This is a genomic window from Clostridium sp. ATCC BAA-442, from assembly GCF_964239415.1.
In the GTDB taxonomy this organism is placed as follows: Bacteria; Bacillota; Clostridia; order Oscillospirales; family Oscillospiraceae; genus Flavonifractor; species Flavonifractor plautii.
Map to the genome: position 1 here is coordinate 19,392 of NZ_CAXSQB010000013.1, position 57,492 is coordinate 76,883.

Genomic DNA, 57,492 nt, shown 5'->3' on the forward strand with positions numbered 1-57,492 from the left:
CCCCCCCCCCCCCCCCCCCCCTCCGCTTTATTCGCTGCTTTATTTGCTTTCAGCGGGGGGCTTGGGCTTGTTGGGCTCCACCGAGTCAAACACGGCCTTGGCGGAGGCGCACAGGCCCGCCAGACCCTGGATCTCGGAGGGGATGATGATCTTGGTGGCCTTGCCGTCGGCGGCGGCCTGGAAGGCCTCCAGGGCCTTGATGCGCAGCACCGCCTCCTTGGGATCGGCCTCGTTGAGCAGCTTGATGGCCTCGGCGGTGGCCTGCTGGACCTTGAGGATGGCCTCGGCCTCGCCCTCGGCCTTCTTGATGGCGGCCTGCTTGGCGGCGTCGGCCCGGAGAATCATGGACTCCTTCTCGCCCTCGGCCACCAGGATCTGACTCTGGCGCTGGCCCTCGGCCCGGAGCACCGCCTCGCGCTTCTCCCGCTCGGCCTTCATCTGCTTCTCCATGGCGCTCTGTATGTCCGGAGGGGGCTGAATGTTCTTGACCTCTACCCGGTTGACCTTGATGCCCCAGGGGTCGGTGGCCTCGTCCAGCAGGGCGCGCATCTGGGAGTTGATGGTGTCGCGGCTGGTGAGGGTCTGCTCCAGATCCATGTCGCCGATGATGTTGCGCATGGTGGTGACGCTCAGGTTCTCAATGGCGGACATGGGCCGCTCCACCCCGTAGGCGTAGAGCTTAGGGTCGGTGATCTGGAAGTAGAGAACCGTGTCGATCTGCATGGTGACGTTGTCCTTGGTGATGACGGGCTGGGGCGGGAAGTCCACCACCTGCTCCTTGAGGGAAACCACCTTTGCCACCCGCTCCAGGAACGGAACCTTGAAGTGGATGCCCACGCCCCAGACGGAGTGGAAGGCGCCCAGCCGCTCGATGACGTAGGCCTTGGACTGCTGCACCACCTTCAGGTTTGTGGCCAGCACCAGAATGAGCACGACGACCAGGATAATGATGATAATGGGGATAAACGGCATGCGGGATTCCTCCTTTTTCTCTTCCTCGGTTTGGAATTACCGCCCCGGCGTAGGGACGGGCAGGGGGGACACGATGACCTTGACGCCCTCGATGCGGAGTACCCTGACCCGGGAGCCGGCGGGGATGGCGGGGCAGCCCTCCTCGGTGCGGGCGGTCCAGGGGGCGCCGTTCACGGTGATCTGGCCCTGGGCCTTCAGGTTGTCGATGGCCTGGGTGACCACACCTTCGGCACCAATGACCCGGTCGGCGTTGGTGCTCACCCGGCGGGGGTCGGCGTACTTTTTGGCCAGGGGGCGGATGATGACCAGGCACAGGAAGGACACCGCCAGGAATACGGCGAACTGCACCCAGATGTTGCCCACAAAGAAGGACGTGAGCAGGGCGCACAGGGAGCCTACCGCAAACCACAGGGAAACCAGCCCCACCGTGGCGGCCTCCAACGCCAGAAGGGCGACGAGGGCGGCGAGCCAGCAGATGCTTGGTATGGGCATGGGCACTCCTCCTTTCGAAATACTACTGCTATCCTAGCACAACTCGGAGAAAAAGGGAAGCAAATTCGCTTTCCAGATTTGCCAAGCAGAGAAAAATAAGGTATACTGCTGTCTAAGAACGAGAACGGAGCGAGGCGATGGACATGAGAGAGCTGGAATTGCTGGTCCCCACCCTGTTCGGGCTGGAGGGGCTGTGCGCTGAGGAGCTGCGGCGGCTGAAGCTGCCGGAGGTGGCGGCGGAGAACGGGCGGGTGCGGTGCAAGGCCGCCCCGGCGGATATCCCACGGGTGAACCTGAACCTGCGCACCGGCGAGCGGGTGCTGCTGGTGGTGGGCCGCTACCGGGCCGCCGACTTTGAGGCGCTGTTTGAGGGCTGCCGCGCCCTGCCCTGGGAGGAATTTATCCCCCGGGAGGGGGCCTTCCCGGTGAAGGGGCACTCCCTCAACTCCCAGCTCCACGCGGTGCCCGCCTGCCAGGCCGTGCTGAAAAAGGCGGCCGCTGCCCGGCTGGGGGAGAAGTACGGGCTGGAAACCCTGCCGGAGAGCGGGGCGCTGTATCAGATCCAGTTCTCCATCATGCGGGACGAGGTCACCCTGATGCTGGACACCACCGGGGTCGGGCTCCACAAGCGGGGCTACCGGGCGGTGGGGGTGGCCGCCCCCCTGCGGGAGACGCTGGCCGCCGCCATGGTGCTCCTCTCCCGCTACCGGGGGAGGGACCCCTTCTGCGACCCCTTCTGCGGCTCGGGCACCATCGCCATCGAGGCGGCCCTCATCGCCAAAAACCGGGCGCCGGGCCTCAACCGGGCCTTTTCCGCCCAGAAGTGGCGTTGGCTGGACAGCGGGCTGTGGCTCCAGGCCGCCGACGAGGCCATGGACGGCGAGTACGACGGGGCATACGACATCTGGGGCGGGGACATCGACCCCAAGGCGGTGGCCATCGCCCGGGCCAACGCGGAGAAGGCGGATGTGGAGGACGCGGTGCGCTTCGAGGTGGCGGACGCCGCCGCCTTCCGCCGGGACGCGCCCTATGGCCGGGTGGTCACCAACCCGCCCTATGGGGAGCGCATCCTGGAGAAGCGGGAGGCGGAGGAGCTTTACCGGGCTTTCGGCCGGGCGGTGTGCACGCTGCCGGAGGGGTGGCGGGTGAGCGTGCTCTCCTCCCACACGGAGTTCGAGCGCACCTTTGGCCGTACCGCAGACAAGAAGCGTAAGCTGTATAACGGCATGCTCAAGTGCGACCTGTTCCAGTACGGAAGATAGGAGGAGGGGATTGATATGAGGCGAGGAAAGGGAAAGCGCGCCCTGGCGGGGCTGCTGGCCGCGGCCCTGTGCGCGGGATTGTTTTTCCTCCCGGCCTCCGCCGCGCCGGAGGGGGCCACGGTATGGGGCTACAGCGAGGGGCTGGCCCAGTGCGAGCTGGCCGGAAAGTGGGGCTATGTGGACGCTGGCCGGAATGTGGTCATCCCTCTCCAGTACGACAGCATCGTGTCCTTCCAGCTCGGCATCGCGGCGGTCAACCTCAACGGCAAGCTCGGGGTGATCCGGCAGGATGGGCGGTATCTCATCCAGCCGGAGTACGACACCCTTCTCCCCATTGACTGCGGGCTCTATATCGCCCAAAAGGGGGGCGGCTGGGGCGTGGTCAGCATACTCCCCTTCCCGGACGGGGCGGGGAGCACCACCAATGTGCTCTATGAGCTGAGCTATGACCAGGTGCAGGTGGCCGAGCAGGGCGGAACTCAGGTGCTCACCCTCACCAAAGGGAGCACCGTCACCAAAATCCCGGTCTATGACCTGCCCGGCATCCTGGCGGCCAAGGGGGTGCCCTCCGCCAAGTTCCCCCTCACCCGGGGCAAGTTGCCCTCCTTCTCCGATGTGTCCCCCCGGGACTGGTTCGCCCTCTGGGTGGACATCGCCTACAATGTGGGGCTCACCTCCGGCGTGGGGAAGAACCGTTATGCGCCCAATCAGACCTTGACCGTGGCGGAGGCCCTCAAGCTGGCGGCCACGATTGAGAGCCGCTACCAGGGGGACGACTTTCATCTGAGCACCGAAGGCGGACCGTACTGGTATGTGCCGGCGGTAGATTACTGCCTGGCCAGCGGCATGATTCAAAAGGGGGACTTTACCGAGCGGGATTACGGACGGGCTGTCACCCGGCGGGAGGCAGCGGAGCTCTTTGCCGCCACCAGTCTGGCCAAGGCCATGCCGGAACTCAACTCTCTGGCCCGGGTGAAGGCGTCGGTGCCCGACATCCGCAGCGGCGATGAGGGGGCGGAGGCCATCTACAGCCTCTACGCCAAGGGAATCCTGTCCGGGGTGGACAGCCGGCTGACCTTCCAGCCGGAGGGCACCTTCACCCGGGCGGAGGCGGCAGCCATTGTCTCCCGCATGGCCCGCACCGAGCAGCGCCTGCTCCTGTGGAGCTGACCAACGGATAAGGAGGATGGGCCCTGTGAGGCACCTGTTCTTAATCAACCCCCACGCGGGAAAATACGACCGCACCCAGGAGATGCGGGAGAAGCTCCGCACTGCCTTGGCCGGGCGAGACGAGCCATGGGAGGCGGCGGTCACCCAATACCCCGGCCACGGGGCCGAGCTGGCCCGGGCGGCGGCGGAGAGGGGGGAGCCGGTGCGCATCTATGCCTGCGGCGGCGACGGCACCCTTAACGAGGCTGTTGCCGGAGCCGCAGGCTTCGGCAACGCCGCTGTGACCCACTACCCCATGGGTTCGGGCAACGATTTTCTGCGGATGTTCGGCCCGGATGCCTGCCGCTTTTACGATCTCCGGGCTCTGCTGGACGCGCCCCAGGCGCCGGTGGATCTCATTGAGTGCAACGGGCGGCTGGCCCTCAATGTCTGCTCGGTGGGGTTCGACGCCCGCATCGGTTTTGGTGCGGCAGACTTCAAGAAGCTGCCCCTGGTGAGCGGGCCGCTGGCCTACCAGCTCTCCGCCGTGCGCACCATTGTCCAGGGGATTCACCGGCCTTACCGGGTGACCATCGACGGGGAGCGCCTGCCGGGGGAGGCGTTTACCCTCATTTGCGCCTGCAACGGCCGCTACTATGGCGGGGGCTTTAACCCCTGCCCCGACGCCGTGCCCGACGACGGCCTGCTGGACTTTGTAGTGGTGCCGGCTGTCTCCAGGCTGACCATTCTGACGCTGATCGGCAAGTACGCCAAGGGGGGCGCCGGGGATATCCCGCGGATCCTTCTGCGCCGCGGCCGGGAGATGCACGTCGCCTGTGACAAGGCCGAACGGGTTAATCTGGACGGCGAGGAGCTGGTGGATTCTGAGCTCTCTGTCCGTGTGTCTGCTAAAAAAGTAAACTTTTTCTTTCCCGAAGGAACCCATTGGATTCCGGAGAAACGGGTGCGAAATTAGAAAACCGAAGAGAGCGGGAGAAAAAAGAAGATCTGAACAGGTTTTGAATGTTAAATTGAAATAGGAACCGCGCGGAATGGAAATTTAACAGATTATTTAAAAATTAAGACTTGCGGAATCCGTCAAGTGAGGTTATTATTATAGGCAGGTTAGCACTCCGGCAAAATGAGTGCTAACCTGCTGAATTGGTTTACAAGAAAAATGAATGATACATGAAGGAGGAACCCCTTATGAAACTCAAGCCCCTTGCAGACCGTGTGGTTATCAAGCTGGTCGAAGCGGAGGAGAAGACCAAGAGCGGCATCATCCTGACCGGCGCCGCCAAGGAGAAGCCCGAGGTGGCCGAGGTCATCGAGGTCGGCCCCGGCGGCGTGGTGGACGGCAAGGAGATCACCATGACCGTCAAGAAGGGCGACAAGGTCATCACCAGCAAGTACTCCGGCACCGAGGTCAAGGTGGACGGAGAGGAGTACACTATCGTCCGTCAGGGCGACATTCTGGCGATCGTAGAATAACCCAGCGGAACGGCGGGATAAGCCGTCCACCTGGGGCCGCGCCTGCGGCGGGGCGGCGCGATAAGCGCCGGAGGCCGACGGAATTCATTTTCGGCGGCCGCAGATGAAATCCCCGGGGGTCCCCGCGAAATTCTGTTTCCTCGCCATTGTGGAGTAATTTTCCGTGTAGGGGCGCACAGTGTGCGCCCGCTCTCTGGAACAAGAAATCTTCCGGGTGAGTTCCACCCGACTCAAATTGGAGGTAATACGTTATGGCTAAGATTATCTGCTACGGCGAGGAAGCCCGTCACGCGCTGGAGCGCGGCGTCAACCAGCTCGCCGATACCGTGAAGATCACCATGGGTCCCAAGGGCCGCAATGTGGTGCTGGACAAGAAGTTCGGTGCCCCCCTGATCACCAACGACGGCGTGACCATCGCCAAGGAGATTGAGCTGGACGACCCGTTTGAGAACATGGGCGCTCAGCTGGTGAAGGAGGTCTCCACCAAGACCAACGATGTGGCCGGCGACGGCACCACCACCGCAACCCTGCTGGCCCAGGCCATCATCCGCGAGGGTCTGAAGAACCTGGCCGCCGGCGCCAACCCCATGGTCATGAAGAAGGGCATCGCCAAGGCCACCACCGCCGCGGTGGAGGCCATTAAGGCCAACTCCAAGAAGGTCAACGGTTCCGCCGACATCGCCCGCGTGGGCACCGTGTCCTCCAGCGACGAGACCGTGGGCAAGCTGATCGCCGAGGCCATGGAGAAGGTCTCCCACGACGGCGTCATCACCGTGGAGGAGTCCAAGACCGCCGAGACCTATTCCGAGGTGGTTGAGGGCATGCAGTTTGACCGGGGCTATATCACCCCCTATATGGTCACCGACACTGAGAAGATGGAGGCCGTTCTGGACGACGCCCTGATTCTCATTACCGACAAGAAGATCTCCAACATTCAGGAGCTGCTGCCCATCCTGGAGCAGGTGGTGCAGTCCGGCAAGAAGCTGCTGGTCATCGCCGAGGACGTGGAGGGCGAGGCCCTGTCCACCCTGATTGTCAACAAGCTGCGCGGCACCCTGAATGTGGTGTGCGTCAAGGCCCCCGGCTTTGGCGACCGCCGCAAGGAGATGCTGGAGGATATCGCCGTGCTGACCGGCGGCACCGTCATCACCTCCGACATGGGCTATGAGCTCAAGGAGGCCACCATGGACATGCTGGGCCGCGCCCGCCAGGTGAAGGTCTCCAAGGAGAACACCATCATCGTGGACGGCGCCGGCTCCGCCGACGCCATCAAGGCCCGCGTCAACCAGATCAAGAGCCAGATCGAGACTACCACCTCCGACTACGACCGCGAGAAGCTCCAGGAGCGCCTGGCCAAGATGGCCGGCGGCGTGGCGATCATCCGTGTGGGCGCCGCCACCGAGGTAGAGATGAAGGAGAAGAAGCTCCGCATCGAGGACGCCCTGAACGCTACCCGCGCCGCTGTGGAAGAGGGCATCGTGGCCGGCGGCGGCACCGCCTATGTCAACGCCATCGCCTCCGTGGAGAAGCTGCTGGCCGAGACCGAGGGCGACGAGAAGACCGGTGTGTCCATCATTGCCAAGGCCCTGACCGAGCCCATGCGCCAGATTGCCACCAACGCCGGCATCGACGGCTCCGTGGTGCTGGAGAATGTGAAGAAGGCCGACAAGGTGGGCTATGGCTTCGATGCCTATAATGAGACCTATGTGGACATGATCTCCGCCGGTATCGTCGATCCCACCAAGGTGACCCGCTCCGCTTTGGAGAATGCGGCCTCCATCGCCGCCACCCTGCTGACCACCGAGTCCCTGGTGGCCGACAAGCCCCAGCCCCCCGCTCCGGCTGCTCCGGCTGCCCCCGATATGGGCGGCATGTACTGAGCCAGAGAGAAAAAAGGCCCGGAACCGATTTGGTTCCGGGCCTTTTTGCAGGGCTGTGGCCTGTCGACGGGGCTAAAAAGAGCTGCTGCTTCCGGCATACGAAAAGCATAGGAATACGAAGGCACCCCCGGAGCCGTTGGACTCCGGGGGTGCCTGGTGTGTAGGGGGAGATCAATCAGGCCGCGGCCTGGGCGGCAGCGGGGATCAACTGTGCCTGGAAGAAAGCGGCGGTGGCGTCCACCGTCTGATAGAGGGCAGTGAAATCGCCAGAGAACACGTTGTAGGTGTGGTCGCAGTTATCCACCAGCAGCAACTGGCTGTCGGCGTTAGCGGCGGCCTTCACAATCTTCTCGGCGTTATCGGGGGTGACGGTAGTATCGTCCTTGCCGTTGATGGCCAGAATGGGGGCCTTGATGTCAGCAGTTACCTTCAGAATGTTGGTTTCGGCCACCTCCTGGAACCAGCGCTCACCCAGCTCCAAGGGCTCCCGCCAGTCAAAGGTCATCGTATAAAAGCCCTCTTTCTTGGCCTGGGCATAGGCATCCTCAAAGCTGGTACCCGCAAACAGGGAGGCGCCGTTCAGCTCCAGGGCGCCGGACCAGGTGACAACAGCCTGGAAGGTGTCGGGGTGGGCCTCTGCGGCCAGCAGGGCGTCGGTTCCGCCCTGGCTCCAGCCCATGACGCCCAGGTTCCCGCCGTCCACAGTCTCCAGGCCGGCCAGGTAGTCTGCGGCGGCCTTGGCGTCAATGACGGCGGAGGTGTAGTTGTAATCCCGGTAGCTGGCGGTGGAGTCGCCGTTTCCCATGAAGTCGATGCGCAGGGTGGCGATGCCGTCGGCGGCCATACGGGGGGCGGCCAGGGCGTAACCCATGCCGGCTTCGTCCCGGTTGGAGCCGGTGCCGTGGAGCATCACCACGCCGGGGACCTTCGCGTCCTTGGAGGCGGAGACGGGCAGGGTCAGGGTGGCGGGAATCTCATGGGCAGGGATCCCGTCCTGGGCGGCTACAGGGATGGAAACCACGGTCTCCACATAGGTGGGCTTGAGGACGCTGAAGTTCTTGAGCACCTGGGCAAACTCAGCGCGGGTGAGCTGGCCGTTGGGGTTCAGATTGCCCTTCTGGTCACCGGTCATCACCTTGCCATAATAGCAGAAGGTCATGCCCTCCAGATCGGCGGCGGGGATGGAGTCGTAGTCGGGAGCCTCCTTCATAGCCATGCCGGAGGTGTCCACGGTAATACCCTTGTAGGAGGCGTAATCGGCGATAATAGTGGCGATACCGGAACGGGTGATTACGGTGTCGGTGCCGTACTCAGTGCCCTCAAACAGGCCGGCGGAGGCGGCCCAGTTAATGGCGTTGGCGTACCACTCGCCCTCGGTGCCGGTCACAGTGGTCTTTTCAACCGCGGGCTTACCCTCCATGTTATAGAGGGTCTGGTACACGGTGGCGCGGGTGACGGTGCCGGTGGGCTCAAAGCCCTTGTTGGTGCCGTTCATGATGCCATTGTCCAAGGCATACACGGCGGCGTTGTAGTACCAGGAGCCGGTCTCCAGATCGGCGGGATAGTTGGCGGGCTCGTCCACAATGGTGATGCGGCCGGCGGGCTCGCCGTACTGCTCGGCGGTGATGGTGCCGTCCAGCTCCTCAGTGGTGTAGTTGATCAGGGCGTCCTCCAGGGACACGCCCACATCCTTCCAGCCGCCGGCGGTCTTGAACACGCCGTAGGTGTCGCCGCCCTTGGCGGTGAAGTCGTTGGTGGCGATGGTGTAGGTGGCGGCGGGATCAAAGGCCTCGCCGTTCACCGTGGAGATGGTGACGCGGCTGCCGGGATTGGCAGGAGCGTAGTAGGTAGAGTTGGCGTATTGAGTGCCGTTCACATAGGGAACGCCGGTGTTGAGGGTGAACTCAATGCCGGACACCTGGGGGAAGGCGCCGATGGCCTCGGGGGTGGTGCAGGTAGCGGCCTCCAGGGCCTCCAGAAGCTGGGCGCCGGTCACGTCGATGGTGGCCACGGTGTTGCCGAAGGGGAAGACGGCCAGCAGGCTCTTCTTGGAAATGTCGCCCTTGGCCAGAGCCTCGCGGATGCCGCCGCCGTTGGTCAGCGCGGCGTCCACGTTCTCCTCGCCCAGAGTCTGGCGGGCCTGCCACAGGATGGCGTCGGCGGCAAAGTCGCCCAGGTTGGTCTCAGTGGTGCGGACGCCCTCGCCCTCGGGGAAGGTCATCTCGGCCTTGGTAACAGGATCGGTGGCCGCGCCGCCGGAGCGGGAGCCGTTCAGATCCACCTCGGTGGTGGCGATCTTCTCGCCGTAGACTTTATCAACGGCGGTGTTGCGGTCGTCCACCAGCTTGGCCACATCGGCGTCGGTCTTGGTGTAGGAGGCGGCGGGAACCAGCTCGTCGGTCAGGGTGCCGGTCTCCTGATCGTAGATCACCACGCCCACGTTGGCCAGAGCGGTGCCGGTGGAGACGATCTTGGCGCCGTTGACCACGTTGGTATCGCCTACCTTGGCAATGATATCGGCAGTGGTGGAGTGGCTGTGGCCGTCGATGAACAGGTCAATGCCATCCACGTGCTCGCACACGTCGATGGAGCGGTTGCCGATGCTCTCGTCATCGATGCCCAGGTGGCCCAGGCAGACAATCAGATCGGCGCCGGCCTTGTTCAGCTCATCGACCTGAGCCTGGGCGACGGCGTACAGCTTGTCGGTCTGGGGGAAGGTGATGCCGGGCATCTTGGAGGCGTCGGCCTTGGTCAGGGTCTCGGGGGTGGCCAGGCCGAACACGCCCACCTTCACGCCGCCGATCTCAAAGATCTTGTTGGAGTCGAAGACAGTCTTGCCGTCGGCCTCAGTGGTCATGTCGGCGCACAGGATGGGGAAGTCGGCATCCTTGGCCAGGGCCTTGAGGTTGTCGATGCCGAAGTCCAGCTCATGGTTGCCCACGGTCATGGCATCATAACCGGCGGCGTTCATGAACTCGATGGCGCTCTTGCCCTGGTCGGCGCTCACCAGGGGCTTGCCCATGATGGAGTCGCCGGCAGAGACCAGCAGCACATCGGCGCCAGCGGCCTCGAAGTCCTTCTTCAGCTGGGCCACACCGGCCATGCCGAAGGAAGTGCCCTCCTCGTCCAGATCCGCGCCGTGGGTGTCGTTGGTATGGAGAATAACAACCTTACCATCGACATCGGGAATGACATAGGGGGTTGCGGTTTCTTCCTCTGCGGCAAAGGCGGCCCCGAACAGGGAGCACACCATAGCCAGCACGAGGAACAGGGACAGGAATTTGCTTGCGGGTTTTCTCATAGAAAACATTCCACCTTTCCTCATTGCCTTTCCCTATGAAAGGCGTTTTTTGGGGCATCCTAATGGTAACAAACTGGAAACAAAAATACAAGGTGGCGGAGAAAAAAAGTGTGCAAAAAGCACACGAATCTTATGAGCCCGCTGCTCAAAAGATTCGTGTAGGAAATAATTTATTTTTCAGCCCAGTTGCCGGTGGCCTCCGCCTTCAGATAGGCGTTGATGAAGCCGTCCAGCTCGCCGTCCATCACGGCGTTGATGTTGCTGGTCTCATAGCCGGTACGGTTGTCCTTTACCAACTGGTAGGGCATAAACACGTAAGAACGGATCTGGCTGCCCCACTCGATCTTGAGCTGTACACCCTTGATGTCGGAGATCTTCTCCGCGTGGGCCTGCATCTGAAGCTCCACCAGCTTGGAGCGCAGCATCCGCATACAGGTGTCCCGGTTCTGAAACTGGCTGCGCTCGGTCTGACAGGAAACCACAATGCCGGTGGGCTTGTGGATCAGGCGGACAGCGGAAGAGGTCTTGTTGATGTGCTGGCCGCCGGCACCGGAGGAGCGGAACACCTGCATCTCGACATCCTCCGGGCGGATGTCCACCTCTACATCGTCGGGAATCTCCGGCATGACCTCCAGCGCGGCGAAGGAGGTCTGACGCCGGGCGTTGGCGTCAAAGGGGGAGACCCGGACCAGCCGGTGCACGCCGTGCTCACTCTTGAGGTGGCCGTAGGCATTCTCACCCTCGATGGAAATGGTGGCGCTCTTGAGGCCGGCCTCGTCGCCGTCCAGGTAGTCCAGCGTCTTGCACACGTAGCCGTGGCGCTCCGCCCAGCGGGTGTACATGCGGAAGAGCATCTGCGCCCAGTCCTGGGCCTCGGTGCCGCCCGCGCCGGCGTGAAAGGTGAGGATGGCATTGGAGCCGTCATACTCGCCGGTGAGCAGAGTGGACAGCTTGGCCTCCTCTATCTCGGCCTCCAGCTTGGCGAAGCCCTCCTCCACTTCGGGAACCAGAGTCTCGTCCTCGGCCTCGTTGCCCAACTCGCACAGGGTCATCAGGTCGTCCCACTGGGTCTTGCGCTTTTGCTGGCCCTCAATCTTGTCCCGTAGCTGCTTGACCCGCTGCTGCACCTTTTGGGCCTTCTCCAGGTTGTCCCAAAAGCCGTCGGAAGCGCTCTCCGACTCCAGCATCTCCACCTCCCGGATGGCCGTCTCCAGGCCCAAGGCCTGGTCCAGCTCGTCCAGCTCCGGGCGCAGATTGTTGAGCTTTACCTTGTATTCATCAAACTGAAGCATGTAAAACCACACTCATTTCCATAAAATAGCCCTCATATTATATCCAAAAGAGTGGAAATTGTAAAGAGAGTGGCAGGAAAAAACCGCCCGAGGGCGGGCGGTTTTATCGCTCACTGACCATCCAGCCGGGATCGGCGCGGAAAATCAGGTCATCTATGTCTTCCTTTGGCTCGGTGCGCAGAATGGTTTCGTCCTGCTGCGTGTGTTGCATGGGGATACCTCCTTCGTAAGTCGTGTACATATCAGTATATGCCGGAGGGAGGGAAAGATGTGTACGATTCCTGTCGGGCGGCTTTTTAAAAATAAGGGTTGACAAGAGGCTTTGGCTGTGGTATTCTAATTGAGCACTTAAAAGCAAGAGACTGGAGCCCTCCACGCCGGAGTGGCGGAATTGGCAGACGCCCGGGACTTAAAATCCCGTGGGAGGAATCCCGTGCCGGTTCGACCCCGGTCTCCGGCACCATATCGCGGGGTAGAGCAGCTTGGTAGCTCGTCGGGCTCATAACCCGGAGGTCGGTGGTTCAAATCCATCCCCCGCAACCATAAGAAACCCTGTAGCCGCAACGGTTACAGGGTTTTCTTTTTATTTCCAGATGGTAGCCCGAGCGGGCGTTTGGCGCACATTTGGCGCACAGTGTCACCCGCTGGCCTTTTTCTGTGCAGGTCTGAGCATCACGTCGGCAAGGCACTCGCTGGCCTGCTCGTCTGCCTGCCGGATGATGTGGGAATAGATGTCGGTGGTGGTGCTCACCTTCGCGTGGCCCAGGCGCTTGGAGACGGCCACCACGTCCTTCCCCTCGCTGATCAGGATGGAAGCCATTGTGTGCCGGAACGCATGGGGGTTGATGTGGGGAAGGTCGTGTCGCATGGAGAACTTGCGCAGCCACGCCGTTATGCTGTCCGGGATCATCGGCTCCCCGTTGTCCTTCACGAACAGGAAATCGGTGTCGTGCCAGCGGTCGCCGTTCTTTAGGCGCTGCTCCAGATACCAGCCGCGATATTGCTTCAATAGGTTCATGGTTTCGGCCGGCAGCTTAATGAAGCGGACGGTGCTTGTTTTGGTGGTGTCCTCGTATATGCCCCGCTTGGGAGAGTACAACAGATTGGTGTCAATGCGGATCTGGCTGTTGCCAAAGTCTACCCGGCTCCACCGAAGTCCCATGACTTCACCCCGGCGACACCCTGTTATGAGGAGAAGGTGGGTGATTACCTTCCACTTCAAGGGCTCACGCTCCAGGGCCTCCCGGATGCGGATAACGTCCTCCACCTGGAAGTAATTCACTTCCTTTGCTGTGGTCTTTGGCGGCGTGGCCTTTGCCGCTGCATTGTATGGCACCAGCATTTCCCGCTCGGCCTGGGCCAGTATAGTGCGGATCAGCCGGTGGTGCTCCAGGATTGTCTTGCTGGACAGGCTGGAGCTTTCTTTTTCCACCTGGAACAGCTTGCCCACATCCTGCCCCAACACTCGGGCGATTGCCTGAGCGGTGGGCAGTTCAATCCGCTTTCCCTGACAGGCTGCCGTGATGGTGGTGGCGGCTACCCCTGCCGCTTCTGCGGCCTTTGCCCGGCTCAACCCCTGCTTTTTGAGCATAGCCGAGAGGTCAACAACCGTGTGGGCCTTGTCAGCTCTGCGGCTTACCCCTTCTTCCCCCAGGGCTTTATAAAAGGTGTTGAGGTGCTGCGGGCGGAGGTCTACCAGCTTTATATGGCCGATTGCCGGTATAATGCGCTCCATCAACTCCCCATACCGTTCCAGGGTGCGGTATTTATCCCCGGCCCGCTCCTTCAGCTCCAACACATACTTTGCATACTCGGCGAAGGTCTGGCGGTTGTCGGCCTGGAAACCCAGCTCGATTTCCCGCTCGAACTCAAACGCTACCCGCTGCACTTCCTTCTCCATTTGCCGTTCTGTCATGGGGCGCTCTGGTGTCCAGGTCTTATAATGCCGGATCTGCTTCCCTGTCATATCCCGGCCCTTTGCAACGGTGATCTTGAAGCTGACTCCGGTCTTGCCGTCTATCCGCTTGATATTTGCCATAGAATCCTCCTTGTCCACCCGCGCCCGGTATGGTACAATAAGGGCGCGGTTTTGATTCTTCTGTTGGGTCTGAATCGCTCTTGCCGCCTCTGGTGTTCACAGCACCGGGGGCGGTCTTTTTTTATCAGTCACTTGCAAAGTCAATACCATTGACCTCGTGCTGGGGGCGCATCCGAATTTCGGACGCGCTATTGACCACTAGGCCCACATTGGGCTTAGTATGAATCACCCCGCGTTGGGGACGCCAGGAGGAGGGCCCAACTTTGGGCTCTCCTATTTTTGACAGCGCAATTTTGCGCTGCCACCCGAGCGGGCGAAAATCCATTTTTGGATTCTCGCATCTAATTGCAAAAGGTTCAATAGGTTCAAAAGGTCGGTCTTGCTCATGAAATGGGGGGCTTTTGCAATTATTGAACCTTTTGCAATTTGGGGTTTATCTCAAAAACGCGAAGTTACCCATAGTTACCTCGTGGCCCGCACCCTGCACTGTGGGCCTCCCTGCTCCAGGGATACCGCCGTGAAGTGCGATGCAAGGGGGAGGTGAAACGCCGCACCCCGCCAGCTATCCCCCCTCTGTGGCCTCACCGGCGGCCCCAGGAGCCGCGTTATCCCGCTCCATAGTCTCGTCTATGGCCCGGTTGATAAAGCCCGTGGTGCTCTCTCCCTGGGCCTCTGCGTGGGCCTGGACAGCGCTTCGCCGCTCCGGGGTCATTCTGACCTTGATTTCCACAAACTTCTCCATGTACTTTCTCTTTGCTCTTTTTTGCGCTTCTGTTGTGCGAGGCTTTTCTTCGCTCACTTTCCTTCCTCCTTTCCGGGGGTGCGGGAAATTTCCGGCACCCCTCCCATCATGCCAGCATTATAGCACAAAAAACAATATCCGACCAGATATAAAACAAACAAATATACGACCCTATATTTGTTAAGTATGCGCATTGATATATCCGACCCCATATGTTATAATTCATACTGTCAAGAGGGACAGGGCCCCGGCGGTCGACAGCCACCGAAAGCGGATAGGGCGTACTCATGAGGACACCGGGATGCTTCCAACAAGGAGCAAGTGTTATCCGGGGGCCAACACCTTAGACACGAACCTTGACAACCGAATATCCGACACCGTATAATCAGGACAAGGGGTGATAAAGATGGTAGACAAGGAGCTGCTGGAGGCCATCGGCCAGATGATGGATGCTAAACTAGCCCAGCAACGGAAAGAAATCATGCAGGATGTGAAGGCCCTGCTTGACACGGATGTTCAAACTAGGTTCAATCTGCTGGCGGAAGATCTCGACATTTTGAAGGAGAAATTACCGGGGGCAGAAGATCTGGATGCAATGCAAGAACAGCTTGACCTACACTATGCCATGCTCAAAAAGCACACCCGTGAAATATCTGACTTAAAGAAAGCCAACTAAACAGTACATACCAGACGGTGCCGGATATTCGGTGCCGTCTGTTTTATTTTGCAAGGAGGTCAACAGCATGAGCACTACTGAACTGGAAATGAAGATCCGGGAGCTGCGCCAGCTCCAGCAGTTGATTGAGGAAGCCCAGACAGAGGCCGAGGGCATCCGGGATGTTATCAAGGCCCACATGGGCGAGCGGGAGGAACTGCGGGCGGGGGAGTATAAAATCACCTGGAAGCCCGTCACATCCTCCAGGCTGGATGCCGCGGCCCTGAGAGCGGCCTTGCCGGAGGTGGCGGCCCGCTTCACCCGCACCAGCACCGCCCGCCGCTTCTGCGTAGCCTGAGGGAGGTGTGGGCCATAATGGAACGTGAATACTGCGCGGCGTGGCCGCAGGAGCTTAAAGAGGCGGAGCAGCGGCGCTACCGGGCCGCCTGCCGGGTGAAGATGCTGGAGGCCCAGCTTGACCGCATCGGCCCCGAGGAGTTCGACCGGCTCATGGAGCAGATCGAGACGGCGCAGGCAGAGGTCTACGAGGCCGGGGACGATGTTCTGCGGCTGAAATGGAAGTTCTACAACGGCGCCGAATGGCAATAAGAAAGGCCCCTTGCATCAACGCCGACCAAAGCCAGATGCAAGAGGCCCACACACAGGCCCAGGGGGCCCGGTATCTATAGTGTACCACGGCCCCCTCCAGATTTCAAGATGGAGGAGATACCAATGGAGACAATACACACCGGGGCGGCCGCGATTACCTTCCCCACCACGCCGGAGGCGTTTATAGCCTACCAGGAGCAGCTTGCCGGCCGAAAGTTGGCAGAGCACGAGCGGGAGGTCACAGCCGCCTGGGTGGAGGTATTCAATCATGCTCATACGAAGGGGCTGTGCCGGGACAGTGGGGCGCTTGACGATTCCCTCTCGGCCCTGGACGAGCTGGCCGGACAGCAGGAGGCCGGTTCTGCCGTACATAGGTTTCTCCGGACGGCCCATCTGTGGATTTTTGTCGCCTGGAAACAAGGAGCAGAAAGGAGCATTTCAAAATGACTGACATTATAACCGCGCTGTACCACGCCGCCAGCAGCGAGGAGCCGGACACGATGGACGGCCCCAGCCTGTGCGACTACTACCAGCGCAGGGAGGAGACAGAGCAAACCCGCCGCGCCCTGGTGGACGCTGTGGGCGACGAGGTGGATGTGGACAGCTACGGGGTAGCTATAGAGTGCCAGGGCTTTGTAAACGGCTTCAAGCTGGCCCTGGGGCTGTGTATGGGGGTGTGCTGCTGTGGATAGCCTGCTGGTCATGTTTGAGGCTTGCACCGACAGCCACGCTTATATGCGCCTGGACAGCGAACAGGAGGCCGCCGCCGCGGTGCTCTCCATCATGGGGGATAACCCGGAGCTGGAGGAGCTGGTCAACGCCCACACCTACACGGCGAAACAGGAGGGGTTCGTCAACGGCTGGGCTTGGGCACAGGCTACAGCGCGGGAGTGCTTGGCCCTTCGGGAATTGCCTGTGCTGGTAGAGAACTACGGCCCTGGCCGAAGGTGCGGAACTTGCGGGTGGTTCGTGCAGCACTACCGATATACCGGGGCCTACCCCTGGTTTGCTGTGGTGGGGTGTGGGCATTGTACCGACCCGGAGACAAAAAAGAGCCTCACACGTAATCCGGTTTGGCGTGGGTGTGAGCATTGGAGGCCCAGCGGCTGAGTGCTGCCGGGCTCTCCTTTTATGGCCTCGGATTTCTCAATTCTTCTCTGTTCGCTCTCTGTTCCGCTCTTTTTCATGTGTTCAAAAATGTGCGATTTCTCTAGCTTCGCTCGGGGTTTGTTTGGAGTTCATTCCCTTTTTAGGGCCTCCGAAATCTCCGGATCTTCCCGGCTTACTCACGGCTTTACCGGTACGCCCGCAGCACTTGGGATACCCTGGGATGCCGCAGCGCCCGCATGGCTGCCGCCTCCAGCTTGCGCACCTCCTTCTCCGGTGTGCCGGTGGCTGTGGCTATCTCCGCCACGGTCTGGCCCCGGTAGTAGCGCCGCCGCACCACCTCCCGCTGCTCCGCCGGGAGTGCGCCCAGGGCGTGGCCGAGGATGCCGTGGAGCTGCTGGTGGTCACTGTGGGCCTCTGCCTCCTCGATAGCGGCGGCCCCCGCCGGATCTTCCACCACGGCCTCCAGGGTATCCGCGTCCGGGTCGTCGTTTAGTGGAGCGTCCAGACTGAGGGCCCGGTCGAGCGGGTCGAGGCGGTCGCGCTGTGTACGCCGCCCTGTGGCCGCTGTAAACGCCGCTTTGAGCCGTAGGTTATAGATTGCGAGAAAAGGCCCGTCCGCCTCTCTCCACCGCTCCAGCGCGTCCAGGAGGGCTATAAACGCCTCTTGCTCCAGGTCGTCCACCGTGACACCCCGGCCCACCCTTGCCCACCTCCGGGCCCGCCAGAGGGAAAAGCGCCGCACCTGGGCCCACAGCTCCGTGATTTTGCCCTGCTCTCCCGCTCGGATCGCCGCCGCCAGTTCTTCATTACTCATTGCCTCGCTGCCCCTTTCGTGGTAGAATGTGGGTGACAAGCTCACATACTACCATGCCGGGGCCGCTCTCAACTGCTGAGGGCGGTTCTTTTTTTGCAAGTAACAATCAGTAACTTGCAAAGTCAATACCATTGACCTCGTGCTGGGGGCGCGTACGAAATTCGTTCGAGCTATTGACCACTGGGCTCATACTTGGGCGCAGTATGAACCGTACCACTTGGGGGCCACCAGGAGGAGAGCCCAATTTTGGGCTTTCCTCTTTTTGGAAACCTCATTTTTGAGTTCTCCACCGAGCGGACGAAGTAACGAATCGTTACCTCGTGGCCCACCCCCTGCCCCATAGCAAGGAGGTGCAGATTTGCACCCCCCTGCGGGCCTCCATCCTTTCCAGACCTACCGTCGTGAAATGCGGCACATGCTGAGGGCGGTTTCTTTTTTAGGGCCTGCGGAATCTGCGGATAGAATCAAATTCACAGGCGCTTGGGAATTTGGTGCAGAGGGCAAACACCCATTTCTAAACCTTTTCGTGTTCAGCGACCGCCCGTCGGTCTTGCATGTGCGCCCATAGAAGGAGAGAGGGGGCCGGGGGGGATAAATTAGCCCCTCCTTTGCAGGGGGGACGGAATTTCGTTCCCCTTTGGGCCTGGGCCCACACCCCCCTTGTGCACGTGGCACGCTGTTTTTTACCCCCGCTCTCCGGTCTCCCTGGTGTTTCCGCCACCGAACAGATAGGGGGGAGGGTCGCACGAAATTTCATGCGTGTATGTGGTTGCAATAATTTCAAAAGGTTCAAAAGGTCTGCTTCACGTCCTTCGCGGAGGGGCTTTTGCAATTATTGAACCTTTTGCAATTCAGGGTTTATAGATATTTTTTCTGTCGGTCTGCCGCGGGTCTTTACTTTCTTGACACAGAGATAGCCCCGCTTAACAAGCACACTCAGGCAAGCGTCCATGTTCTCCACATTGGAGAATTTACCATTGCAGAGCTGGTAAAGGTCACGCTTGCTGATCTCTGCTCTCCCGTCCTCCTTCATGCGCTTCAAGATGTATTTCGCGTCCTTCGTCTCCTGATCCTCCATAAGGCCCATGATCTGGAACGCTGCCTTTGCGTGGGCCAGGAAGTATTCCCCGATCGCTTCCGCCGCCCGCATCGTCTCCACAGAGAGGGGTACTTGAGCGGCCTGCTGACCGTAAAGGCAGCAGTGCAGAACACCCGCAACGCGCATCACTTGGCCGTGATACTTGCCGCCCCAGCCCTCCAGATCCCCCAGGTCTCCCAGGTCGTCCGCAAGTCGGAGCTCCAGGGCCTCAAAGAACCGCTTCGCCTCCTGGTGCGCCTCTGGTGTTACCCGGATGATCCGTGCTTCCCCGATATCCTGGATAGAAAGGAGCGTCTCTACCAGCAAGCTATAGGCCCCTTCAACCTGCGGCGGGATAGGTGCAGATTCATAAACCCTGTGGCCCACAGTGGAGAGTGGCAGCGAGTACAGAGGCCGGGCCAGGAATCCACGCCCGGCAAAGTCCTGGTTGCCCATAATGGCCTCCAGCACGGCGGGCTGCACCATGAGGAGCATAGTTAGCGCGGAATGGTCGATGCTTTCGGGCGGCCTGCCCTTCCGGTCTATTCGGATAGGTGCGCCGCTGTATGCCTTGAGAAAGACATCCAGATTCGCCTTGCCGTTGCTGTACTTTCCAGCCAGAATGTCAAAGACGCCGCCCTCGTCGGATACAATTCCCATTCTTCCGTCGTTGGCCGCCATGAGGGAAGCCAGGGCCTCCGGGGTGGTATCATCGGCCAGGAGCCGCAGCGGGTTTACAGCCTCCCGCTCCAGGTCTGCAAGCTCATATTGAAGCTCGGTTATATCATCCATATTGACCGGCTTCCCCTTTGGGGGTGTGGGCTTTGCGGCCAGCTCCTCAAGGTTGGCGATTTTCTTTTGAAGCACTCTGCGCTTTGCCCTGTATTCTTCCACCTGCGGGGCGCGGCGCTCGTTTTCTTCCTTCTCAAAGGTATAGACGGGCCGCGCCATGAGGGAGAGGACGGGGGTTTTCCTGTCTGACGGGCGGGCCACAATCGCAGTATACAGGTTCAGTTGCTCCAGCCATCCGGGTTTCGGGTTGATGATGAACTTCCCCTGCACGCACAGCGATATGATTGCTAGCTCCGCCACCGCCGCCATGTCAACCGCCACTTGAAGGTTTTCCGCCGCGGCCACGGCCATATCCCGCAGCACAGGCGGCAAGCACTCTACTGGGAAAGCGGGAAGCCTTGAAGTATCCGGTGGCTTGAATGGGTCGAGCGGGGCGAACTGGCCGCTTCCAATCTCATCGCCCCAGTCCAGAGCGTCGCCCTCTTGTGCAGCCTGCCGCCGGTATCCCACTGGGTCATACACCACAGCACAGGTTTTCACCGCCTCTTGGACGGTGATCGCGCCATAGGTGCTGCCCCCTGTGGGCCTGTCCCATTTCTCCCGCATCAGGCCGGATTGACGAAATAGCCGGTCAACTCGTTCCGCATCTCTGCCCGTCCAGAACGCCAGCGCATTGCAGAGGGCCATATCCGCACGGCTGTCATCGCCGCCGTATGCGGAGGTATCCCCGGCCCACAGGTTTGTGAACTCTGCGCCGTTCTTGCTTCGCTTTGCCAACTCTATCAGCGCCATATCGTCCAGGGGCCCGGCGTTCTCCACCGGCCCGCTCGGAGCCGCTGAAAGTGTGGGCTTTGCTGGCCGGATCATGTACTTCTCCAGCACCGCCGTCAACTGCTCCCCGCGCTCCTCCAGATCCAGCTCAGACGTCAGGGCGTTCCCGGTGAGGGTCACAAACCGGCTGGTGTTCCCGGCTATATAGACCTCAAGGCCGAGGTCGTCGTTCTTGATGTAGTATTTGGCCTTGTCGTACTGGAAACCGGAGGCGTTGAACAGGATACGCAGGCCCCGCCCGCTCGGGGAATACTCGGTATATGCCTGCATTTTCGACATAACGGCTACCGCCATTTCTGAGATCTCGCCGGTCTCCTCGATGCAATGGTCAATGTCAATAGCGCCTAGAGAGTTGAACACGCCCACACCCAGGCCATCGTAGGGGCCGGAGGCGGCCATAGCCACCTCCAGCGGTGCGAACGTGTCCGGGTTGTTACTCTGCGCCCTGCCGCCGGTGCGGGGGTTATAGGGGACTTTTCTAGGCTTCTTGTCTCCCTCCCCCTCCTCATACCTCCAGCAGCAGAACAGGCCGGTTTCCCGCAGCTTGGCGGGAAGGTTTTCTATTTTGGTCATTACCGCACCTCTTGACCACCAGGGCCGCCGGTGGTATGCTTCTTTCGGGAATTGCCGCTAGTCCAGTGACTTTCCCGCTCGGCCTGCCTGGATGTTGCCGCATCCGGGTGGGCCATTCTTTTTACTTTCGCCATGTGCTTACCCCCTCATAACCTCTGTATCACCAGAGCCAGAGGGAGTAAATAGAAATTCCTCCAGCCTGTCCAGATCCAGCAGATATTTCCGCCCGGCTCTTGAACTGGGGATTTCCCCTGCAATCACCTTCCGCCTGATCGCCGTCTTGGTCAAAGCTGTATCCGGGTCAATGGCCCTGACATACTCGGCGGCCTGGTCAATCGTTCTCATTCGCATCTTAACACACCCTTCCATAAATTCGAACGCGCGTTCGCGTTCTGTGATATAATTGTACACAGCACCACGTGCAAAAGCAAATTGCGGGAAACTGTTGTATTGACCCGAATAGGTTTTTAGAATTCTGTACCACATTCCAGTCCATCGTATTCCATCCGGCAGGATCGGAAATAGAGCCGCATAATTATTTATGTAAGTTCGATAATTATTCTTCTTTTTTCGCATATGCTGATAGATTTCTACGTTCTGCACAAATGAACACGCCCCACGTGTGGGCCCACAGTCTGGGACATCTTTTGGCGCACATTTGGCGCACAAGGACATGAAAAAACGCCGCAGTCTATGACAGACTACGGCAAAAGCAAACCCGCAAACCATTGAAATATCAAGGATTATGAGAGACTGCGAAAAAAGGTAAAAAGAGGGAATTACACCTCATAACCCGGAGGTCGGTGGTTCAAATCCATCCCCCGCAACCATAAGCCCGTCAGAATCCGTGGATTCTGACGGGTTTTCTCTAATTTTCATTACTTTTTTGGCCTGATTATTTTTGCTGTTTTCGTCTGACCTAAGCCGTGACCCATACGGGATTTCGGAGTGGTCAGGGCTGGAGACTAGCAGAGAGGATGCCGCCCATGGTTTTTGCTGCCTGGCGCTGGGAGGCCGTGGTCACATGGGCGTAGGTGTCCAGGGTAAACCCCGCCGAGAAGTGCCCCAGCATCCCGGACACCGTTTTCACGTCCACTCCGTTCTGGAGGGCCAGGGTGGCAAAGGTGTGGCGCAGATCGTGGAATCTGACCCTAGGGAGTCCCGCCCCTTTCAGCACCCGGTGGAGCATATGCAGCACACTGTCCGGGAAAATCGGCACACCCGTGGGGCTGGGGAACACCCAGGAGCTGCTCCCCGTTTTCTTCCTCTGTGCCTCCAGAACGCCTATCGTATCCTCTGCCAGCGGCAGGGTGCGGTAGGCGTTTTTCGTTTTCAGGGGCGCCTCCACCACCTCGCCGTTGATCCGGGCGATCTGCCGCCGTACCCGGAGGTCACCCCGCTCCAAATCAATGTCCTCCCACTTCAGGCCGAGAAGTTCTCCCCGGCGGAGCCCAGTAGCCAATTCCAGATAGTAGAGCTCAAACACGCCGCTGTCCTTGGACTCTCTCAGGAAGGACTGGAGCTGCTCCACCAGCAGGGTTTTCATCTCCTTGTGCTCCAGCCGGGGCAGGGCACAGCCCTCCGCAGGATTTGCGGTGATCAGTTTCTGCTCCCTGGCTAAGTTCATCGCAGAGGAGATGATCTGGTGGATGTTCCGCACGGTCTTGGGGCTCAGCCCCTTGGCCTGGTGCCTGGACTCCAGCCGGCCTGCCCTTCCCTGCTCCAGCAGCTTCTTGTAGAACTTCTGCAATTCCAGAGGAGTGAGTTTTTCCAGGGGGACCTTGCCAATGTTGGGCTTGATGTGGTTGTCGATGTAGCCCCGGTAGGTCTGGTGGGAGGATGGCCGTACTTTTATCTTGGCGTAGTGCTCAAACCACACCTCCATCCACTGCCCCACCGTGTACCGGCCAACCTTGGCCGTGTCCAGTCCTTTCGCTTCCTCGATTGCTTGTTTCAGCTTGGCCTTGGCCTCTGCCTGGGTTTTTCCCAGGACGTTCTTGTAGATGGCCCTGCCCGTCTCCGGGTCGCGGCCGGCGGTGTACCGGCCCTCCCAGCGACCGTCCTTGCGCTTGCGGAGGTTTCCCTCCCCGTTGGCTCTACGTTTTGCCATGGCTTATTACCTCCTTTGCAGCAACACAACATACCGCAGAAGAGGAGAAATAGCTAGGCCAACGACGCAGAGTTAACAGAACATTATCATTTGCCTTTTCTTTGTTACAACGTATCATTTCCCGTCCAGCGCAAAAGACCCTATCTTTGTTTTATGTGGCGCAGGATTTGCGTACCCCGGCGTGGAAGGATGTCCCCAGCCCAAACGCCCCCACAGCGGCGGTCAAAAAGGCTGGAACCAGCTGGTAACACTGCCTTTCTCAATACTACCGACCACCTAAAACTTCGAACTCCGCCTTCAGCGACCACCTAAGCTTGGTCTGAGCCGAAATCCCGCAACCCCTTGGCACGCCCCGCACTGCGGGGCGTTGTGATTGGGCCGGCGGCGGTTCACCGACGTCGGTCCTTTATCCTAGTACTAAAATCGAACGCCTCCGGAGAACCCAGAATCGGGCCCCCGGAGGCCTTTTCTCTCTGGAATTCATGCTACTCTGGGAGGGCAGATTTTCCGTGACACTCCCGCCCAGGAACCACTTGCCCACACGCGGCCCAACGCCGCCAAAATCCCGTTTCAGGGGGCCCTGCCCCACCCCTGCCCCGAAACCGGCACACAGGGGTGACACGGCCGTGACGGCGGTCGCTCCCTGGCTTGTCCCTCTCTGCACTTTGCCGCACGCTGTGCGCTTCTCCCGAGAAGTGGGTGCGGGTTTCCGCCCGCAAAAGGCGTTTGGCAGGCACTTACGGCAGTTCGCCTCCCCCTCAGAATGGGCAAAATCTCTCCGAAAGGAAATTAACGATTGACAACGAATAAAATGGGGAATACAATCAAGTTGCTACAAATAAAATAGCGAACGCACAGGTGCGTCTCCCCTCCGGGTGGAGACGGAAAAGGGAAGCCGGGTGAAACTCCCGCACAGGGCCGCTGCTGTAATTGCGGAGTCCCGCCAAAAATGCCACTGGCAGGTAATGCCGGGAAGGCTGGCGTGGACGGAGACGCATGAGTCAGAAAACCTGCCTGCTGCGTGCACAAGACATGCTCTTCGGATCTCAGGAGCCAGTGTGCGGCAGAGGAATATCCCCCGTAGGCGGGGGATGAACTGTTTGCAGGAAAACCGGGATCGGAGCACGCTCCGACCCCGGTTTTTTGCGTTCATCTTCCCGATACAGAAAGGCGGTCATGCGCAAATGGAACGATACGAATACCCCTTCTCAGCCCTGGTGGGGCAGGAAAAGCTGAAAACCGCGCTGCTGCTCAACCTGGTGGAGCCCCGCCTGGGCGGCGTGCTGATCCAGGGGGAGAAGGGAACGGCCAAGTCCACGGCGGTGCGCGGTTTGGCGGAGCTGATGGACGAGGTGGAGGTGGCGGAGGGGTGCCCCTTCCACTGCCGGATGGATGGTGAGGCGCTGTGCGACGAGTGCCGGTCCAGCCCGGCCCGCCGCGCCGTTCCCTACCGCCGCCGGGTGGTGGAGCTCCCCGTAAGCGTCACCGAGGACCGGGTGGTGGGCACCCTGGATCTGGAGCGGGCGCTGAAGGAGGGCGTCCGCGCCTTTGAGCCCGGCCTGCTGGCCCAGGCCAATGGAAATATCCTCTACGTGGACGAGATCAACCTGCTGGAGGATCACATTGTGGACGTGCTGCTGGACTCCGCCGCCATGGGGGTCAACACCGTGGAGCGGGAGGGGATCTCCTACAGCCATCCGGCCCGCTTCATCCTGGTGGGCACCATGAACCCGGAGGAGGGGGATCTGCGGCCCCAACTGCTGGATCGCTTCGGCCTGATGGTGGAGGTGCACGGCGAACAGGAGGCGGAGGCCCGCAAGGAGGTGGTGCGCCGCCGCCTGGCCTTTGAGGAAAACCCCGCCGCCTTCTGCGCCCGCTGGGCGCCGGAGCAGGAGGCCCTCCGGCGTCGGATCGGGTCGGCCCAGGCCCTGCTGCCCCAGGTGTCCCTGCCCGAGCCCCTGTTCGATACCGTGGCCCGGGTGTGCACCGCCCTCCAGGTGGACGGCCACCGGGCGGACATCACCATGCTCAAGACGGCACGGGCTCTGGCGGCTCTGGAGGGCCGGACGGAGGCCGGAATGGAGGAGCTGCGGCGGGCGGCGGAACTGGCCCTGCCCCACCGCCTGCGCCGGGCCCCGTTTGAGCAGGCTGGAGATGCCGGCATCGACTGGGAGGCGCTGTTCTATGGATAGGCCCCTGTATCCTTTCACCGCCGTGGTGGGACAGGAGCGGGCAAAGCAGGCCCTCCTCTGCCTGGCGGTGGAGCCCCGCATCGGCGGGGTGCTGCTGTGCGGGGAAAAGGGGGCGGCCAAGTCCACTCTGGTGCGGGCCCTGGGCGGCCTGGACGGAGTGCGCCTGCTGGAGCTGCCGGTAAGCGCCACGGAGGACATGCTGCTGGGCGGTGTGGAGCTGGAGGCGGCGGTGCGCACCGGCCGCAGAACCTTCCAGCCCGGTTTGCTGGCCCGGGCCGACGGGGCGGTACTCTATGCCGACGAGGTAAATTTGCTCCCCTCCGCCCTGACCGCCGCCCTGCTGGACACGCTGGAGACCGGAGTGTGCCGGGTGGAGCGGGACGGCATCTCCCACACCTGCCCCGCCCGCTTCGCCCTGGTGGGCACCATGAATCCGGAGGAGGGGACGCTCCGCCCCCAGTTGCTGGACCGCTTTGGCCTCTATGTGGCGGTAACGGGGGAGCGGGAGCCGGAGGCCCGGAAAGAGGTGGTGCGCCGCCGCTTGGCCTTTGAGGAAAACCCCGCCGCCTTTCGCGCCCAGTGGGCCCGGCGGGAGGAGCGGCTGGCCGGGCAGCTGGCCGCCGCCCGCGCCCTGCTGCCCCAGGTGGACGTGGGGGAGGCGGAGGAGCAGGCCGCCTGCCTGCTGGCCCGGCAGGCCAACGCCGCCGGGCACCGGGCGGAGCTGGCCATCCTGCACACCGCCCGCGCCCTGGCCGCCTTGGCCGGGCGCACTTACATCAACTTGGAGGATCTCCACACGGCGGCGGAGCTGGCCCTGCCCCACCGCAGGCGGGAGGGAAGCGAAGGCCCGCCCCCGCGACAGGAGAGAGGGGAGGAGCCCCCTCAGAGATCTGGAGCGGACGGACAGGCCGGGGGCGGGGATGGACCGGCGGACGAGTCCCACCCCGCCGACGGGCCGCCGCAGGAGGGGGGTCAGGCCCCCGCGCCGCCCACGGAGCAGGGGCCGTCCCGAGAGCGGTTGGAGCAGGGGGAGGACCTCTACGAGGTGAGAGCCCTGCTCACCACCCGGGCCGACCGCCTGGCCCGCCGGGGCCGCGGGCGGCGCAGCAAGACCCGCTCCGCCACCCGGCGGGGGCGGGCCGTGGGCGACCGCATCCCCCGGGGGAAGGCGGAAGATCTGGCGGTGGGCGCCACGCTGCGGGCCGCCGCCCCCTATCAGTGGAGCCGGGGCGGCGGGCAGTCCGGCCTGGTCATCCTGCCCCCCGACCTGCGGGTGAAGGTGCGGGAAAGCCGCGTGGGTGCGGACATCGTGTTCGCCGTGGACGCCAGCGGCTCCATGGGTGCGGCCAGGCGGATGAAGGAGGTCAAGGAGGCGGTGCTCTCCATGCTGATGGACTCCTACCAGAAGCGGGATCAGGTGGGGCTGGTGGCCTTCCGGGGCGGGGAGGCCGCAGCCGTGCTGGAGCTCACCCGCAGCGTGGAGCTGGCCCAGCGGGAGCTCCAGGCCCTCCCCACCGGCGGGCGGACCCCGCTGGCCGCTGGGCTGGAGGAGGCCCGCCGCATGCTGGAGCGGCAGCGCCGCCGGGTGCGGGATTCCCTGCCCCTGCTGGTGCTCATCACAGACGGCCGGGCCAATTTCAGCCGGGGCGGCGACCCGGTGGAGGAGGCCCTGCGGGCCGCCCGGCGGGTGGCGGAGGCCCACATCCCAGCGGTGGTGATCGACACCGAGCGGCAGTTTGTCTCTCTGGGGCTGGCGGCTCAGGTGGCCCAGGTGATGGGTGCGCCCTGCTACCGGGTGGAGGAGCTGCGGGCCAGGCCGCTGGCCCAGCTGGTGCGCGGCCACAGCCCGGCGGCGGGTTAAGGAGGCGTCTATGGTAAAGCTGCTTTTCGTGCTCATGAATGAATACCGGCTCTGGGCCCTGCCTCAGGCCCTGGCCGCCCTGGAGCGCCGGTACCCCGGCGCGGTGGAGGGCAGGGTCTACTCCGTGCGGGAGATAAATGCCGACGCCGGGCTGGAGCGGGCCCTTCTGGCCGACGGCGCGGCGGCGGACATGGCCTTTCTGGCCTCCCACGGCTCGATTCAGAACCTGTACTGCTTTTCCCGGCTGTGGGAGGCGCTGGAGGGGCGGCCGGTCTATTTTACCTCCACCATGGGGGACGAGCTGGCCGAGCTGCTCCCCAGGCTGGGGCTGGAGCCGGCCCTCTACGCCGCGCTGGACAGCTATTACCAGGCGGGGAGCCCGGCGGATCTGGAGGGGCTGGTGCTCTGCGCCCTCAACGGCCGCTTCGGCGGGGATTATCCCCTCAGCCCTCCGAGCCCGCCCCGGGGGCAGGGGGTGTACACCCTGGAGGGCTTCCTGCCGCCGGAGAGGGAGGCGGGGTACCGGGCAAGGATGGCCGCCGAGACCCGGCCGGTCATCGGTGTGCTGATCCATGACCACTACGCCAGAACCGGCAATCTGGAGCATGTGGACGCCCTGCTGCGGGCCATTCAGGCCCGGGGGGGCGTCCCATACGCCCTGTCCGACTCCTTCGCCGCCGACCACGGGACGGAGCAGGGCATCCTCTACCGGATGGAGCGGTTCTACCGCAGGGCGGACGGCACCCCCATTCCGGGGGCGCTGGTGGTGTCCTACGGCTTCAGCCTGACCACCCTGGCCGGGCGGGAGGCCCGGGCGGGCCAGGTGCCCGCCAGCGTGTTTGAGAACTGGGGCCTGCCGGTGATCCAGGGACTCACCACCTACTTCAGTGCTGACGAGTACCGGCGGGATATCCGGGGCCTGGATCTGGTCTCCCTGCCCGTGTGCGTCTACCAGCCGGAGTTTGACGGGCAGCTCATTTCCGTGCCCTACGCGGTGACGGAGCGGACGGCGGACGGGCGGAAGGTGTGCCTCCCCCTGCCCGACCGGGTGACGAGGGTGGCGGAGCTGGCCTGCCGCTGGGCGGAACTGGCCCGCAAGCCCATGCCGGAGAAAAAGGTGGCCGTCATCTTTCACAACATGCCGCCCCGCAGCGACACCATCGGCAGCGCCCACGGCCTGGACACGCCGGAGACGGTATTCCGGGTGGTGCGGGCCCTGGAGAGCCAGGGCCTGCGCACAGCCTACTCCTTTTCCAGCGGGGCGGAGATCATTGCCCGCATCCGGGCGGCGGTGACCAACGACAACCGCTGGCTCTCCCCGGAGGCCGCGCTGGAGCGGGCGGAGGCCACGGTGCCGGCGGAGCAGTATCGGGGGTGGTTCGACCGTCTTAACCCCGAGACCCGGGCCCAGATGGAGGAGAGCTGGGGCCCCGCCCCGGGCACAGTGATGGTGTCCGGCGGCCAGATCGTCATCCCCGGTATCCGAAACGGCAGCCTCTTTGTGGGGGTGCAGCCCATGCGCTCGGCGCCGGAGCGGGCGGAGGAGCTCTACCACAGCACCGACAGCACCCCGCCCCACTCCTACCTGGCCTTTTACCGCTGGGTGGACGAGGTGTTCGGGGCGGACGTGGTGCTCCACGTGGGCACCCACGGCACCCTGGAGTGGCTACCGGGCAAGGAGATCGGCCTGTCCTCCGGCTGCTTCGGCGACATCTGCATCGGCGGGATGCCCCACCTCTACATTTACAACATCAGCATCCTGGGGGAGGGGATGCAGGCCAAGCGCCGCTCCTACGCCTGCATACTCGACCACCTGATCCCCTCCATGGACGACGCGGACACCTACGGCGGCCTCACCGATCTGGACGAGGCCATCGACGGCTACTATCACGCCCGCCAGGCCCGGCCTGCCCAGGTGCCCGCACTGCTGGAGCGGATCTTCACCCTGGCGGAGGAGCTGGAGGTGACTACCGATCTCCAGCTGGAGCGGGCGGATCTGGAGGCCGAGCCGGAGGAGGGGGTGGCCCGCCTCCACCGCTGGGTGAGCCGCATCAAGACCTCCCTGGTGCGGGACGGCCTGCACATCTACGGCCAGCCCCCGGAGGGGGAGCGCTTCGACCACCTGGCCCGAGCCCTGGTGCGGGTGCCAAACGGCGCCGTGCCCGCCCTGGAGGACAGCATACTGCTGGCCCAGGGGTGGGCGCCCGAGGAGCTGCGGGCCGCGCCGGAGCGGCTCTACCCCGACGGGCGCACCGCCCTGCGCATTGTGGACGGGGCGATTGCGACGGCCCGGCGGCTCGTTGCCCGCCTGTCGGCGGAGGGCTACCGACCGGAGGCTGCGGCGGAGCTCCTGGCGGAGGAGGGCTTTCCGGGGGACACCACCCCGCTGGCGCGGGTGCTGGACTTTGTCTGCACCCAGGCGGCGCCCGGGCTGCGCCAAACCACGGACGAGCTGGATCTGCTGCTGGCGGGGGTGGAGGGGCGCTTTGTCCCGCCCTTGCCCGGAGGCAGTCCCTCCCGGGGGAATGCCCACATCCTGCCCACGGGCCGGAACTTTTACGCCATCGACCCCGCCGCCGTACCCAGCCGGGCGGCATGGACGGTGGGACAGGCGCTGGCGGAGCAGGCGGTCGACGCCTACCGGGCCCAGAAGGGGGAACCCTGGCCGGAGAGTGTGGCGATCGTGGTCTACTCCGACGAGTGCATGAAAACCAACGGAGAGGACATCGCAGAGGTGTTCGCCCTGATGGGGGTGCGCCCCCGCTATCTGGGCCAGACGGACAAGGTGGTGGGGGTGGAGCCCATCCCCCTGGCGGAGCTGGGCCGCCCCCGCATCGACGCGGTGCTGCGCATCAGCGGCCTGTTCCGGGACACCTTCCCCAACGTGGTGGAGCTGGTGGAGCGGGCGGTGCTGGCCGTGGCCGGCCTGGATGAGCCCCCGGAGCAGAACTTTGTCAAAAAGCACACCGACCAGGAGCGGAAGCGGCTGGTGGCCGAGGGCCTGAGCGAAAATGAGGCGTTAGAGCAAGCATCCCTGCGGGTGTTCGGCTGCCCACCCGGCACCTACGGCGCAGGGGTGAGCAAGGCCATCCACAGCCAGAACTGGGAGAGCTGGAGGGATCTGAGCCAGGTCTACACCCTCTGGAGCGCCCACGGGTACAGCAGCCGCTTCCACGGCCAGGCCATGCCGGAGCTGTTCCGCAGCCAGCTGTCCTCCGTGGGGATGACCATCAAGAACGAGTCGTCGGTGGAGATCGACATGCTGGACAGCGACGATTTTTACAGCTATCATGGCGGCCTGATCGCCTGCGTCCGGGACTGCAGCGGGCAGAGGCCCGTCTCCGTGGCGGGCCTCACCGCCGACCCCGCCCGACCGGAGACCGCCCGTGTAGAGACCGAGCTGGCCCGGGTCATGCGCAGCCGCATCCTCAATCCCAAGTGGCTGGAGGGCCTGAAGCGCCACGGCTACAAGGGCGCCCAGGAGCTGTCCACCACCTTTGACACCTTTTTTGGCTGGGACGCGGCGGCGGAGGTGGCCTCCAACTGGATGTACGACGCCATGGCGCGGCAGTTCCTCCTGGACGAGGAGACCCGCCGGTGGATGGAGCAGGTCAACGACGCGGCGGTGCTCCAGATGAGCGAACGCTTCCTGGAGGCCCACCAGCGGGGTATGTGGCAGGCGGGTGAGGAGGAGCTGCGGGCCATCCGGCGCATCTACATGGACATGGAGGGCGTGATGGAGGACGGCTTTCAATGAAGGGCGGGCTGGACACCCTGGTGCTGCGCCTCACCAACCGCTGTAATCTGGCCTGCGGCTACTGCTACGCCGGGAGCGGGCCGGCGGGTGAGGATCTCTCCCCCGAGCGGGCGGCAGAGGCCGTGGCTCTGGCCTGCCCGCCGGGGGGAACCCTGCGCATCCAGTTCACTGGCGGGGAGCCCCTGCTGCGCTGGGACACGGCGGCGAAGGTGCTGGACTTCGGCCGGGCCTCCGGACGGAGGTTCCACGCCGCCATCCAGACCAACGGCACGCTGCTCACACCGGCGCTCTGCCGGGAGCTGAGGGCCCGGCGGGTGGCCGTGGGGGTGAGCCTGGACGGGGTGGGCCCGGACAACGCCGCCCGCCGCACCCCGGAGGGGGAGCCCTCCTTCCAGGCGGCGGCCCGCGGGCTCCAGACCCTGGCGGCGGCCGGCATGGCGGCCAACCTGACCGCGGTGGTGTCGGCGGGCAGTGTGCGCGGCCTGGACCGTCTGCTGGACTTCGCCCTGTGGTGCGGCAACGTCCACGGTGTGGGCCTGGATCTGGTGCGGCACCAGGGCCGGGGCGCGGGGGCGGGGCTGTCCCCCTCCCCCCAGGCGCTGGCCGAGGGTTTGAACCGCCTGCTGGCCCGTCACGATCAGCTGGCCCGGCTGGGCCGCCCGGTGCGGCTCAAGGAGCTGGAGCGCCTGCGCCTGCTGCTGCGCACGGGCTGCAGACGGGACTGCTACTGCAACGCCCAGACCGGGCGCTCCCTGGCGGTGACGCCGGACGGCCGTCTGTGGCCCTGCTCCGCCCTGGCCGGGGCGGAGGGGTGCCTCCTGGGGACGCTGGGCGCGGGGACGGCCCTGCCGCAGAGTCCCTGCCCCGGGCTGGAACCGCCGGAGGAATGCGCCCGCTGTCCCGCCTTCGGCCTGTGCGGCGGGGGCTGTCCTGCCGCCCGGCGGGCCGGGCCCTCCCCCCTGGACTGCCAGATGCACCGGAGGATGCTGGAGCACGCCTGCCGGCTGGAGGGGAAATTGGAGTGGTGGAATACGTTGAAAACCGCGTTTCCAGATAGAGAAGAACCAGATGACAAGGAGGAATCGCAATGATACACCATCTGAATCGGGCGGCCGGGCTGTGCCTGACCGCCGCCCTGCTGCTCACAGCGGCGGGCTGCGGCCAGCAGACTGTGCCGGAGAGTCCCAGCCCGTCCCCCGTGGTGGAGACCGCTGCGGCAGACAAGAACGACCTGACCGTGGTGCGCAGCATGGAGCTCCAGTATGCCAACAACTTCGCGGTGGACTACTGTGCCAACGGCTGTAAGATCATCACCGACGGCGCGGGACAGAAGTTCCTGTGGGTGCCCGAGGGGGGAGAGGCGCCGGACGACACGGGGGACATGACCGTTCTCCAGGCCCCGCTGACCAAGCTGGGTTGCTTCTCCACCACCCACGCCACCCTGTTTCACGCCATCGGGGCGCTGGACAAGGTGAGTCTGGTGACCACCGACAAGGATAAATGGCATATCGAGCAGGTTGCCCAGCAGATTGAGGACGGCACCACCACCTATGTGGGCAAGAACTCCGCCCCCGACTATGAGCTCATCAGCGCCGCCGCGCCCCAGATCATCCTGATCTCCGCCAACACCATGCACGGCAGCGACGAGGTGCTGGCCAAGCTGGACGAGCTGGGCATCCCCTGCATCGCCGACAGCCAGCACCTGGAGAACCACCCCCTGGGCCGCGTGGAGTGGGTCAAGCTGGTGGGCGCCCTGCTGGACATGGAGGAGGAGGCCGACGCCTACTTCGACGAAGAGGTGCAGCGGGTGAATGCCGTGGCCGAGAGCGTGGCCGGGGAGAGTGAGCACCCCACCATCCTCCAGACCTATATCTTCAAGGGTACCGTCTACGTGCGCAATGGCGGCGACTATGTCAATAAGATGCTGGAGCTGGCCGGCGGCACCTATCCCTTTGCGGAGCTGGAGCCCGGCCAGGGCGGCAACACCAAGATGACAGTGGAGGAGTTCTATCAGGGGGCGGTGGACGCCGAGATCTTGATCTATGACAACACCAGCGACGTCAGCGTGTCCACCGTGGCAGACATTCTGGCCAACGGGGACTATCTGGCGGATATGAAGGCCATCCAGGAGGGCAACGTCTGGGGCATCCAGAAGAACTACTGGCAGTCTGCCGACGACGTGGCCACCATGATCGAGGACATTGCCACCATTATCTACCACCCCGAGGACGCGGATCAGCTCCACTACTTCTATAAGCTGCCCGCCGAATAAGCCGCGGAGCCCGGCAGGGGAACGCGCGGAAAAGGAGAGAGGCCTATGAGACAACACACAAGAAACGCCGTGGGATTTGTTGTGCTGGCAATACTGATGGCCGCCCTGTTTTACTGGAACATCAATACCGGCTCGGTGCATCTGAGCCTGGAGCGCATGCTCACCCTCCTCCGCTGGGGCAACGACGGCACCACGGAGGGCAATATCCTCTGGAAAATCCGCCTGTCCCGCCTGCTGGGGGCTGCCCTGCTGGGCGGGGCGCTGTCCATCGCGGGCTTCCTGCTCCAGACCTTTTTCAAAAACCCCATCGCCGGCCCCTTTGTGCTGGGCATCTCCTCCGGCTCCCGCCTGTTTGTGGGCTTCTTCCTCCTGGCGGCCACCCCCATTGTGACGGGGGGCTTCTCCCCCTACGTCATCTTCCTGGCGGCCTTCGCCGGGGCACTGGCGGCCATGGCTCTGGTGCTGGCCGTGTCCAGCCGGGTGCAGAACCTAGCCATGCTGCTGGTCATCGGCATGATGATCGGCTACATCTGCGACGCGGGCACCGACTTCATGATCACCTTCGCCGAGAGCAGCCAGCTCCAGAATTTCACCATCTGGACGATGGGCAGCTTCTCCGGCATGACCTGGGCCACCCTGGGGGCCTCCGCCCTGATCACCATCCCCACGGTGGTGCTGGTGTTTCTCCTGTCCAAGCCCCTGGGGGCCTATCTGCTGGGTGAGAACTACGCCAAGAGCATGGGGGTCAACGTCAAGGGCTTCCGTGTGGCCCTGATCCTCCTGTCCAGCATCCTGTCGGCCTGCGTCACCGCCTTTGCCGGCCCCATCTCCTTTGTGGGCATCGCCGTGCCCCACATCACCCGCCTGATCTTCCGCACCTCCCGGCCCATGGTGCTCATACCGGCCACCTTCCTCACGGGAAGCGTGTTCTGCCTGGCCTGCGACCTCATCGCCCGCACGGCCTTTTCCCCCACGGAGCTCACCATCAGCACCGTCACCTCAGTGCTGGGCGCCCCCGTGGTGATCTGGCTGATGATCAAGCGCAGGAGGAATGGCTGATGTATTTTGAGACCCAGAAGCTGTCGGTGGGCTACCATCGCCGGCCCCTCATCGAGGACATCGATATCGGCATCTGGCAGGGGGGCATTCTCTGCCTGATCGGCCCCAATGGCTCCGGCAAATCCACCATCCTGCGCAGCATCACCCGCCATCTGACAAAGCTGGGCGGCGTGGTGGCCATCGGCGGCCGGGATTTGGACGGCATGAGCGACAAGGAGCTGGCCCGCCACGTGTCGGTGGTGCTCACCGACCGCATCGAGCCGGAGCTCATGACCTGCTGGGAGGTGGTGGCCGCCGGGCGCTACCCCTACACAAACCACTTCGGAAAGCTCTCCAGGGAGGATCAGCGCATCGTGGAGGACTCCATGGCCCGGGTCAACGCTCTGGAGCTGCGGGAGCAGCGGTTTACCGAACTCAGCGACGGCCAGAAGCAGCGGGTGCTGCTGGCCCGGGCCCTGTGCCAGCAGCCGGAGGTGATCGTCCTGGACGAGCCCACCAGCTATCTGGACATCCGCCACAAGATCGAGCTGCTGGACATCCTCCGGGAGATGACCGCCAGCCGGGGGCTGTCCGTGGTGCTCTCCCTCCACGAGGTGGATCTGGCCACCAAGCTGGCCGACGTGGTGGTGCTGGTAAAGGACAACGCCATCTTCCGCTGCGGCGCGCCGGAGGACGTACTGGATGACGACACCATCCGCCAGCTCTACGATATCCACGACGGCAGCTTCAACCTGCTGCTGGGCAGCGTGGAGCTGTGCGGCGCGGCAGGGGAGCCGCGGGTATTCGTGGTGCCCGGAGAAGGCAGAGGGGCCCCCTGCTTCCGGGCCCTGCAAAAGAGGGGGCTCCCCTTTGCCACCGGGATTCTCCAGCGGTGTGACGTGGACTGGGCGGTGGCGGAGACCCTGGCCGCCCGCCGGTATGAGGCGGAGAGCTTTTCCCCTCCCGCGCCGGACACCCTGCGCGCCGCGGTGGCGGCGGCCTGTTCGTCCGCCTGTGTGGTGGACAGCGGGGCCGCCATCGGCCCCTACAACCGGGAGAATCTGGAGCTGCTGCGGGCGGCGGCCGGGGCGGGGGTGCCGGTGCTCACCCTGCGGAGGGAGCGGCTGGAGAGCCTGGAGGCCGCCCGGCCATTTGACACCGTCCGGGCCCTGATGGACGAGGCCGCCCGCCTGGCGGCCGGAAAGGGGGGAGGGGTGTGTCCCTCGTCTGGCGCTGCCTCAGGCGCTATCGCTGGTACTGTCTGACGGCCCTCCTGTTTGTCCTGCTGGAGGCCAACTGTGAACTGCTGCTGCCTACCCTGATGGCGCGGATGATCGACGAGGGGGTGCGCACGGGGGAACTGGGCCGCGTCCTGGAGCTGGGGGGCTGGATGGCGGTGGCGGCCCTGGCGGGCATCCTGTGCGTGCTGGTGCGCAACTTCTGCTCCGGCACGGCCTCCCAGCGGTTTGGGGCCGAGCTCCGCCGGACGCTGTTTGCCAAATGCATCCGCCTGACCGAGGGGGGCGTGGATCAGCTCGGGAGCGGCGCCCTGGTCACGCGGATGTCCAGCGACTGTGACCAGCTCTCCAGATCGGTGAACTCCGCCCTGCGCATTGGTGTCAAGGCCCCCGCCCTGTGCGTGGGCAGCGTGGTCTATGCCATGGGGCTGGACATGGGGCTGAGCTGGATTGTACTGGCGGTGGTGCTGGGGGTGACGGCTCTCATCACGGCCTATCTGGCGGAGAGCGGCCGGCGCTTCCGCCGGGTGCGGGAGGCCATGGACCGGGTCAACACCACCGTGGAGGAATTTCTGCGCGGCATCCGCCTGATCCGGGCCCTGGGGCGGGAGGAGTGGGAAAACCGCCGCTTTCAGGCGTCCAACGGAGAGCTGGAGGAGTCCGGCATCCGGCTTCAGCTCCTGTCGGCCTGGTTCGCCCCCCTGGTCACCCTCACTGTCAACCTGGGCATCGCGGCGGTGCTGTGGGCGGCGGGGTGCGGCGGGGCAGAGGCGGGCACGGTGTCCGCCCTCGTCACCTATATGACCCAGATGCTCACCTCCCTGATGACTCTCATTGACGTGTTCAAGCTGCTCATCCGGGCCAGAACCTCCGTCCGGCGGGTGGAGGAGGTGCTGGCTCTCCCGGAGGAGGGAACCCTGGAGGGGCCGGAGGAGGCAGGCGTGGAGGAGCCGGTGCTGGAGCTGCGCCATGTGACCTTCGCCTACCCCGGGGGAAGCGGCGTGCCCGCCCTGCAGGACATCTCCTTCACACTGCGGCGGGGGGAGCGGCTGGCGGTGGTGGGTCCCACCGGCGCGGGCAAGACCACCCTGGCCTGGCTGTGCGCCCGGCTCTATGAGCCCCAGAAGGGAGAGCTGTACCTGGGCGGGCGGCCCATGAGCCGCCTTCCCCTGGGGCGGGTGCGGCGGCAGGTGGTGGTGGCCGCCCAGCGGAGCGCCCTCTTTTCCGGCACCATCCGGGAAAATCTGTCCATGGGTGACCGGGGCGCGGGGGAGGCACAGCTCTGTGCCGCCCTGGAGACTGCTCAGGCCGCCGACTTCGTGGCGGAGGCCGGCGGCCTGGACGCCGTGCTAGTTCAGGGGGGCGTCAACCTCTCCGGGGGACAGCGGCAGCGGCTCTCTCTGGCCCGGGCCCTGGTGCGGGGAGGCGCGGTGCTGGTGCTGGACGACTGTACCAGCGCCCTGGACCCGGCCACTGAGCGGAGGGTGCTGGATGGATTGGAGCGGCGGCCGGGGCAGGCGGTGCTCCACATCACTCAGAAGGTGCGCGCGGCCCGCACGGCAGATCGGATCCTGGTGCTGGAGGAGGGGCGGCAGGTGGGCCTGGGCACTCACCGGAGCCTGCTGGACACCTGCCCCACCTACCGGGAAATCTGGGCCTCTCAGGCCCCGGAAGAGGAGGGAGAAGATGGCACACGGTGAAGCGTCCGGCGGCCCTGTGCTGCCTCCCCAGCGGCGGAGCCTCCAGCAGCGCTTCGGCCCCCACGCCAGGGCCAGGGACGGGCGGGGCACCGTGCGGCGGCTCCTGGCCCTCTACGCCCGCTGGGGCAGGGAGCTGCTGCTGGTGGTGTGCCTTACCCTGCTCTCCACCGGGGCGGCCCTGGCGGTACCCTATCTGCTGGGACGGGCGGTGGACTGCTTTCTGCCTTGGGGCGGCGTGGAGCGTGCCGCTCTGTCAGTGCTGCTGCCCACTCTGGCAGGGGCCGCGGCGGCACAGTGGCTCGGCAACTGGGGCCGACGCCGCTGGATGGAGATCCTCTCCCAGCGGATGGTGGCCCGCATCCGGAGGGAGTGCTTTGCCAAGCTGGGGCGGCTGCCCCTGTCCTACTTTGACCGCCACCCCCATGGGGATACCATGAACCGCCTGGTCAGCGATGCCGACAACGTCAGCACCGTGGCGGCTGAGACGGTGACTCAGCTCCTGTCCAGCCTGCTGATGGTGGCGGGGGCGTTGGCCATCATGGCGGCCCTCAGCCCGCTGCTCACTCTGACGGCCCTGGCAACTGTGCCGGTGATCGCCCTGTGCACCCGCCTGATCTCCCGGCGGAGCAGGACGCTCTACCGCCGGCAGGCCGATGAGCTGGGCCGCCTGAGCGGCCTGGTGCAGGAGTCCCTCTCCAACAGCCGCACGGTGAAGCTCTACCACCAGCAGGAAGAGCTGTTGGCACGCTTTGACCAGATGAACGGGGCGCTGTGCGCCACATCGGTGAAGGCGCAGATCTGCGCCGGCCTGCTCAGCCCGCTGGTGAACATGGTCAACAACCTGGGCTTTGCCCTGATCGCCTGCGCCGGGGGCGTGCTGGCCCTCCGCGGCGCGGTGAGCGTTGGGCTGGTGGTCAGCTTCCTGGGCTACTCCCGGCAGTTGGGGCGGCCCCTGAACAGCATTGCCGCCCTCTTTTCCAGCATTCAGCAGGCCGTCGCTGGGGCCGAGCGGCTCTTTGAGATTTTGGACGAGCCGGAGCTGCCCCCCGATGTCCCGGGTGCAGTCTCACCCCGGACGGTGCGGGGAGAGGTGTCCTTTGCGGATGTGTCCTTCTCCTATGAGCCGGACAGGCCGGTGCTGGAGCATGTGAGCTTCCGCGTCAGGGCAGGGGAGGTGGCCGCATTTGTGGGGGAGACCGGCGCGGGCAAGACCACCCTGGTCAACCTGCTGATCCGGGCCTATGAGCCGACGGCGGGGGAGATCCGGCTGGACGGCGTGCCCCTCGGTCGGTACAGCCGGGAAGGACTGAGCCGGTGCTTCTCCGTGGTGCTCCAGGAGACCGTCTTTTTCCGCGGCACGGTGCTGGACAATCTGCGCTATGCCCGCCCGGAGGCCACGGAGGCGGAGGTTGTCCATGCGGCAAAACTGGCCCATGCCCACGGTTTCATCCAGCGCCTGCCCCAGGGGTACCAAACCCTCATGTCGGGGGCGGCCGGGGAATTCAGCCAGGGGCAGTACCAGCTTTTGGCCATGGCCCGGGCCCTGGTGAGCCGGGCGCCTATCCTCATCCTGGACGAGGCCACCAGCAGTGTGGATACTACCACGGAGCAGCGGCTCCAGCAGGCCACCCTCCGCCTGCTGGAGGGCCGCACCTGCTTCCTGATCGCCCACCGTCCCTCCACCATCCGCCGGGCCGACCGCATCTTTGTGGTGGGGGAGCGGGGGATCGTGGAGTCCGGCACATATGATGAACTGATGAAAAAGCGAGGAGTTTATTGGAGTGTGCTTCAATGAATCAGTCGTTTTGAATGTAATTTATGACCAGCAGGCCATTGTTCTTTTGACCTTGCGCCTCCGTTGGGGTGTTTTGTCTTATAGTGACGAATTTCTGATAACGTGTTGCTACTTTGACCCATGACTTGACCCAGAACGGGAAAAATCCCAGCGGAGCAGGCAGCATACGACCTCCGGGATTTGGCAGTTTTCTGGAACGAAAAGGGTCGGAAAGCACTTGAAATCAAAGGATTGAGCTGCCGGTAGCAGCTCATAACCCGGAGGTCGGTGGTTCAAATTCATCCCCCGCAACCATAAAAAAACCTGGAACTTCAAGGCTTAATAGTGATAAGATACTATTTAGTTTTGCAAGGGGCAGAGAACGGTGTGACCACAATGGTCACGCCGTTTTTCTGCGTCCAGGGGTAGATTTCGCAACAGCAGACTCGGAAATCACAGGAATCTCTACATCATCCACGAAGTTAAAATAGATTTTTACCTTCTGTACACGCTTGCCGCTGGATTTGTCCGGCGCAAACACCTCAATCTTCTTGATATACTCATTGACTATCGTAGGCGTCAATTCCGGAACATCCACATACTTCTGGGTCAGGGCAACAAAGGCATCTACATCTGCACTCATGGTTTCCTGCGTTTCCAGCCATTCTTCCGTCACTTCAATTTCGAGTTTTAACCGTTCCTGTTCTGCCTCGTAATCAGCGGTCATTTTCTTGTACCGCTCCTTGCTCAGATCGCCCAAGACAAAATCCTCATAGAGTCGGGACAGAAGAACATCCAAGTCAGCCAGCCGCTTCTTAGCCTGCTCCACTCGCTTCCGATTTTCACGGATGTTGCGTTCCTGATCGGAGCGGCGGCATTGCAGCCATTCTTCCTGAAAACCTTCCACGTCCTGCCGGATATAGGCATTGACCGCCCGAATGCGCTCCAACACCAGTTCCCGCAGTACATCTTCCCGGATATAGTGGGCAGAACAGGTGCCTCGACCGCTTTTGTAGCTGGAGCATACATAGTGGTCTTGCTTGCCGTCAAAGCTTTTGCAGGTAGCAAAGTGCAGCTTATTCCCACAATCAGGACAGAACAGAAGCCCGGAGAACAATCCCTGCCGTTCCGCTTTTGTGGGACGGCGTTTGTTTTTTCGCAGCTCCTGCACCCTGTCCCACTGAGCCTGCGAAACGATTGCCTCCTGCGTATCAGGGAAGATACACATATCTTCGATGGCATTGGGAATCCGCTTCTTCAACTTGTAGGACTTGGAATAGGTCTTGAAATTGCAGGTACAGCCGGTGTACTCCATCCGTTCCAGAATACCCGCAACCGATTGACCAATCCAATGGTAAGGGCGTTCCGGCATTTTCTTCCGCTTTTTCGGGTCAGGATGGTTTTCCGACTGTTTGGCATACAGCGCCTTGGTCGTCAACACCTTATCCTGCTCCAGTATGCGGGCAATCTGTTCCGGCCCCTTGCCGTCAATGGCCAAGTCAAAGATGCGCTTGACTACTGGGGCAGCATCCTCGTCAATGATCCAATGGTCTTTATCGGCTGGGTCAGTGCGATAGCCATAGGGCGGTTTTCCCAGATGCTTTCCGCTGGTGCCTTTCTGACGGAATACGACCCGGACTTTTTTGCTGGTGTCCCGTGGATACCACTCGTTGAACAAATTGCGAATAGCGGCAAAGCCGTCGCTGTCGCCCCGTTCACTGTCCACACCATCGTTGACGGCGATAAAGCGCACATCGTAGCTGGGGAAAATGATGTCCGTGTACTGCCCAACGGTCAGGTAATCTCGGCCAAACCTGCTGAGATCCTTGACCAGCCAGCAACCGACGAGTCCCTGCTTAACCAGTGCAAAGCCTTCCTGTACGCCAGGGCGGTCAAAATTGGTTCCCGTATATCCGTCATCCACCAGAATTTTCAGGTTGGTGTAGCCATGCTCGGCTGCATACCGGGTTAAAAACTCTTTTTGATTCTGTATCGAATTTGATTCTCCATCCAGCGCATCCTCATTGCTGAGGCGGCAATACAGGATGGTGATTTTCTGCTGATCCAACATAGCGTCCTCCTTTACGGTTGGGTCAGCTGACAGAATCGGTGTGCATGGTGATATTGTAGCATGAATTTGAGTCTGTGTCATGAACAAAGCGCCTCCTTATTCGAAAAAATGAGCCGTTTTACCTTGTGGGTAAGCGGCTCATTTCCGTCACATACAGTCTCCAGCAGATACCAGGTATTTCCGATTTTTCGCTCCACCGTACCGGTGAACGGATTCATCCGGTTTTCCCACCGTTTCCGGCATTCTTCCAGAAAGTCGATCGGCGGCTCAAAAATCGGGTCAAAGCAGGATTCTATGTCGATTCCCACACAAGCATGGATCAATTCTTGTGCAGGAGCACCATCGAGCATCAGCTTATTGAGTTTTGTTGTCAGATTGGTCATAAGCAAAAATTCCTTTCTATTAAAGTTCCATATCCTGTGATTTGCGGCGGACAGGTTGGTCATGTTGTTTTGTGTCCCGTGTCCGGGTCAAAATGGCGTTAAGAAAAGCCCGCACCTTTTCGGGTGCGAGCTTGACAGCTTCCAGATAAGGCCGTGCCTGTTCTTTCAGCGATTCATATCGCTGTTTCCAAACAGCGGCACTTTTTTGTGCGCTTTGCAGTTTTGCTTCCAAGCGGCTGTTTTCTGCCTTGGCAAGAATCCCATTGACCGCATAGTCTTTGAGCATATCGCATTCAGATGGAGTGAAAGTGATATTGCCGGTAATCGTCTTTTTCCCCATAGAACGGATTTCCTGTACAGTCAAAGCAGCGGTGCGCTGTTCTTTGGTTTGCTTTTGCAGGGATTGCAGCTCTTTCTGCTTTTTCTCAACAGCAGCCTGTGCGCTGTCCAGCGTTTGTTCTTTCTGAGCGATTTGGGCGGTCACATCTTCCAGCCGCTGCTGCTCCTGTGCCACCTTAAACTGGGTCACCGTCAGATGTTCCTCGGTGCTGCCTCGCTCTCCACGCTCCACATCGGTATATCCGGCAGCTCTCATGTGCTGGTAAAAATCATCCTGCAAAATGGAGTAGGATTTCTTTAGAACCGGCTTTCCATTTTTCTGCAAAACGGGATTCCCGGCTTCGTCCAGTGCCAGTTGGGACAGCCACTTTTTGCTGCGGCTGACCTGCATAATGGTCTCCTTGACCGTCCCCACCAAAGCCTTATCCTTGCACCGCTTCGACCAAAGAATCTGCTTTTCCACCACTGGGACATACACTACATGAAGGTGGTAATGATACACATCCTGCCCCAGAGCTTCCGACATGGCCCGGTTGATCTCATCGGCGTGCATGACGGCAGAGAGGATATACTGTTCGCCCCCCACAATCTTCACGGCGGCTTGATAGGCTTCGGCGTAAAACTGCTTGGCAAACTCATAGCCGCCGTGATTGTGGAAATAGGCGGAGTTCACATCGAAAATCAGTTCTCCATAGTGAATGGCATCCGGCTTCAGCCCACGGGTGGAGATTGTGCCGGAGGATTCCATCTGGGCAAACAGTTCCGTATAGCTGGCGGATGGCTTTTTGAAGTGGACGTTATAGCTGAGACGTTCCGGGATAATATCCGGGTTGCGGTAGCTGTCTTTTTCCCGTTCATTGTGCTTTTGGGTGTTGCCGATGTCCTTGTCCGGGACATCCACATTTCTGGCGCTTGTACGGTCGATTCCATCGTTTCTGGCCATAAAAATCAGCTCCTTTCCGCTTGGTGGCAGACGGCTGGGGATGGGGATGCACTTCCTGCGGGAAGTGTAATAACCCACTATAACACTTTCAGCCCAGAGGTCTGCAAAGTGCCGTGGGCTCTCCCGAGGGGCTCTCCGAGGGGAAATTGCGGTCATTGCGATGACCGCTGCTGAACCACCCAAAAACCGTCTGCATCGTTTTCTGTTGTTCAGCCCGGACAGCCGATGTTTTGCGAAACACCGGCAATCCGGCGGCAGCGAAAAATCGAATGTTTTCGCCGCCTGTCCATAGCAATACTGTGGTATTACTATGGGGACAAGAGAGAGTGGCCGCAGGAACGACAGGCATCATTTGTCCCTCCGCTTCTGCCATACAAGGTCATAGCCGAGAGCATAAGCAAGCTGAACCGCCTCCACATACCGCAGAGACTCCCGCTGGAGCTTGTTGGACAGGTTGGAAACGCTGTCGCTCCAGCCGTAATCCTCGGAAAGCTGGTCAACGACCTCCTGCATCGTGCAGCCGGAACGCACGATGTACGACTTGATTTCATTTCTCAAATTGGATTTCATAGAAACCACCTCATTCTTTCGTAAACTCAGTTTTCCGTGAAGCATATTCGCTGCACGGTTCGGTAAACACGGATAACATTCAAAAAATTGCTCAGGATTGCGTCCATGAAGAACTGTCTGCAACAGCACCCCATCGACTTTACGATTAGGTGGGCTTGCCGCCGAAACGGTGAATAAAGCTGCCTTTCCGCATACCAGCGTCACTGTTCCGCAAATCACCGAATGATGATTTGTGTTCTGTTTACGGTAATCTTTTTCACTGTTTGCACAACCATTGACCGGAAAGCGGCTATTTTAGGAAATCTCTGAGCTGAACAATATAAAAATGAACTTTGAATTTTTGCGTTCGTGCGTTCCTCTGTTCCAAAAACTGCACCTAATCCGGAACACATGAACGCATGAACAGAAGGTTTTGAGTTCCCTTACAACTCCATAGGCGAGAGCAGAACATAAATGCCCATATACCCCCGGCACCGCTTTCCGCCGCCGATGTGCAGATTGCTGACCGGCTCCAAATGATAGCGTTCTGCGTTTTGGCTGAGCTGGTTTGCGAAACTCTTTGGGGACAGTGGGTTTTCTGCGTTATCCTCACACCACCGCTTATAGGCAGCATACAGATTTTTGGTGCTGGCTTCATAATCGGCCTTGAATGCCACATAACCCTCAGAATCGAGGAAGTCCAGAATGTTGTTGGCATCCCGAACAGCGGAAGAGATATTGTCCTTGGCTCTCTGGCTGATAGTAAAGTGGTAGTGATTGGCAATCAGCCGCCGCAATCCCTCCAGCATCCAGAGAAAGACCCCCTCTTTTTCGGCAATCAGCTTCTCGGCAAGAAACGGATCATCGAACCGATCCGCAGGCTTGTCCTTGGTGGTGAGAATGATTTGGCGGCGAAAGAAGCCGTCGCTGCGGTCGTGAAGTGCAGTCAATGCCCCGTTGCCGAAACAGAGAAAACGCACATAAAGCTGCCCCTGATAGCTCTGTTCTTTCTTCCGTTCCAAATCCATCCGCAGTTCTGCTGTCACGATGGATTTTACATAGTTGGTTTTGGTCAAGGCGTTCATGTCCAGATCATCGTCCACCATCAGCAGCTTGCCCTCCAGGTCGGCTCTGGCGAAACGGTTGTTTTCTACCTTCTGGATGGAAGTGGTGTTCATGTTGAACCCGAAAATGGCGTTTATCACCACACCGATCCGGCTTTTTCCCTCACCACCCTTGCCGATCAGCATGAGCATTTTCTGTCCTTTGGTGGACGGAATCAGGCAGTAGCCTAGATATTCCTGCAAGGCGGGAATATCCTCCGGCTCCAACAGCTCCGAAAGAAAACACAGCCATTGTTCCGGTGCAGGAGCCTCTGTCTGATAGGACACCGGCAGGCGGTTGCTGCAATACTCTTTTTCTTCTGTGAATGTGCCATCCAGAAAATACGTGCCGTTCGCCACATGGATGCGGTCACATTGCAGGGGCAAAGGGTCTGTGTATGCCGCCAGCTTCAACGCCTTGATTATCTGTTCCACCGTCTGTGCAGCCTTGGCATGAAGCCAAGGCGAGATTTCCTCATAAATCGTTCGCTTCAATTTGTTCTCATCCGGCAGCTGTCCATCCACGGTATAAAAGCGGTCGTTGATACAGCGCATGGGATGCCGGGACAGAAAATCCCGGCAGTATTCCGGCTCGACGATTTTCCCCTTGTCATCGATCCAAACAGGGTTATTCATGGTATCGCTCCTCTCTCAGGCGGGCTTGTAATTTGCGGATGTATCCGTCTGCCGTTAGTTCGCTTACGACTTCGCTTCGTTCATAGGAATCGCCTTGCAGCAGGATGTCCAGCTGATACTCCACCCAGGGCAGACGGTGACAGGCTTCCACGAACCGCTCATCCAGCGCATCTTCCGGCGCTTGCGGCGCATACCGCCTTTCCCAATCCAGGAGCAACCGCCGATACTGGTTCAAAACAGAAAAGCACAGCTGCTCGTTCTCACGAAGCTGCTGTGCTTTGGTTTTCTGCTTCAATTTTTGACGAATGGATTCCGGCAGGGGCTTGTCCGGTGCAAGGTGAAAGTCCGACACCAGTTTTCGTGCCGCATCATACAGCCGAAGGTCAAACAGTTTGGCAGTCAGGTCGATCACGTCCCCGTGTTCCCCGCAGGCAAAACAGTGGTAGTGGTCATCCGATACATACAGGCTCGGATGACGGTCATTGTGGAACGGGCACAGCGCCATGCCATAGTGGTTGACATCGATTCCATACACCTGCGCTGCTTCCCGTGTGTTGATGCCTGCTTTCACCACTTCAAACAGATTCATACAGATTCCCTCCATTTCCTTTTTGATGGGGCAGTTTTCTCACCCCTCTGTATAGGTTATGGGGAAAATCGAAAAAAACAGGCGAATGGCATGACAAGCCGTTTTCAAAAAACATGACAAGAATTTAATTGTGTGCTATTATGAAAATAGAAAAACATGACAGGAGGGAGAAGATGGACAAGATCATCAACCATGCGGTTTTGTCGCTGGATTTCTGGCAGGACACCGTAACCTATGAGGGGTGTACGATGCCCACAGGAACCATTGGCTGCGAGGTGCTGAACATCCCGGACAGCACCATTGAGAAGCTGGATACTCCCTGCAATGTGCTGAACCAGCTGCTTCAGGGGATGAACACCGGTTCCGTAGATATGGAGCTGCTTCCGCAGGTGCAGCAGGCCGCTGGCGAGATCATCTCCTTCTTGCAAGCAACGCCGCCATTCTCCCGTCTGGATCGAGGCTATTTTGAGCAAAAGCTGGCCGTCATCTTTTCCGAAGAATCTATGAAGGATGCAAAAGCCTATTTGCAGCTCACTCAGCCGGAGCAGTTAGTCTGCGCTCTGACCGGACAGCACGGCAAGGCAACGCTGCTCGTCCGGGTAGCGCAGGTGCTGGGGCATTTGAGCTATTCTCTAAGGCAATACAAGGAAGCCTTGACGAAATTTGCGGAGCGGTTGAATGAACCAGGCTATGACCGCACTCCAGATGGTTATGCAGCGATGTTCGGACAGTTCTTCAGAAACAAACCAACTTTATCGCTGGAAAATCCATCTTGGATGACTCTGACCAATGCTTCGGTGCAGTATGTGTCCGCTACTCGTCCCGGAAAGACGGAGCCTCAGCTGGTCAAGCGGATGCACTATGTTTCTTTTGTGGGAATGTTCCGATCTGACCTGTTCGAGGGGCTTTGCGTAGGCCACGCCCCCAAGAAATGCCCCATCTGCGGCAGATGGTTTCTCACCATTGACGCACGGCACACCAAATACTGCGGCGGGCTGGCCCCCGGCGACCAGCGTGGACGGACGTGCCGGCAAATCGGCAATCTGAGAGGCCGGGAACAACGTGAGCTTGCGGATGACCATCCTATCAAGGCGATTTATACCCGCCGTATGAACACCATCCTGCAAAGCACCCGCCGGGGAAAGTTGGATGAAGAGACGGCAGCAGCTATGAAGAAGCTGGCAAAGGATAAGATGCTCCGTGCGCTTTCAGATCAGCGTTATGCCAGCACTGTCTATGAGCGGGAAATGACTCAGCAGGCACTTTTGGAAGCAGTACAAAAGAAATAGCGGCAAAACATCAGAAAGGCGGTGAGGGAAAATGGATACAGCGTGGACATGGGAACTGCCCGGCTACTGTGCCAAATACAGCTTTTTGACTGAAACCAAGGGCTTGACCATGCGGGAAGCGGAACGCATCTTTCAGCTTGACCCGGAACCGCCTGTTCGGGAAAGCCTGAATGATTACATCATGGAGGCTGTGCAGAACCGTGAACAGCGCTGGTTTTCCTTTTTCCTGCACCGCTATGAAAACCGGCTCAATGGCCGTGTTCGCCGTTTCCTGCTGCGGGAGGGGCTGGATCGCTATGACCCGGAACGCTTTTTGGACTATAAAATGGGCTGTGTACTTGCCATGCTGGATTGTCTGTGGGAATACGATCCCGCACAAGGGGCAGATTTTCTGACCTATGCCCACCATTTTATCGGGAACGCCCTTTTGACCTGCCGGATGCAGGAGGAGACCGGTTCCTTTGAAAATGTGGATGAGTACAAAGCTGTGCGTGGGATTGCTTGGCTCTATAATCAATCCGGTCAGTCTGAACAGGCGGCGATTCAGGAATATGCTCAGAAAAATAGTTGCACCGAGGAAACCGCAGCGAAGTTTTTGGCATTGGCCAAGCAAAATCGCAGCCGTGTTCCGTTTTATCAGACCGTACAGGATGAGGATAGCGAAGAAACCGGCGAGGATGTCAGCCGGGATGACCACTGGGACTATGCGGAGGTTCTCTGGAACGGTATCCGGGCTGAAGCTGTCCGAGAAGCATTTGAAAAACTAAATTACCGAGAGCAGACTCTTTTGGAGAAGCGAAACGCCATCTGTATGACCTGTGGTAGGGTCAGCCCACTCAGCACCCGGCTGACCTTTGAGGAATTGGCGGTACTTTTTGAGGGCAGCACAGCCAGCGGCGCAGAACGGGCCTACCGCAAAGCTGTGGAGCACTTAGCCTGTTTGCTGACAGACGCCGGGGTGCTTCACATGATTCGCCTAAAACGTAAATCCCAGACCAAACGCAAAAAGAAAATCGCCGCCGCTGTCTACCTGTATCAGGTGGACAACGACGGCGAATGGGGCGAAATTTCGTTTGATTTTGAAGCTGGAACAGCGGAGATCATTCGGTTGGCAGAGTGGGATACGACGGTAAGTAAGAAATTTGCACAAAAAGCGATTCAATACATTCTGACCTGTAATGCTAAATTATGTAAAGAAACCACTCTAATATATGAATAAATGTCAACAGCTATGGATGGATTCCACTTCCTGTTGTGCTCCGCAATCGTTCATAGACAACACCTACCAACAAATCACGAACGGTATCTCCGAACTTGGCGTCATCCAGAACCCTTTCACAGAACTGCTGATTCTGCGCCATGCGCCCGATAACCACGTCCATGAACGCATCATTAAAGGGAAACCGGAAATGTTCTTGTGAATTGTTGCGGGCTTGGACACGCAATTCCTCGTTGGCATCCATATCAGAAACAATTTGCTCCAAGACCTTGTCGATGTTAGTAAACTCTGTGCCAAACTTTTCGTTGATTTTATCAATCAGCTCAGACAGAGGGGCCTTTTCTTCCTCTGGCTTCGGTTTTCCGGGATGAAGTTTATTGGGCAACGGCTCACTTTGCTCCAGCGTAATAGACCCTTCAAAAATTTTCTGAACCCGGTAATATTGCAGCGATACTTCATCATCCAGAAAAATAGGACCGCCGCCCTCTCGCTTTGGCAGTTTCTTCTGAAGAAATTTTGCGTAAGCATGGAACTTATGCAGGTCGGCATCATCTAGTCGGATGATGTTGGTGAGGAATGTGTAGGTACGAACAAACTTTGCGAGGGTAGTCTTGAATTCTTCCTGCTCGTTCTCATCCAAACCGTTATATCGATCCACTGCCGGATCAAGGAAACTGTTGAGTACGCCAAAATCCATATTTCCCTGTTTCTTGGTAGGCTTGAAAAATGCTTTAGAGAAAGCCTCAATCTCACTCTGCCAATACACACGAAATTCATCCAATTTGGATTTCAGTTCATATACGATGTTGGCGTCTGTTGTCTCCTCAATACTGGTTTCTTCATAATACGGGGCAAAAGCGGCTCGTATATCCTCGGCAGAGTTTACAAAGTCCAAAACAAATGTATCATCTTTTCCGAAGCAGGTTCTGTTCAACCTGGAAAGTGTTTGGACAGCTTTTACACCACTAAGCTTTTTATCTACAAACATGGTGTGCAACAACGGCTCATCAAACCCAGTTTGGTATTTTTCCGCAACCAAAAGTACCTGATACTCGCCGCTGTGGAATTTTTCCGGTAGTTCGCTTTCTTTTATTCCATTTAGACTGACTTCGGTGTATTCCTCTCCGCCATCATGGACAGTCCCAGAAAATGCGATCAGGATACCCAGCTCATTTTCGTATCCCATCTTTTTGATGTAACGCTGAAACTCCTGATAATACCGGACTGCGTGCAGGCGTGAGCCGGTCACTACCATTGCTTTGGCCTTGCCGCCAATCTTGTCTTTGGTGACAGTGCGGAAGTGTTCTACGATGATCTGGGTTTTCTGGGCCAGATTGTGCGGATGCAGACTTAAGAATTTGCCAAGCGCCTTATTTGCCTTGCTTTTTTCATAGCGGGGATCATCGGCAATTTTCTTGCCGATTTTGAAATAGGTATCGTAGGTTACATAGTTTTTCAGAACATCCAGAATAAAACCTTCTTGAATGGCCTGCTTCATCGAGTAAATATGAAAAGCATGAGGAATACCGCTTGCATCCGGGGTTCCAAACATTTCCAGCGTTTTCGCCTTGGGTGTTGCGGTAAAGGCAAAGAAGGACAGGTTAGGCAACCGACCATGTGTAGCCATTTCTTTTGCGATTTCATCCTCGCTGTCGGATTGCTTGCGCTCTTCCTTGGCCTCCTCATCCGCAACCTTTTGGAGCTGTTCTTCCTCCGTTAGCCCCTCAGCATTTCCCAGGATCGCCTTCATTTTTTTGCTGGCTTCTCCGGTCTGGGAAGAATGGGCCTCATCCACAATGACCGCAAACCGCTTGCCGCTTAAATCATCTACCTTTTCAAGGACAAACGGGAACTTCTGAAGTGTGGTAATAATGATTTTTTTACCTGTGTTCAAAGCATCTGCCAGCTGTGCGGCGTTGTTGTCGATTTTAGTCACAACGCCTTCCACGTGCTCAAACTGGTAGATGGTATCCTGAAGCTGTTTGTCCAATACGAGACGATCTGTAATCACAATGATGCTGTTGAATACAACCTTGTCATTTTTATCGTGCAGGTTAGACAGGTGATGTGCCAGCCAAGAAATAGAGTTGGATTTTCCGCTTCCCGCACTATGCTGAATCAGATAATTGTGTCCGGTTCCGTTTGCGTAGACATCGGCAACGAGCTTACGGACCACATCCAGCTGGTGGTAACGTGGGAAGATCATAACAGACTTTTTAGGATTCTTTTTATCTTCCTGCAAATGAATAAATCGCTGTACAATGTCCAGCAGGCTGTCTTTTTGCAGGACTTCTTCCCACAGATACGAAGTCCGGTAGGTACTGTTCCCAACAGGGTTTCCCTTGCCGCCGTTGTTTCCCTTATTGAACGGCAAAAAATAGGTATTGAGGCCATTGAGCTTTGAGGTCATCCACACTTCTTCGGTGTCCACAGCAAAGTGAACCAGGCATCGAGCTTTGAACGAAAGCAGAAGTTCTCTGGGATCACGGTCTTTCATGTACTGACGCTTTGCATTTTCGACAGTCTGACCGGTGATTGGATTTTTCAGTTCCACCGTCGCAACAGGCAATCCATTGATGAACAGCACAACATCTATGGAGTTCTCATTTTTCAGGCTATAATGCACCTGCCGGGTGATGGAGAGAATGTTCTTCTCATAGAGTGCCTGACTGGTTTGGTTCATGCCGCTGGCAGGCTTGAAATAGCACAGAGATAATTTGGCGGGAGCATCTACAACGCCATGCCGTAGCACATATAATGTTCCGTATGTATCAAGATCACGATACAGCTTCTTCAGAAAACCCGTTTCCACATTCTTTCCGTGTTTTCTGCACAGCTTTTCCCATTCAACGGGCTGGCTGTCTTGAAGAAACTGAAAGAGCTGCTTGGTGTCTATGGCAAATTCACGATTATAGTCACGGGGATTCCCTTTGATATATCCGCCGTGGTCAATCAGGCTGTATTCAATCTCTTGTTCAAATGTAATTTCTTTGGTTTCGATTGCCATTATTGACCACCTCCTATCAAAGTACAAATCCAAGGGATTAGCCCCACCATACCGCCAATGATGGCCGATATGACAGCAATCCGCCATTCCCGCCGGGAGAGTTTTCTCTCGGCTTTTTTTGCAACCTTTTTGTTAGTGAAATAGTTATGACCATCCACTGTGAGGGACAGATAGTATGGAATGTTGTCAGCCCACTGTGTTTTTACATAACCACATTCTCTCAATTCCCGAAACGTATCCCGGAGCAGGGTATCCTGCTGCATGGATAATCCATCAAACCGCTTACTCCAATAAGCCGCATTGTCCTGACCGCTGGCTTGGAGGTCGATAATTTCTTTCAGCAAAGTTTCGCCTTGCGGTGACAATTCTTGATAGTTCATTCTACTGCCACCTTTCCGGTTACCACCTCAGAAATGACGCTTTGGCGGTATTCCTTTAGTTTTTCGATCTGTTCTGTAATATCCGCAATGATGCTGTCAATTCGTGCGGTTTCCTTATTCAAATATTCGGCAATGTCTTTTTGCTCATCCATTGGAATCAAGGGGAGAGGAACCTGCACAAAGTTTGAAAATCTCAAATCTTGACCATCACGGATAAAGTTTGCCGTGCGCTGCAATGCCTGAATATATCGGGGAGACTTGAACAGCCACTTGAAATACTCCGGTTCCACACCCGCCTTAGGCTTCAGAACAATGTAATGCCACGTGATGCACCCTAGAATATAGCTGATTTCCAACCCGCCTTGAAAGCTACGCAGACTGATTATGAAATCGTTGGGCTCGACGTGCTTCCAGTTTTCCAGTCCTTTATCGGCCAAAACAATTTTATAGCTTTGCTTTTCCATATAATCTTCTTGAGAGATAATGCCATACTTTTGGCTGGCAGTTAGCTGAACATCTGTTTCGTGGCGGGTTTCTTTGCTTTGAGCAAACAATGCCTTTGCCGGAACAATTCTCCAATTTTCGGGGACTTCGCCCAGCCATTCAACACTACTTTCGTACATTTTAGCCGTAGTTTTTATACCTCTTGTGACCGCATTGTTTATAGTGGTTGTCCGCTTTTCTTGCAGTAGAGTAACAAGAGATTCCTTTTGTGTGAGTAGTGCGTTGATGGCAGCTACTTTTTTATCGAGATGCTTTGAAATTTTCTTTTGAACACTTAACGGTGGAAGCGGTATCTTTATTCGGTTCATCGCCGATTGCGTCAATTTGTTAAGGATAGCCCCATTTATATATTCTTTATAATCAACGGCATTAAGCACATAAACAATATACTTTGGGTCAGCATTCTCCTTTATTCGCAGTACATGGATGTGATTGTTTGCCCATATGGGTTCAGTAATATGAAAAGCCACGGGACGTGTATGATCAAAAAAAGGGGCACCATCCTCACCTAAGAGAACAAGCTCTTCGTCAAACAATGCCTTGTCAACGTAATCAACAATGTTGCCTGCTCCCCAATACGGGATATTTCCTTGCATATCGGCACGCAAACTAAGCTCAACAGGAACTCTTTTTCCGTCAAGACATTCAATAACGTAGCGCAGCTGTGAAAGATTCCAGGTAGTAGGAATCTCTCCGATCCATGGAACGCTGCTATTTTTATAATCTGAATATTTCTTCATTCGGCAAACACCTCCGCCAAGCTCGCTTGGATGCGTTCCTCCAGAGCTCTAATATCTTCCATAATCACAGAACTGTCACGCAGCGGAGTGAATTTGTAGAAATAGCGGGTAAACGGAATCTCATAGCCGATTTTGGTCTTGCTCTCGTCAATCCAGGCATCCGGCACAAACGGCAGAACCTCACGACGGAAATATTCGTGGATGTCTTCCTTCAACGGCACCATTTCGTAGTCACGAAGGGAGGCATCTGCTTTTCTATTTCCTTTGCGGTCGATTACCGGTGTACCATCTTCGTCGAGCAGAGGTCGCTCTATAACAATTTTCCGGTATCCGAAATCTTCATTATCCAGATCCATATAGTTCTCATCCGGCTCGTAGGTGCTGTACAGGCGCACCAGTTCCGCACGATTTTCCGGGCTAATTATGTTGCGCTTATTGCCGAGGCCCTTGCGCATCTTTTCAAAGAAACCGGCTCCGTTGATCAGACGCACTTTGCCTTTTCTGCGGTTCTCTTTGCGGTTGGTCAAAATCCAGATATAAGTGGTAATGCCGGTGTTGTAGAACAGCTGATCCGGAAGGCCAATAATAGCCTCCAGCAGATCGTTTTCAATAATCCAGCGGCGGATTTCACTTTCTCCGCTTCCGGCATCACCGGAGAACATTGGCGAACCGTTAAATACAATACCGATGCGACTTCCACCTTTTTCCGGCGGGTTCATTTTGGAAATCAGATGCTGGAGAAACAGGAAAGAGCCGTCCGAGATACGGGGCAGACCAGCACCAAATCTGCCACGATACCCTTGAGAAGCCGCTTCGTCCTTAATGAACTTCTCTACCTTTTTCCATTCCACACCAAAAGGAGGGTTGCTCAGCATATAGTCAAATGTCTGGGACTTGAATCCGTCCTCATTGAAGCTGTTTCCCAAAACGATACGGCTGTTGGTATTACCTTTCAAAATCATATCGGAACGGCACGTTGCGTATGTTTCGGGGTTTAATTCCTGCCCAAAGGGGATTACCTGGGTCGTGCTGTTCAGAGACTCCATTTTGTTCTGGGCAACGGACAGCATTCCACCCGTGCCGCAGGCCGGGTCCAGAATGGTGATGACCTTTCCATCGGTATTTGCAATTTCGTCCATATCGGGATCGAGCAGCACTTCTACCATCAGTTCGATTACCTCACGGGGCGTGAAGTGCTCACCAGCAGTTTCGTTGGACTGCTCAGAAAATCGCCGGATCAATTCCTCGAACATATATCCCATTTCCAGATTATCAATCTGGGTGTCACTCATATCAATCTCCGCAAAACGCTGCACAACCAGATAAAGTAGATTGGCCCTTGAAAGGCGATCAATGACCCCGAAAATTTCAAAGTTATCCATGATTTCACGGACATCTTCGGAAAAGCCATTGATGTAATCCCGCAGATTAGCTTCGATAGCGTTGCTGTCATCCATCAGCTTTTCAAAATCGAACTGGCTGACATTATAGTAATCATGACCAGTCATGCGCTTAAAGATAGGACGCTTGTTGCTGACCGTCAAAGTCTTATTGGCCTCCATAATTTTTGCCTTGGAAGGTGCAAGTACACAGTCAAAGCGACGCAGCACAGTAAAGGGCAGAATCACCTTGCCGTATTCGCTCTGTTTGAAATCGCCACGCAGCAAATCGGCTATGCTCCATATAAAATTGGCCTGTTCATTGATGTTCATATATCTGCTCCCTCTTCCCTGAGTCTCTTATACCGTTCGTATGAGATAACGACGTTCTGCGGCTTATTTTGCTTGCTGACAATCAAAACTTTGTCCTGCTCGTTCACTTCCTTAAAAATGCGTGAAGCCTGGCCCTTTTGAAATGATGTAATCGCTTCGTAATCCGGCGTCACGGTAGAAGCGGACCTCTTTTTCGCCACAAAACCACCTCTTTTCGGCAAAATATGTCGATTTAATTTTAACATAAAGTCATTACTTTTCGCAAGATAAAAAACTACATAAAAGTAATGACTTTTTCTTATAAATCGTTATGGGGCAAGGCTGTCACATGGATTAATCCCTTGCCCTCTCTTTTTCTTGCATATTCGAGAAGATCTCTTGCATTGCTGGCAGGGTGCCACGCATAGGCAATGAGAAAATCAGTATGATCGACCATATACCGATTTGCCCTGACAATAGCAACCTTACGAGGGACATTTTCCATCCCTGGAGGATAGTAGGTACTGTCAAATCCATCCGGTACAGGAATCGGGCGCTCTGCTGGATGGTACGGCAGCAATAATGTCAGTCCGACTTCTGGATGAGCTTGTTTTGCGGTTTTAACGGCTTTTGCCGCAAAACCGTCAAAACATCCATAATGACCAACAATAAATTCGGTAACGCCGTAGCGGACTATATGCTCCTCAACAGTGGCGCATAGCACTGGATAAATTTCTTCCGGTGTTTCTCTATGCCCAATAAAGAAGCAGCTCTTCTGTCTCACTGAAATCATTCCCCTCTTTTACTTGTGCATATCGTTAAAATTATACGACTAAAATTATTAAAGAGCAACGACAAACAAAAGTATAATTTACGAAGAACGCAAGCAAAGGGGTGATGCAGGTGAAAGATATTCTCTCTGCCATAAACACATATCGAGAGGAGCGGGGCTGGACGGAGTATCAGCTTGCAGAACGCTCTGGTTTGCCGCAGTCTACGATCTCCTCGTGGTATCGCAAGAATATGGTTCCCACTATTCCGTCGTTGGAAAAAATCTGTACGGCTTTTGGCATCACGCTTTCTCAGCTGTTTGCAGAAGAAGATTCACCAGTTTCTCTGACTGATTCGCAAAGAAGGCTCCTTGAACGATGGTCGAGATTGAGTGAAGAGCAACAAGCGGTAGTGTTTGCTTTGATTGACAAAATGTAAAAAGCCGCCAGAAGCAGCATCTCATGGATGTGCCTCTGGCGGCTTTGCTTATGAATCGAAATCCAACTGTGGAGTCTCTGTTACGGTTCGCAGGTATTCTTCCGGATCGCCATTCAAAATCAATTCCGCATAAGACAGCGGATCGTTGTAGATGAGCCAGTCCAGTTCAGACCGCTGGAAACGGCTGTTTGCCACCTCATCCTCAACAGCGGTACAGTTAATGGAAATTATGCTTCCGTTAGAATATTTCAGTTCCACACAGCCGGTATCCATGTTAAATTCACAGGAAAGTAATGTTTTCATAATGCTATCCTCCAATATTGGCTCTGTTAACAAGAAAAACTCCCGCCTGATTCCTGTTAGGAATCAGGCGGGAGTTTCGTATGCACCCGAAAACCGTCAGCTAACAGTTGATAAGTGATTTAGTTCCTTATCACTGTTAATCCAATGGTTCCAGGGTTTTCCTTTTTGCCTTAAATTGCAAAATTTTAGTTCATTGCCGTCCCAGCGGCGTCCTAAATTTAATATTTTGCATTTCTGCCAATCATATTTTCGATGCTATAGCATGTCAAAAATTCATACTGGATGTCTGCCACCTGTGCAATAAGGAGCCAGGCATATCAAAAAGGGGGATGTATTTTACATTCCCCCTTTATTATGTGGAAGAAGTTTAAACATGAATATTTTAGCAGTTTATGTCCTAATATATACAAAGAAGAGTTTTCTTGTCGCAAATTATAGCTCAGTGAGATTAAGGAACCAATCTATATAACTTGATATATTCCGCTGTAAAAAGAGAAATAAAAATTCTAAATATTTTTGCTGTTCTCAGCTTTCTATTTCGTTATTCCAAATAGAGACATTTATTAAATAAAAACTCTAAATCTCATTAAGTGAGGAATATTTCTGGATATTTTTATACACTGGGCCAAAAAATAACTTATTCGTACGACAACGGGCCGCGGTTCGGCTCGTTTATGACGAACCGATGGAGAAACTGACCGAGAAACAGAACCTAACCACGGGCCCCATGGACCCGGCGGACTGTTATGTGCCGGGATTTGGGTAGAAAATAGATACCGTGTGCTTCCCGATGGCATGGGCTATGCGGAAATCCTGATCAGGCAGATGGGCATTACGGATGAGATGATTCGCAAGTACCGGGAGAAGGTTACACATGACGGGCTGGGAGCCTGTCTAAAAGCTCTGGCTCGACGGGGCTGGCTGGCTGCGGAGCCCGTCTATACCTGCATGGTACAACACACCAGAGAGACCCAGGAGGGCCGGGAACTGTGGGGGCGGTATTGGAGCGGTATATCCGTTGGTTCGAGTACCACCTAGTACAGTCTAAACACATTGATAGACCCGGATTAGAGTACACATAAAGCAGATAATGGAGCACTGCATGAGGAAGTACCGGAACAGACTGAGGCGGATGAAGCAGTTCTGGAGCATCCGGTATTTCATAAGAATTCCGGGGGGAGCCTGGGAAGTGAAAAAAGACCTGCTGCATTCATGCAGCAGGTCTTCTTGAGTGCGCAGTCAAAATCAATACACGCCGTACTTGTAAACGCGATCGGGAACGTCCTTATTGATCTTGTCCTCGTCGATCATGGCCACGGCGCGGACGATGGTGCCGTCGCCCATATACCAGCGCAGCGGGAAGGCACAGAACATGAAGCGCTGTCCCTTCACCTTCTCGATGTCGCCGCCCAGGTTCTCAATACCCATGACGTTGTTGCCCAGCAGGATGGTATGCACCGGCTCCCACTCGGGGTAGTCCTCGATGGGCTCATGACCAAACTCCTTCTTGTACT

The 57,492-nt window shown here is 58.7% G+C and carries 48 protein-coding genes, 2 tRNA genes and 1 riboswitch (1 of these 51 cut by a window edge); of the genes, 26 read left to right on the forward strand and 24 right to left on the reverse strand.

Going from position 1 to position 57,492, the window contains the following annotated elements; all coding sequences use genetic code 11:
• Window positions 1–39: 39 nt before the first annotated feature.
• On the reverse strand, window positions 40–972 hold the full coding sequence (locus tag ACESY8_RS07660; RefSeq protein WP_054339108.1) for an SPFH domain-containing protein: 933 nt from the start codon (window positions 970–972) through the stop codon (window positions 40–42).
• A 36-nt stretch (window positions 973–1,008) separates the two neighbouring features.
• Window positions 1,009–1,464 carry an NfeD family protein gene (locus ACESY8_RS07665; RefSeq protein WP_009261449.1) on the reverse strand — a complete coding sequence of 152 codons (456 nt, stop codon included), beginning with the start codon at window positions 1,462–1,464 and terminating at the stop codon, window positions 1,009–1,011.
• 137 nt (window positions 1,465–1,601) lie between these two features.
• Between ACESY8_RS07665 and ACESY8_RS07670 the strand changes: the two genes are divergently transcribed.
• The 5 genes from ACESY8_RS07670 (at window position 1,602) to groL (ending at window position 7,246) form a co-directional block, all read left to right on the forward strand.
• A complete protein-coding gene (locus ACESY8_RS07670; RefSeq protein WP_138308792.1) occupies window positions 1,602–2,726 on the forward strand; it encodes a THUMP domain-containing class I SAM-dependent RNA methyltransferase in 1,125 nt (374 codons plus the stop codon).
• A gap of 15 nt (window positions 2,727–2,741) precedes the next feature.
• Window positions 2,742–3,896: a WG repeat-containing protein gene (locus ACESY8_RS07675; protein ID WP_007491200.1), complete on the forward strand. Its 1,155-nt coding sequence runs from the start codon at window positions 2,742–2,744 to the stop codon at window positions 3,894–3,896.
• Window positions 3,897–3,912: 16 nt separating this feature from the next.
• On the forward strand, window positions 3,913–4,851 hold the full coding sequence (locus tag ACESY8_RS07680; RefSeq protein WP_498794687.1) for a diacylglycerol/lipid kinase family protein: 939 nt from the start codon (window positions 3,913–3,915) through the stop codon (window positions 4,849–4,851).
• Between the two features lie 230 nt (window positions 4,852–5,081).
• Window positions 5,082–5,366: a co-chaperone GroES gene (locus ACESY8_RS07685; RefSeq protein WP_009261453.1), complete on the forward strand. Its 285-nt coding sequence runs from the start codon at window positions 5,082–5,084 to the stop codon at window positions 5,364–5,366.
• Between the two features lie 251 nt (window positions 5,367–5,617).
• Window positions 5,618–7,246, forward strand: coding sequence for a chaperonin GroEL (gene groL / locus ACESY8_RS07690; protein ID WP_007491205.1), 1,629 nt, complete (start codon window positions 5,618–5,620; stop codon window positions 7,244–7,246).
• Between the two features lie 175 nt (window positions 7,247–7,421).
• On the opposite strand, the gene ACESY8_RS07695 is transcribed toward groL, so the two are convergent.
• Window positions 7,422–10,547: an alpha/beta fold hydrolase gene (locus ACESY8_RS07695; protein WP_009261454.1), complete on the reverse strand. Its 3,126-nt coding sequence runs from the start codon at window positions 10,545–10,547 to the stop codon at window positions 7,422–7,424.
• A gap of 170 nt (window positions 10,548–10,717) precedes the next feature.
• Window positions 10,718–11,839, reverse strand: coding sequence for a peptide chain release factor 2 (gene prfB, locus ACESY8_RS07700; RefSeq protein WP_007491210.1), 1,122 nt, complete (start codon window positions 11,837–11,839; stop codon window positions 10,718–10,720).
• Between the two features lie 376 nt (window positions 11,840–12,215).
• Here prfB and ACESY8_RS07705 point away from each other — a divergent pair.
• Both ACESY8_RS07705 and ACESY8_RS07710 read left to right on the forward strand, forming a co-directional pair.
• A tRNA-Leu gene (locus ACESY8_RS07705) sits at window positions 12,216–12,302 on the forward strand.
• Between the two features lie 3 nt (window positions 12,303–12,305).
• Window positions 12,306–12,382 (forward strand) — tRNA-Met (locus ACESY8_RS07710).
• Window positions 12,383–12,476: 94 nt separating this feature from the next.
• On the opposite strand, the gene ACESY8_RS07715 is transcribed toward ACESY8_RS07710, so the two are convergent.
• Entirely contained in the window at window positions 12,477–13,877 is a 1,401-nt protein-coding gene (locus tag ACESY8_RS07715) for a site-specific integrase (protein ID WP_054339112.1), read from the reverse strand.
• Between the two features lie 562 nt (window positions 13,878–14,439).
• A complete protein-coding gene (locus tag ACESY8_RS07720; protein WP_207735380.1) occupies window positions 14,440–14,619 on the reverse strand; it encodes an ABC transporter ATP-binding protein in 180 nt (59 codons plus the stop codon).
• Between the two features lie 406 nt (window positions 14,620–15,025).
• Here ACESY8_RS07720 and ACESY8_RS07725 point away from each other — a divergent pair, with 406 nt between their 5' ends.
• From ACESY8_RS07725 to ACESY8_RS07750, 6 genes are all read left to right on the forward strand, one after another.
• Window positions 15,026–15,295 (forward strand): hypothetical protein, encoded by a 270-nt coding sequence (locus ACESY8_RS07725; RefSeq protein WP_054339113.1) that lies wholly within the window; start codon window positions 15,026–15,028, stop codon window positions 15,293–15,295.
• Window positions 15,296–15,362: 67 nt separating this feature from the next.
• Complete coding sequence (locus tag ACESY8_RS07730; protein ID WP_054339114.1) at window positions 15,363–15,632, forward strand: hypothetical protein; 270 nt, start codon at window positions 15,363–15,365, stop codon at window positions 15,630–15,632.
• Between the two features lie 17 nt (window positions 15,633–15,649).
• Window positions 15,650–15,883, forward strand: coding sequence for a hypothetical protein (locus ACESY8_RS07735; RefSeq protein WP_054339115.1), 234 nt, complete (start codon window positions 15,650–15,652; stop codon window positions 15,881–15,883).
• Between the two features lie 123 nt (window positions 15,884–16,006).
• Window positions 16,007–16,330: a hypothetical protein gene (locus tag ACESY8_RS07740; protein ID WP_054339116.1), complete on the forward strand. Its 324-nt coding sequence runs from the start codon at window positions 16,007–16,009 to the stop codon at window positions 16,328–16,330.
• Window positions 16,327–16,575, forward strand: a complete 249-nt coding sequence (locus ACESY8_RS07745) for a hypothetical protein (protein WP_054339117.1) — start codon at window positions 16,327–16,329, stop codon at window positions 16,573–16,575. Before ACESY8_RS07740 ends, ACESY8_RS07745 begins: the two co-directional genes overlap by 4 nt.
• Complete coding sequence (locus ACESY8_RS07750) at window positions 16,568–16,993, forward strand: hypothetical protein (protein WP_195383865.1); 426 nt, start codon at window positions 16,568–16,570, stop codon at window positions 16,991–16,993. Before ACESY8_RS07745 ends, ACESY8_RS07750 begins: the two co-directional genes overlap by 8 nt.
• A 184-nt stretch (window positions 16,994–17,177) precedes the next feature.
• Here ACESY8_RS07750 and ACESY8_RS07755 read toward each other — a convergent pair whose 3' ends face one another.
• The 4 genes from ACESY8_RS07755 to ACESY8_RS07770 all read right to left on the reverse strand — a co-directional run bounded on the left by ACESY8_RS07755 (window position 17,178) and on the right by ACESY8_RS07770 (window position 23,191).
• Window positions 17,178–17,807: an RNA polymerase sigma factor gene (locus tag ACESY8_RS07755; RefSeq protein WP_054339118.1), complete on the reverse strand. Its 630-nt coding sequence runs from the start codon at window positions 17,805–17,807 to the stop codon at window positions 17,178–17,180.
• An 832-nt stretch (window positions 17,808–18,639) separates the two neighbouring features.
• Window positions 18,640–21,081, reverse strand: coding sequence for a phage NrS-1 polymerase family protein (locus ACESY8_RS07760; protein WP_054339119.1), 2,442 nt, complete (start codon window positions 21,079–21,081; stop codon window positions 18,640–18,642).
• A gap of 138 nt (window positions 21,082–21,219) precedes the next feature.
• A complete protein-coding gene (locus tag ACESY8_RS07765) occupies window positions 21,220–21,684 on the reverse strand; it encodes a MerR family transcriptional regulator (protein WP_152970509.1) in 465 nt (154 codons plus the stop codon).
• Between the two features lie 349 nt (window positions 21,685–22,033).
• A complete protein-coding gene (locus tag ACESY8_RS07770; protein WP_054339121.1) occupies window positions 22,034–23,191 on the reverse strand; it encodes a tyrosine-type recombinase/integrase in 1,158 nt (385 codons plus the stop codon).
• A gap of 840 nt (window positions 23,192–24,031) precedes the next feature.
• A riboswitch (cobalamin riboswitch) is annotated at window positions 24,032–24,223 on the forward strand.
• 152 nt (window positions 24,224–24,375) lie between these two features.
• On the opposite strand from ACESY8_RS07770, the gene ACESY8_RS07775 reads away from it, so the two are divergent.
• The 9 genes from ACESY8_RS07775 to ACESY8_RS07815 are packed head-to-tail and all read left to right on the forward strand — an operon-like array spanning window position 24,376 to window position 39,044.
• On the forward strand, window positions 24,376–25,383 hold the full coding sequence (locus ACESY8_RS07775; protein ID WP_054339122.1) for a magnesium chelatase ATPase subunit I: 1,008 nt from the start codon (window positions 24,376–24,378) through the stop codon (window positions 25,381–25,383).
• A complete protein-coding gene (locus ACESY8_RS07780) occupies window positions 25,376–27,244 on the forward strand; it encodes a VWA domain-containing protein (protein WP_498794688.1) in 1,869 nt (622 codons plus the stop codon). The genes ACESY8_RS07775 and ACESY8_RS07780 overlap by 8 nt, the downstream gene beginning before the upstream one ends.
• A gap of 10 nt (window positions 27,245–27,254) precedes the next feature.
• A complete protein-coding gene (locus ACESY8_RS07785) occupies window positions 27,255–31,001 on the forward strand; it encodes a cobaltochelatase subunit CobN (RefSeq protein WP_204681977.1) in 3,747 nt (1,248 codons plus the stop codon).
• Window positions 30,998–32,092 (forward strand): radical SAM protein, encoded by a 1,095-nt coding sequence (locus ACESY8_RS07790; RefSeq protein WP_498794689.1) that lies wholly within the window; start codon window positions 30,998–31,000, stop codon window positions 32,090–32,092. Before ACESY8_RS07785 ends, ACESY8_RS07790 begins: the two co-directional genes overlap by 4 nt.
• Window positions 32,089–33,273, forward strand: coding sequence for an ABC transporter substrate-binding protein (locus tag ACESY8_RS07795; protein WP_055181423.1), 1,185 nt, complete (start codon window positions 32,089–32,091; stop codon window positions 33,271–33,273). The genes ACESY8_RS07790 and ACESY8_RS07795 overlap by 4 nt, the downstream gene beginning before the upstream one ends.
• A gap of 45 nt (window positions 33,274–33,318) precedes the next feature.
• A complete protein-coding gene (locus tag ACESY8_RS07800; RefSeq protein WP_021630601.1) occupies window positions 33,319–34,332 on the forward strand; it encodes a FecCD family ABC transporter permease in 1,014 nt (337 codons plus the stop codon).
• Entirely contained in the window at window positions 34,332–35,576 is a 1,245-nt protein-coding gene (locus ACESY8_RS07805) for an ABC transporter ATP-binding protein (RefSeq protein ID WP_055181425.1), read from the forward strand. Before ACESY8_RS07800 ends, ACESY8_RS07805 begins: the two co-directional genes overlap by 1 nt.
• A complete protein-coding gene (locus ACESY8_RS07810; RefSeq protein WP_498794690.1) occupies window positions 35,528–37,249 on the forward strand; it encodes an ABC transporter ATP-binding protein in 1,722 nt (573 codons plus the stop codon). Before ACESY8_RS07805 ends, ACESY8_RS07810 begins: the two co-directional genes overlap by 49 nt.
• Window positions 37,236–39,044: an ABC transporter ATP-binding protein gene (locus ACESY8_RS07815; RefSeq protein ID WP_009260740.1), complete on the forward strand. Its 1,809-nt coding sequence runs from the start codon at window positions 37,236–37,238 to the stop codon at window positions 39,042–39,044. Before ACESY8_RS07810 ends, ACESY8_RS07815 begins: the two co-directional genes overlap by 14 nt.
• Before the next feature lie 379 nt (window positions 39,045–39,423).
• On the opposite strand, the gene ACESY8_RS07820 is transcribed toward ACESY8_RS07815, so the two are convergent.
• The 6 genes from ACESY8_RS07820 to ACESY8_RS07845 all read right to left on the reverse strand — a co-directional run bounded on the left by ACESY8_RS07820 (window position 39,424) and on the right by ACESY8_RS07845 (window position 45,636).
• Window positions 39,424–41,175, reverse strand: coding sequence for a DUF4368 domain-containing protein (locus ACESY8_RS07820; RefSeq protein ID WP_054339125.1), 1,752 nt, complete (start codon window positions 41,173–41,175; stop codon window positions 39,424–39,426).
• Entirely contained in the window at window positions 41,172–41,477 is a 306-nt protein-coding gene (locus ACESY8_RS07825) for a hypothetical protein (protein WP_054339126.1), read from the reverse strand. The genes ACESY8_RS07820 and ACESY8_RS07825 overlap by 4 nt, the downstream gene beginning before the upstream one ends.
• A gap of 19 nt (window positions 41,478–41,496) precedes the next feature.
• Window positions 41,497–42,759 (reverse strand): plasmid recombination protein, encoded by a 1,263-nt coding sequence (locus ACESY8_RS07830; protein WP_054339127.1) that lies wholly within the window; start codon window positions 42,757–42,759, stop codon window positions 41,497–41,499.
• 348 nt (window positions 42,760–43,107) lie between these two features.
• On the reverse strand, window positions 43,108–43,329 hold the full coding sequence (locus ACESY8_RS07835; RefSeq protein ID WP_054339128.1) for a hypothetical protein: 222 nt from the start codon (window positions 43,327–43,329) through the stop codon (window positions 43,108–43,110).
• A gap of 422 nt (window positions 43,330–43,751) precedes the next feature.
• Window positions 43,752–45,047: a DNA primase family protein gene (locus ACESY8_RS07840; RefSeq protein ID WP_054339129.1), complete on the reverse strand. Its 1,296-nt coding sequence runs from the start codon at window positions 45,045–45,047 to the stop codon at window positions 43,752–43,754.
• Window positions 45,040–45,636, reverse strand: a complete 597-nt coding sequence (locus ACESY8_RS07845) for a CHC2 zinc finger domain-containing protein (RefSeq protein WP_054339130.1) — start codon at window positions 45,634–45,636, stop codon at window positions 45,040–45,042. Before ACESY8_RS07845 ends, ACESY8_RS07840 begins: the two co-directional genes overlap by 8 nt.
• A 173-nt stretch (window positions 45,637–45,809) precedes the next feature.
• Here ACESY8_RS07845 and ACESY8_RS07850 point away from each other — a divergent pair, with 173 nt between their 5' ends.
• Together ACESY8_RS07850 and ACESY8_RS07855 are read left to right on the forward strand one after the other, a co-directional pair.
• Window positions 45,810–46,925, forward strand: coding sequence for a DUF6076 domain-containing protein (locus ACESY8_RS07850; RefSeq protein ID WP_054339131.1), 1,116 nt, complete (start codon window positions 45,810–45,812; stop codon window positions 46,923–46,925).
• A 31-nt stretch (window positions 46,926–46,956) separates the two neighbouring features.
• A complete protein-coding gene (locus ACESY8_RS07855; protein WP_054339132.1) occupies window positions 46,957–48,144 on the forward strand; it encodes a hypothetical protein in 1,188 nt (395 codons plus the stop codon).
• A gap of 10 nt (window positions 48,145–48,154) precedes the next feature.
• On the opposite strand, the gene ACESY8_RS07860 is transcribed toward ACESY8_RS07855, so the two are convergent.
• The 6 genes from ACESY8_RS07860 to ACESY8_RS07885 form a co-directional block, all read right to left on the reverse strand.
• Window positions 48,155–51,151 carry a type I restriction endonuclease subunit R gene (locus ACESY8_RS07860; RefSeq protein ID WP_204681673.1) on the reverse strand — a complete coding sequence of 999 codons (2,997 nt, stop codon included), beginning with the start codon at window positions 51,149–51,151 and terminating at the stop codon, window positions 48,155–48,157.
• Window positions 51,151–51,531 (reverse strand): hypothetical protein, encoded by a 381-nt coding sequence (locus ACESY8_RS07865; RefSeq protein WP_204681674.1) that lies wholly within the window; start codon window positions 51,529–51,531, stop codon window positions 51,151–51,153. Before ACESY8_RS07865 ends, ACESY8_RS07860 begins: the two co-directional genes overlap by 1 nt.
• Window positions 51,528–52,775, reverse strand: coding sequence for a restriction endonuclease subunit S (locus ACESY8_RS07870; protein WP_082382914.1), 1,248 nt, complete (start codon window positions 52,773–52,775; stop codon window positions 51,528–51,530). The genes ACESY8_RS07865 and ACESY8_RS07870 overlap by 4 nt, the downstream gene beginning before the upstream one ends.
• Window positions 52,772–54,487, reverse strand: a complete 1,716-nt coding sequence (locus ACESY8_RS07875) for a type I restriction-modification system subunit M (RefSeq protein ID WP_054339136.1) — start codon at window positions 54,485–54,487, stop codon at window positions 52,772–52,774. The genes ACESY8_RS07870 and ACESY8_RS07875 overlap by 4 nt, the downstream gene beginning before the upstream one ends.
• Window positions 54,484–54,687 (reverse strand): type II toxin-antitoxin system prevent-host-death family antitoxin, encoded by a 204-nt coding sequence (locus tag ACESY8_RS07880; protein ID WP_054339137.1) that lies wholly within the window; start codon window positions 54,685–54,687, stop codon window positions 54,484–54,486. The genes ACESY8_RS07875 and ACESY8_RS07880 overlap by 4 nt, the downstream gene beginning before the upstream one ends.
• Window positions 54,688–54,785: 98 nt before the next feature.
• On the reverse strand, window positions 54,786–55,250 hold the full coding sequence (locus ACESY8_RS07885) for a hypothetical protein (RefSeq protein ID WP_338154750.1): 465 nt from the start codon (window positions 55,248–55,250) through the stop codon (window positions 54,786–54,788).
• A gap of 113 nt (window positions 55,251–55,363) precedes the next feature.
• Here ACESY8_RS07885 and ACESY8_RS07890 point away from each other — a divergent pair, with 113 nt between their 5' ends.
• Window positions 55,364–55,675, forward strand: a complete 312-nt coding sequence (locus tag ACESY8_RS07890; protein WP_082382917.1) for a helix-turn-helix domain-containing protein — start codon at window positions 55,364–55,366, stop codon at window positions 55,673–55,675.
• A 48-nt stretch (window positions 55,676–55,723) separates the two neighbouring features.
• On the opposite strand, the gene ACESY8_RS07895 is transcribed toward ACESY8_RS07890, so the two are convergent.
• Window positions 55,724–55,978, reverse strand: coding sequence for a DUF6061 family protein (locus ACESY8_RS07895; protein WP_054339138.1), 255 nt, complete (start codon window positions 55,976–55,978; stop codon window positions 55,724–55,726).
• 795 nt (window positions 55,979–56,773) lie between these two features.
• Between ACESY8_RS07895 and ACESY8_RS07900 the strand changes: the two genes are divergently transcribed.
• Entirely contained in the window at window positions 56,774–57,016 is a 243-nt protein-coding gene (locus ACESY8_RS07900) for a hypothetical protein (RefSeq protein ID WP_498794691.1), read from the forward strand.
• Between the two features lie 207 nt (window positions 57,017–57,223).
• On the opposite strand, the gene ACESY8_RS07905 is transcribed toward ACESY8_RS07900, so the two are convergent.
• On the reverse strand, window positions 57,224–57,492 hold the final stretch of the coding sequence (locus ACESY8_RS07905) for a cyclase family protein (RefSeq protein ID WP_054339140.1). The gene runs 550 nt beyond the window's last position; 269 of the gene's 819 nt are visible here — the last part of the coding sequence; its start codon lies off the right edge, out of view; the stop codon is at window positions 57,224–57,226.

Excerpts from the sequence above, each read along its gene's own strand:
- ACESY8_RS07660 (WP_054339108.1), bottom strand. The coding sequence starts at position 972 with ATGCCGTTTATCCCCATTATCATCATTATCCTGGTCGTCGTGCTCATT.
- ACESY8_RS07665 (WP_009261449.1), bottom strand. The coding sequence starts at position 1,464 with ATGCCCATACCAAGCATCTGCTGGCTCGCCGCCCTCGTCGCCCTTCTG.
- ACESY8_RS07670 (WP_138308792.1), top strand. The coding sequence starts at position 1,602 with ATGGACATGAGAGAGCTGGAATTGCTGGTCCCCACCCTGTTCGGGCTG.
- ACESY8_RS07675 (WP_007491200.1), top strand. The coding sequence starts at position 2,742 with ATGAGGCGAGGAAAGGGAAAGCGCGCCCTGGCGGGGCTGCTGGCCGCG.
- ACESY8_RS07680 (WP_498794687.1), top strand. The coding sequence starts at position 3,913 with ATGGGCCCTGTGAGGCACCTGTTCTTAATCAACCCCCACGCGGGAAAA.
- ACESY8_RS07685 (WP_009261453.1), top strand. The coding sequence starts at position 5,082 with ATGAAACTCAAGCCCCTTGCAGACCGTGTGGTTATCAAGCTGGTCGAA.
- groL (WP_007491205.1), top strand. The coding sequence starts at position 5,618 with ATGGCTAAGATTATCTGCTACGGCGAGGAAGCCCGTCACGCGCTGGAG.
- ACESY8_RS07695 (WP_009261454.1), bottom strand. The coding sequence starts at position 10,547 with ATGAGAAAACCCGCAAGCAAATTCCTGTCCCTGTTCCTCGTGCTGGCT.
- prfB (WP_007491210.1), bottom strand. The coding sequence starts at position 11,839 with ATGCTTCAGTTTGATGAATACAAGGTAAAGCTCAACAATCTGCGCCCG.
- ACESY8_RS07715 (WP_054339112.1), bottom strand. The coding sequence starts at position 13,877 with ATGGCAAATATCAAGCGGATAGACGGCAAGACCGGAGTCAGCTTCAAG.
- ACESY8_RS07720 (WP_207735380.1), bottom strand. The coding sequence starts at position 14,619 with ATGGAGAAGTTTGTGGAAATCAAGGTCAGAATGACCCCGGAGCGGCGA.
- ACESY8_RS07725 (WP_054339113.1), top strand. The coding sequence starts at position 15,026 with ATGGTAGACAAGGAGCTGCTGGAGGCCATCGGCCAGATGATGGATGCT.
- ACESY8_RS07730 (WP_054339114.1), top strand. The coding sequence starts at position 15,363 with ATGAGCACTACTGAACTGGAAATGAAGATCCGGGAGCTGCGCCAGCTC.
- ACESY8_RS07735 (WP_054339115.1), top strand. The coding sequence starts at position 15,650 with ATGGAACGTGAATACTGCGCGGCGTGGCCGCAGGAGCTTAAAGAGGCG.
- ACESY8_RS07740 (WP_054339116.1), top strand. The coding sequence starts at position 16,007 with ATGGAGACAATACACACCGGGGCGGCCGCGATTACCTTCCCCACCACG.
- ACESY8_RS07745 (WP_054339117.1), top strand. The coding sequence starts at position 16,327 with ATGACTGACATTATAACCGCGCTGTACCACGCCGCCAGCAGCGAGGAG.
- ACESY8_RS07755 (WP_054339118.1), bottom strand. The coding sequence starts at position 17,807 with ATGAGTAATGAAGAACTGGCGGCGGCGATCCGAGCGGGAGAGCAGGGC.
- ACESY8_RS07760 (WP_054339119.1), bottom strand. The coding sequence starts at position 21,081 with ATGACCAAAATAGAAAACCTTCCCGCCAAGCTGCGGGAAACCGGCCTG.
- ACESY8_RS07770 (WP_054339121.1), bottom strand. The coding sequence starts at position 23,191 with ATGGCAAAACGTAGAGCCAACGGGGAGGGAAACCTCCGCAAGCGCAAG.
- ACESY8_RS07775 (WP_054339122.1), top strand. The coding sequence starts at position 24,376 with ATGGAACGATACGAATACCCCTTCTCAGCCCTGGTGGGGCAGGAAAAG.
- ACESY8_RS07780 (WP_498794688.1), top strand. The coding sequence starts at position 25,376 with ATGGATAGGCCCCTGTATCCTTTCACCGCCGTGGTGGGACAGGAGCGG.
- ACESY8_RS07785 (WP_204681977.1), top strand. The coding sequence starts at position 27,255 with ATGGTAAAGCTGCTTTTCGTGCTCATGAATGAATACCGGCTCTGGGCC.
- ACESY8_RS07790 (WP_498794689.1), top strand. The coding sequence starts at position 30,998 with ATGAAGGGCGGGCTGGACACCCTGGTGCTGCGCCTCACCAACCGCTGT.
- ACESY8_RS07795 (WP_055181423.1), top strand. The coding sequence starts at position 32,089 with ATGATACACCATCTGAATCGGGCGGCCGGGCTGTGCCTGACCGCCGCC.
- ACESY8_RS07800 (WP_021630601.1), top strand. The coding sequence starts at position 33,319 with ATGAGACAACACACAAGAAACGCCGTGGGATTTGTTGTGCTGGCAATA.
- ACESY8_RS07805 (WP_055181425.1), top strand. The coding sequence starts at position 34,332 with ATGTATTTTGAGACCCAGAAGCTGTCGGTGGGCTACCATCGCCGGCCC.
- ACESY8_RS07815 (WP_009260740.1), top strand. The coding sequence starts at position 37,236 with ATGGCACACGGTGAAGCGTCCGGCGGCCCTGTGCTGCCTCCCCAGCGG.
- ACESY8_RS07820 (WP_054339125.1), bottom strand. The coding sequence starts at position 41,175 with ATGACACAGACTCAAATTCATGCTACAATATCACCATGCACACCGATT.
- ACESY8_RS07825 (WP_054339126.1), bottom strand. The coding sequence starts at position 41,477 with ATGACCAATCTGACAACAAAACTCAATAAGCTGATGCTCGATGGTGCT.
- ACESY8_RS07830 (WP_054339127.1), bottom strand. The coding sequence starts at position 42,759 with ATGGCCAGAAACGATGGAATCGACCGTACAAGCGCCAGAAATGTGGAT.
- ACESY8_RS07835 (WP_054339128.1), bottom strand. The coding sequence starts at position 43,329 with ATGAAATCCAATTTGAGAAATGAAATCAAGTCGTACATCGTGCGTTCC.
- ACESY8_RS07840 (WP_054339129.1), bottom strand. The coding sequence starts at position 45,047 with ATGAATAACCCTGTTTGGATCGATGACAAGGGGAAAATCGTCGAGCCG.
- ACESY8_RS07845 (WP_054339130.1), bottom strand. The coding sequence starts at position 45,636 with ATGAATCTGTTTGAAGTGGTGAAAGCAGGCATCAACACACGGGAAGCA.
- ACESY8_RS07850 (WP_054339131.1), top strand. The coding sequence starts at position 45,810 with ATGGACAAGATCATCAACCATGCGGTTTTGTCGCTGGATTTCTGGCAG.
- ACESY8_RS07855 (WP_054339132.1), top strand. The coding sequence starts at position 46,957 with ATGGATACAGCGTGGACATGGGAACTGCCCGGCTACTGTGCCAAATAC.
- ACESY8_RS07860 (WP_204681673.1), bottom strand. The coding sequence starts at position 51,151 with ATGGCAATCGAAACCAAAGAAATTACATTTGAACAAGAGATTGAATAC.
- ACESY8_RS07865 (WP_204681674.1), bottom strand. The coding sequence starts at position 51,531 with ATGAACTATCAAGAATTGTCACCGCAAGGCGAAACTTTGCTGAAAGAA.
- ACESY8_RS07870 (WP_082382914.1), bottom strand. The coding sequence starts at position 52,775 with ATGAAGAAATATTCAGATTATAAAAATAGCAGCGTTCCATGGATCGGA.
- ACESY8_RS07875 (WP_054339136.1), bottom strand. The coding sequence starts at position 54,487 with ATGAACATCAATGAACAGGCCAATTTTATATGGAGCATAGCCGATTTG.
- ACESY8_RS07890 (WP_082382917.1), top strand. The coding sequence starts at position 55,364 with ATGCAGGTGAAAGATATTCTCTCTGCCATAAACACATATCGAGAGGAG.
- ACESY8_RS07895 (WP_054339138.1), bottom strand. The coding sequence starts at position 55,978 with ATGAAAACATTACTTTCCTGTGAATTTAACATGGATACCGGCTGTGTG.
- ACESY8_RS07900 (WP_498794691.1), top strand. The coding sequence starts at position 56,774 with ATGGGCTATGCGGAAATCCTGATCAGGCAGATGGGCATTACGGATGAG.